Origin of the sequence: Escherichia sp. MOD1-EC5495 (genome assembly GCF_002965965.1) — a bacterium.
Classification (GTDB): domain Bacteria; phylum Pseudomonadota; class Gammaproteobacteria; order Enterobacterales; family Enterobacteriaceae; genus Escherichia; species Escherichia ruysiae.
Genome location: NZ_PTRI01000013.1, coordinates 1 through 56,652 on the forward strand (window position 1 = coordinate 1; position 56,652 = coordinate 56,652).

Here is a 56,652-nt window from a genome sequence, read left to right on the forward strand (position 1 = left end):
GACTATCACTTATTTAAGTGATATTGGTTGTCTGGAGATTCAGGGGGCCAGTCTATAGAAGGACTGCTTGACGCATCGCTTTCCCCAACATTGTCCATGCCATCTGGCAACGATACGCTTTTGCGGTTTGCTCAATATGGAGAAGAGGTAATGGAAAATGTATAACCAATCAAAAATTATACTGCTTTCCTTAGTATTGTTTTCATCGGCAGGTTGCAGCATAAGTAGAGCTGTTAACAAGACTTTATCTCCACCGCCAGATACAAAATGGGTCAATGTTGAAGTAAAAAATCCTTCTCAGTATACGAAACCTTTCCCGCTTGAGGTCAGATACATCTCGTATGAATGTATGAAAAAAAGAATCAGTGGATTTGATGGTTCTGTTATCACCGAGCCCAGCTACAATGTTATCGGGATCCCCGTGCAGCAGGAGAGTGGGGACATCTGGAAAGGGAAAGTCGCTATGACAGGCGGCGGCTCATGCAAATGGACGTTGAGTGCGGTCAATTTAGGTATCGAATATATAGATGCTACACATCTTGGCAAAGATCTTGTACCCGGAACAGCGGTAGGGATTTCGCTCGCTTTTGATAATGATGCTTCCAGAAACGGACAATATACTGCAACTGAGGGCGATTTAAATTTATCACCAAAATATTATCCCTATATATCTGAATGGAATCTAGGCGAAAAAAAGAAAGAATTGTCCCTTTTAGGTAAGGAAAGCTTCCTGTCCTTAAGTGTTTATAATGTAAATCAAATTAAATTTGCACCTGTAATAGATGAAAGCAAAATTGTGAAATATATCGGGATAGAAAAGAAAATTAAAGGAGCGCATTCAAAAATAGAGTATCCAGATGGCAGCATTATATCCGATGGGACTGTGTTTCCTGATTTTGATAAAGTTGATAAAATGAAAGTTAAAAAATAAAAATGACAGAGTTTTTTTGTTAAATATATCAGGATGGTTAATTATTATAAGTGCAGGTCTGCAACATATTTTTACGATTGACTTAATACGGAGAAGAAGGGATTGAAAATACATAACCAATCAAAAATTATTCTGCTTTCTTTAGCTTTGTTTTCATCATCAGGATGCAGCATCAATAGAACTGTTAACAAGACTTTATCTCCACCGCCAGATACAAAATGGGTCAATGTTGAAGTAAAAAATCCTTCTCAGTATACGAAACCTTTCCCGCTTGAGGTCAGATACATCTCGTATGAATGTATGAAAAAAAGAATCAGTGGATTTGATGGTTCTGTTATCACCGAGCCCAGCTACAATGTTATCGGGATCCCCGTGCAGCAGGAGAGTGGGGACATCTGGAAAGGGAAAGTCGCTATGACAGGCGGCGGCTCATGCAAATGGACGCTTAGCGCCGTAACACTTGGCATTGAATATATTGATGCCACTCACCTTGGTAAGGATCTTGTGCCCGGCACGGCGGTAGGGGTAATGCTGGCATTTGATAATGATGCTTCGCGTAATGGCCAATTTACCTTCTCTACGGGTGACTTACATATTTCGCCTAAATATTACCCATATATTCGAGAAAGAAAAATAACAGAGAAGACAAAATCGCTTTCTCTGTTAGGAAAAGAGAGTTTTCTTTCTTACAGAGTATCTAATTTCAACAGTATTTATTTTTACCCTAAAATTGATGAAGTGAAAGTTGTTAGATATATAGAACCGGAAAGAAAAGTTGATGGAGTGTACTCCCGGATAATTTATCCGGATGGAAGTTATGCACCAGAAAGATCGCTTTTTCCTGATTTTGATAAGGTTGATAAAATGAAAGTTAAAAAATAAAAATGACAGGTTTTTTGTTAAATGCATGAGGCAGATTAATTATTGTAAGTGCAGGCCTGTAACATACTTTTACGATTGACTTAATACTGAGAAGAAGGGATTGAAAATACATAACCAATCAAAAATTATTCTGCTTTCCTTAGTATTGTTTTCATCGGCAGGCTGCACCATAAGTAGAACTGTTAACAAGACATTATTTCTATCAGTAGATACAAAATAGTTCAATTTCGTTTTTAACTCTTTATTAGTGACAGAATTCTTTAAACCTTAACAGGATAAATTCATTGTGGCTAACGGTCTGGTATTACTTGGAGATAAAACAACGCATGGTGGCAAAGTTAATTCGGCCTCCTCCAATATTACTGTTGATGGAAAAAAGGTTGCTTTAGTTGGTGATTTTGTTAGCTGTCCGATTATAGGGCATGGAACGAATCCCATCGTGGAAGGATCGCCACACCGTACCTTTAACGGTCGTGCTGTTGTCGTCGATGGTTGCAAATGCCTGTGCGGTTGTAAGGTTATTTCGAGTGCTAAGAATAGTACGGTAGGACAATAAATGGGCTGGGAAAGATCGAAAGCAACAACGATGGAGTTACCTTCTGAACCCTCTTTCATGGGGTGGCTTTTAGCAGGTGGTACTACCGTGGTTGTGGGTGTGTTGCTGTTTATTCTTCATGCGTCAGGCATGGTTAAACCATTGTCTGGATTCAACATTTGGTGGCTGGCATCAAGCCCAGTGCTTTGCTGGTTTTTCCTTTTTTGCTTGCGGGGCTGGCTTTGGGGCAGAACATTTGATGAGCACCAGTTTTTGCAGAAGGAAGCTGAATATGGGCAACATCAGTGGGAATCCTGGGCGGGGCGTTATCTGGCGGTGCTTGGTAGCAGTATTCTGTTACCTTCAGGTGTAACCGCCAGGGCCATCTCGAAATCAGAGGCATCAGATGTGCCGTCCCTTTTTTCACTGACCAGCCATTTTGACGCTCAATCCGTAATGTCTGGTTCTTTATTAGAGCTGGGGCTTGCCAGTGTGCAGAACGCAATCGCGATGCTGCCAGATACAGTGCAACTTAATATTACTGTTGTAAGTGATGAAATTTCTGCCGATTCCGATTCCCAATTTCGAAAAATCTGGGAAAGCATATATCCAGAGCGCGCTATCTCTGGTTCTATTTCCTTTTGCGAAACCCTTTCTTTTTCCTGGATTGAAGAACGCCTTAAGAGCCCAGCTATGGATATCGATTTGCTCCTCATATTGCAGAAGCATGGGGCTGAACAATATTCCGATGCACTGGCGAGTGTGCTTCTTACCAGCGATGATGTAGCTGAAAAATATCAATTTCCTCATTCTGCCCGCATTTTGCGACCGATGCCGCTGGATATGGCTCATTTCAAAGCTGATGTGGGATTGTTTCTGGAAACACAAACGATCGCATCTCAGACATCAAAAGTTTATTGCGACTATGGGCACTGGAATGACTGGTTTGCTGAATTAATGATGGCTTCTCAATTACATCAAACATCGTGGGCGCCCCAGGATATTGATGTACTGGAAAAATATAACGGTATTCCGGGGGCAGGTAGTGCATGGTTTTTGGCCGCATTACTCTCCGATATTACATCTGTTAGCCAGACATCCGTTTTAGGTCTGTTTACTTCTGGAACTGATCATTTTGTCAGTACAGTTACTTCAGGGAGCAATAATAATGATGTCGGCTAGTTTATGGAGCAGAGGAGGGCTTGTTGGCATCGTTGCCCTAATTTCTCTTGTCATACTGAGTTTGATACTGCATTTCGGCCCTCAGTATGGTCTCGATACACGCCTGAAAGAGGCGATGGCATTTGTATCTGTGTGGCTTGTCCTGCTGATTATTCGTTACACGCCGTTTGTGTTCCGATTTATGCGAGAAAAATATCACCGCTGGCAGGAACAGAAGAATAATGTGTTGCCTTTTGATGAACAGAGAGTTGCCAGGACGCCACCCCATAACGTCACCGTCGACACCATCCGTCTCGCCATGCGTAATCTCTACGGTCGTCGCTGGGGACGTAAAACCCGCATCCTGTTGATAACCGGTACACCCTCAGATGTTGAGCTGCTGACCCCTAAACTGACCGCTCAATTCTGGCAAGAAGATCGTGGCACTCTGCTTTTGTGGGGCGGTGATCTCAATACGCCAGCCGACAATATCTGGTTGACTGCTCTACGCAAACTGCGCCGCCGCCCGGTGGATGGTCTGGTGTGGGTCACCTCGGCTTTCGACCAGTTGTCTGTTCCTGGTCTGGAACAGCCGTTGCCCGTGCCTTCTGAAAGCGCAATGGACTCTCTTTCTCATGCCATAAGCAGCCGCATGGAGGCGCTGGGCTGGAAGATTCCCCTGTATATCTGGTCATTGCATCCGCGAGCGGGTAAGCCTGAAGGACGTGTTGTGCAGGCTGCTGGCTGCCAACTGCCCGCCGGGTGTTGTACCGAAGGGTTAGCTAAACAATTGGCTATCCTGACGCCGGAACTGACTTTACAGGGACTACAACAGGCCTGCGGTGAGGTGAAACATAACTTTTTGCTGAGGCTTGCCGACCAGCTTATCCGTAAACCGGAGAGCGTGACCGCACCGCTGTCGGCGATGCTTAATCCATACCGTCCGCTGCCTCTGGCTGGGCTGGTGTTCAGTCAACCCTCTGCCAGCGGTGAACGTGCCGTGCCGCATCAATGGGGAATGGACAAATGCTGGGATGCTCTGCCTGAATCTGTTCGGATGCTTCCTGCCGCACTGCGTCCCGTCAGGCCGGGCATTCCATGGCAGAAGGTTATAGCGTCTGTTATTGCCCTGGTGATGGTGGGGTGGGGGGGCTGGATGGGCGTCTCCTGGAGGACTAATCGTGGTCAGATTAATACTGCAAATACCCAGGCAGCGATGGCTTCCCGACAAAACCAGCCACTGGAGCAACGCTTGTACGCACTGTTTGAGCTGCAAAAAACGTTGGCTCGTCTACAGTATCGCTCTGAGCATGGTGTGCCCTGGTATGAAAAGGCGGGATTAAGTCAGAACAATGCGTTGCTGACGACACTCTGGCCTCGTTATCAGGAAAGTGCACTGCCGCTGCTGCGGGATGCGGCTGCAGATCACCTACAAAAGCAGGTCAGTGCCTTTAATGCGCTGTCGCCAGGTAGCCCGCTGAGGGAGCAAAGGGCAAAAAGCACCTGGGAACAGCTCAAACTCTACCTGATGCTGGCGCGTCCTGAGCATATGGACGCCGCCTGGTTCAGATCTGCTTTGCTGAACAACTGGCCGAAACGTCACGGTGTGAAAGACGGTGTCTGGCAAGGAATGGCTCCATCATTGTTGTCGTTCTATGCTGCGCAGTTGATCACGCATCCTGAGTGGAAGATCCATGCTGATGAAAGCATGGTCAGCCAGGCTCGCTCGCTGTTGGTTCGGTTGATGGGGGTACGTAACAGTGAGTCGAGCCTCTATCAGAAGATGCTTTCGCAGGTGGCGCACTTGTATGTCGATATGCGCCTGGAGGATATGACCGGTGATACCGATGCTGCCCGCCTGTTCAGTACTACCGAAATTGTGCCGGGGATGTTCACCCGTCAGGCATGGGAGCAGGCGGTGCAGCCTGCCATCGAGAAAGTAGTGAAGTCGCGGCGGGACGAGCTCGATTGGGTACTCACGGACAGTAAGCGTCAGGCGAATAAATCGGACGAGACCTCCCCTGAGGCGCTGAAAAATCGCCTGACGGATCGCTATTTCGCAGACTTTGGCGGAGCCTGGCTGGAGTTCCTTAATAGCCTGAGCTGGAACCAGGCCGCTACGCTGTCGGACTCCATTGACCAGTTGACCCTGATGGCTGACGTGCGTCAGTCACCTCTGGTGGCGTTGATGAACACCCTGAACGTGCAGGGGCGCACCGGGCAGACTGGTGAAGCAATTTCAGATTCATTGGTGAAATCAGCCAAAAATCTGCTGGGCGATGCCAACAAGGATGCTATTGACCAGAGCGTAGGTGTACATGGACCGCTGGATGCAACATTCGGCCCGGTGCTGGAGTTGATGGACAAGAGCCGCACGGGGGCACAGGAGCAGAGCCTGCAGTCGTACCTGACTCGTGTGACGCAGGTGCGCCTGCGCCTGCAACAGGTGACCAATGCCGCCGATCCGCAGGCGATGACCCAAACGATTGCTCAGACGGTATTCCAGGGCAAAGCTGTAGATCTAACTGAAACTCGTGACTACGGCAGCCTGATTGCCGCCGGGCTTGGTCAGGAGTGGAGTGGCTTTGGGCGCGCAGTGTTTGTAAATCCGATGGAGCAGGCCTGGCAGTTGGTTCTGACCCCTGCGGCGGACAGTCTTAATGCCCAGTGGCAGCAAGCGGTGGTTGCCGAGTGGAACTCCGCCTTTGGCGGGCGTTATCCGTTCAACAACGCCAGCAGCGATGTATCTTTGCCGCTGCTTGCCAAATACCTCAATGTCGATTCCGGTCGTATTTCGCAGTTTTTGCAGACACGCCTGAAAGGCGTACTGCACAAGAATGGGAATAACTGGGTGCCGGACAGTATCAATTCGCAAGGGCTGACCTTTAACCCGGCGTTTCTCAACGCTATCAACACATTGAGCTATATCTCGGATGTCGCCTTTACCGAAGGTAATGCCGGGATGAAGTTCGAACTGCGCCCAGGCACTTCTGATGGCGTGATGCAAACCGACATGATTATCGACAGCCAAAAACTGACCTATGTGAATCAGATGCCGGCGTGGAGGAGCTTCACCTAGCCTGCGGACACAGAAGCGCCTGGCGTGAGCCTGAGCTGGATAAGTACCCAGGCTGGCACCCGTCAGTATGCGGATATTCCCGGAACGTGGGGCTGGATACGCCTGCTTGATAAGGCTGAGATCAGTGCTTATCCCGGCGTCGGCAGTAGCTACACACTGAGCTGGAAAGCTCAGGATGGACGCCTGCTCAATTATACCTTGCGTTCCGAGGTGGGAGAGGGGCCGCTGGCACTGTTGAAACTGCGTAACTTCCGTCTGCCGGGAACCATCTTCAACACGGTCAGAGTGGCAGCGTCAAACCAGCTTGCCAGCGCGACCAGTAATGCAGAGGCGGTTTACTGATGAGTACGCTGGATACTTTACTTAGAGCTTGCCAGACAGAGCAGGCGATACTGCTTGGCGCTACCGGTGAGCGCGTGGCGCAGTGGAACAACTGGTTGCTGCCGTTATCAGGGACATCATCTGTAGGGGAAGACCCGGGGTATGACGATGACTTCCAGCAAATGCGCGAGGAGGTCAATAAACTCTCCGGGGCAGATACCGAACTCATTTGCCGACTGGCGGAGAAGTTGCTCACCACCACCGCCAAAGATATCCGTGTGGCGACGTATTACTGCTGGGCCAGGCTGCATCGTGAAGGCGAGCAGGGGCTGGCAGAAGGTCTTGAGCTGCTGGCCGGTCTGATAGACCGCTTCGGCACGCAGCTGCATCCGCAGCGTGACCGCAGCCGTAAGGCAGCACTGGAGTGGCTGGCTGGTTCACGTATGACTGATTCCCTTTCACTGTATCCGGAAGTGGTCAGGGAAGATGCGTTGCGTACCACCGGCGCGCTGCTTCTGATAGCTCAGCTAACCGAAAACGAATCGGATGAAACCCGTCCTGAACTGAATGCGCTGTACGGCGCACTGGAAAACCGCCTGCAGAAAGCGGTTGGTGTGGATGCGGTTGTACCACAGAACGCCAGCGCCACTGAGATACCGTCCACGGCGAGCCACAGCGATGCTCCGGCTATCGGGCGGATCACTTCTGGTCAGGATTTGCTGGCGCAGGCACGCACACTCAGTGAATACCTGCGAGAACAGCCTGACGGTTGGTTGTCAGCGCACCATCTTATGAAAAGTCTGCGTCACGACACCCTGCGGGCCATTCCGGCTCCGGATGCGCAGGGACGCACACGTATCGAGCCTCCCAGGGCTGACCAGCGAGCACTGCTCAAGCGCCTTTACCTGCAACAAAACTGGGCGGAAATGCTGGAAACGGCAGACAGCACTTTTTCCCGAGGTGCCAATCATTTGTGGCTGGATCTGCAGTGGTATATCCATCAGGCACTGACGAAGTCCGGTAAAGACACTCTGGCTGCCATCATCGCCGCTGACCTGAAAGGGCTGCTGAAGCGGCTATCCGGGCTGGAGACGCTGGCGTTCAGTGACGGAACGCCGTTTGCCGATGAAGTAACGCTGAACTGGCTCCAACAGAGTGTGCTGGATACGACGAGCGGATGGAGCAATGACACATCATCTGCCCCGCTAATAGCCAGTAACGATGACATTCTTGCGTTGGAGCCTGAAGCTGTGGCACTGGCTGATAATGAAGGCCCGGATGCTGCATTGGGATGGCTACAGACCCAGCCCGGCATAACGACAGTTCGCCAGAAGTGGCTGTTGCGCCTGCTGATGGGGCGCATTGCTGAACAGTACGGTAAAAATGATCTGGCGGCGCACCTGTTTGCCGAGCTGGGTGAGCGTGCCAGAGAAGTGGTTCTTAGCGACTGGGAGCCTGAACTGTTGTTTGAAGTTCAGGCGCGCCATCTGAAACTCCTGCGGCTTAAAGCCGGTCGCAGTGAGGCAGACAAGGTTCGGCTCGGGTCTGCCATGGAAAAATTGCTCGGCGGGCTGATTCAGCTCGATCCGGCGCGGGCCGCAGTGTTGTGTGGTTAGAGAATGTTATTAACTGGATAAAAATTTATTTATCAGGAGGATGAACAGGAATGGCTCATAAAAAATAAGAAACATTAGGGATGTTAATTTTGGGTGAAAATTTCACTGGCCAGTGCAATATTTATGTCAATCACCCCATATAACAAAATATGAGTTCATTGCGGCAGTTGTCTTCCCTTTAATTTACAGGGCGAATAAAAATTTCTGGCTTATACATCTTTTATTGATATCTGTTTATTCATCCTTACGGGGTGTCCTGTTTCTGGAGATGGAATCATGCCAGAAGAGGAGGTTAAGGTTAGTTCATCTGATGGAATTGTCTGTTTTTGTGCTCTCAATACTGAAGGTTATCGATTGTCAGATATCGCTATTTATCCCATGAATATGCCAGGTAGTCGGCGGAAATATATATTTTTATCTGACTTCAAGGTAATGGGGGGAATTATGTTCAGAAAAATATCTGCCGGATTTGAAATTTCAAATGAGAAGGTAAACCCCATTTATCTCACTCCCCTCGACGTAGTGAGATAGCTTTCCCTTTTAGGAAAAAGAACATTCTTTACTATATTTTGAGTAATTCTTTTATGAAAGATCTAACACTACGCTATTTCGATGCGGAAATGCGCTACCTTCGTGAGGCGGCGAAAGAGTTCGCCCAAACCCATCCAGATCGTGCCGCGATGTTGGACATGGATAAAGCCGGTACACCAGACCCGTATGTCGAACGCCTGTTTGAAGGCTTTGCCTTTTCGATGGGGCGGCTGCGTGAAAAAATTGACGACGACCTGCCGGAGCTTACCGAAGGGCTGGTCAGTATGCTCTGGCCACACTATCTGCGCACTATTCCTTCACTTTCAGTAGTGGCACTTACCCCGGCGCTACACGCCATGAAAATGGCGGAAGTGGTGCCTGCAGGGCTTGAAGTGTATTCCCGACCAATAGGACCGAGGAACACCGTTTGTCGTTACCGTACCACGCAGGATGTGATGCTCAATCCCCTCAGTGTTTCGGGCATCACTATGACCACCGAATCTGACGGTCGCTCGCTGCTACGGATACGCTTTGCCTGTAGCAGTCAGGCGGACTGGTCGAATGCTGATCTTAGTTGCCTGAGCCTGTATCTTGGGGCTGATGCTTCAGTCAGTAGCCAGTTGCATCTGATGCTAACGAAACGCCAGGCGGCGTTGTATATGCGCCTGCCCGGTCAGACTGATCGCATCCGTCTTGACGGGTATTTCTCGCCGGGCGGGTTTGCCGAAGAAGACCGCCTGTGGCCGAAAGGCGATAGTGCTTTCAGCGGCTATCAGTTGCTACTGGAATACTTTACCTTCCGGGACAAGTTTATGTTCGTCCATCTCAACGGCCTGGAGGGGATCACACCTCCTGCCGGGGCGGAGTATTTCGACATTGAAGTGGTGCTCAGTACACCGTGGCCGCCTGATCTGCCAGTCACCGATGATGCCATTCGCCTTCACTGCGTACCGGTGATTAACCTGTTCACCCTGGAGGCTGATCCGCTCATCATCACCGGACTTGAAAGTGAATATCTGCTGCGTCCTAAACGGCTGCAGGACGGGCATACCGAGATTTATGCTGTGGATTCGGTTACCGGTTCAAACCGAACCAATGACGCAGAGTATGTTCCGTTCAGCAGCTTCCGCCACAAAGGGGGGATGATGCGTCGCCATGCGCCTCCGCGCTATTACCATACGCGCGTTAAGCGCAGCGTGACCGGACTGTATGACACCTGGTTAATTCTTGGGGGGCATCAGTGGGAAGATGATCGACTTGTCGAGCGTGAAGTTGTGTCGCTGCAAATCACCGGCACGAACGGTCAACTGCCGCGCCGGGCGCTGCAGAGTACACTGCTTGACCGCTGTGAGCAGGTCGTGGATACGCAGCTTTCAGTGCGCAACCTTTGCAAGCCAACGCTGCCGGTTTACCCGCCTGCTGAAGACCGTTTCCACTGGCGAGTACTGAGCCACCTGGGAGCCGGGTTCCTCAACATGATGAGTACCGCAGAAGTGCTGCGTGGAACGCTTGCGCTGTACAACTGGCAAGACGATGAACTGAACATCCGGCGTCTGGAGGCGATTCAGCATGTGGCTCATCATCGTCTGCAGCGGTTCGAACAGGGCTTCCTGTTACGAGGGCTGGATATTGAAGTGACGCTCGACAACAACGGGTTTACGGGCGAGGGCGATATTCATTTGTTTGGTGAGATGCTTAACCGTTTCTTTGCGCTCTATGCCGATATGAACCAATTTAACCAGCTTACCCTCATTATCCAGCCAGAAGGAAAATGCATCCGGTGGAAAGAGAACCACAGCCCGCGCCTGCCCGGTTAATCGCACAGTGGGGTGACCGGCTGCCGTATATGAATTTTTACCGCTTCTGCCAGTTGCTGGAGCAAAGCCAACCGGATCAACCGGTCACCGGTAGTACCTGGCAGGTACGGCATGAACCGGTGCGCTTTCGCCCGCATCCGGGGATGGGGTTTCCGGCCTCTGAAATCAAAGGCGTGGAATTACCTGAGTATCCGCACTTACCCCCAACGGTACGCATTACATTTATGGGGCTCTACGGCGTGGAATCTCCATTGCCGACGCACTATATCGATGACATCACCCAGCGCCGCGAAGGGTACGAAGCCACCAGCGATTTCCTCGATATCTTCAACCATCGGCTGATTGCCCAATACTACCGCATCTGGCGTAAATACTCGTACCCGGCCACGTTTGAAGAAGGTGGTAAGGACAAAATCTCGCAGTATCTGCTGGGGTTGGCTGGGCTTGGGATTGACGGCTGCACCGACAGTATCGCCGCTCCCGCCTCACGCTTTCTGGCGCTACTGCCAGTCATGTTGCTGCCGGGGCGTACTGCGGAAGGTATGGCCTCTCTGGTGCGTTTGTTGGCACCCAATACACAGGCGAAAATCTGGCATCACGACAAACACCGGGTGCCACTGAAAAAAACGCTGACCATGAGCGTGAGTAATCCCTCCACTCTGATAAATCGCCCAGTGATGGGCAACTATGCCACTGACGTTAACAGCCGGGTGTTGATGCGCCTTACCACGACGGACCCGGCTGAAGTGCAGGGCTGGTTACCCGGTAGTGAGCTTCATACAGATTTAATGGCTCTGTTGCATGTCTATCTTGGCTCACGCCTTGATGTCCGCCTGCAGTTGTGTGTCGACCGTAGCCTGCTACCGGATGCCACAATGAACAGCAATCCTACAGTCGGTGCAGTGCAATTAGGGCGTACAGCCGTAATGCGTCCACTGAGTGTGGCGGACACAGCTACATACAGCAAAACAATAACCATCAATCTTGGCCGCTATGAGCGGGTACAGGAAAATATTCACCGCAGGGAGACCGATGAAGATGGCGATTATCGCTGGTAAATTTCCCCTGGTTACGCTGACTACGGGCATCACACTGATGCTGGCTGGGTGTGGCCTGACCCAGAGCATTACGGACGGCACTGTCGCCGTGACAAAAGCGATTTTTTATAAACAGGTGAAAACCCTGCATCTGGATATTCGGGCACGCGAGGCGCTGAACCTCAATGCCAGTGAAGTGGCGCTGTCTATAGTGGTGCGCATTTACCAGCTCAAGGATCGCAAAACCTTCGATAGCACGGATTATCCTTCGCTGTTTAAGTCTGACAGTCAGGCTGTTAAGGCTGACCTGGTGGCGGAGAAAGATATCCGCCTGAAGCCGGGTGGGGCAGTGATGGTTGATATGCCGATGGAGGAAAGTGCGCAGTATGTGGCGGTGGCGGGCATGTTTATGTCGCCGGATCAGGTGAGTAACACCTGGCGGGTGGTGTTAAGCCGTGACGATCTTGACCCGGATAAAGCCCGAATCATTGAAGCAGGAAGCAACCGACTGACTCTGAAGGCGCTGAAAGATGAATGACACTCCCCATCCGTCATTGTATGAGATCCTGTTTGGGAATTTTACCGGAGGGCTGGATCTGCATCAGGTTAGCGAGCAGAACCAGACGATCCTCTCAGTGCTGGACAATATGCAGCGCATTCTTAACTGTCGTGCCGGTACGCTGGCGCATTTACCTGACTACGGTCTGCCGGATATGACCAAAATCCTTCAGGGGATGCCGGGTATGGCGCATGAACTTATGGGGGCATTATCTGCTGTACTGCTCAAATATGAGCCACGCCTGCAAAAAATAACCGTTGTTTTGCTGGAACAAGAGGTTCCCGGTGAGCTGCGCTATGCCATTGATGCTGAACTTAAAGGTATTGGCCTGGTGCGTTATAGCACCGAATTTGTACCCGAAGGTCGGGTTCTGTTGAGGCATTTGAAGCAACAACAGTATCTCGACACGACAACTCGTATGTAATGTTTCTTCCTTAATTCGGCAACGCTCTGAATATGCCGCAGAAACGATAGTCTTCTATAACCGCAAGCACGTCAGATGGACAACAGGTCATGAATGACATAACCCCACGTAAAATCAAAACCGGCGGTGACCCGCGCACGCTACCGGATTATGCCGCCCTGCGCGATGAACTGAATAAGCTTACACATCCGGCGCGTCCGGATGTGAACTGGCATTATGTCGAGAAACTTTGTCTCTCACTGTTTGATCAAAATGGTGTAGAGCTGCAGACGGCAGCCTGGTATACGCTGGCTCGTACGCAACTGGCTGGATTATTCGGTCTCAATGAAGGTCTGGCAATACTGGAGGCTCTGATAAGTCATGAGTGGGGCGTGCTCTGGCCGCAGCCTGTTCACGTTCGAATGGAGATCCTGAGTAATCTGAGTCAGCGTTTGCAGCAACGTATACGCTCGCTGCCGCTGATATACAGCGACCTTGGTCAGTTGTATCGGGCAGAACAACTGCTTACCCGCCTGGGGGAAGTATTACAGCGTCTGGAGCTTAGGCATCTCAGCCAACTGGATACTTTGCGTGCCCTGATACACAACAACGCTGTCAGCCTGGAAAGCAGCGACGGTACAACCAGCACAGGGACGACAATTCAGTCTGGTATCGTGTCGCCTGCCACAGTAATAAATAGATCCGATATATCAATAGGTTCCCATGCTGAAAGTCTGTTTGAAGATCCCCGAAGGCCAGGCGGTACGGTGAAGTGGGTGTATGTTACACAACCGAACGTAGAGGTACTTCCGGCAATACCCGCGCCAGTAAAAAGGTGGAAATCTTTTGTTGCTGGGATGTGTTCCATGCTGATGATAAGTGCAGCAATGGTATGGGGCTGGCAATATTTTCACCGGTCGGATCCATTACAAGCCCAGCTTACTGCCTCTTTAACTCCATTACCCGCAATACTCACGCCTGAACAACTGGATATATTGCGGCAGCAATCTTCCTTGCCACAAACGTTAATAACGCAAACACAGCAGCAGCTTGCACTTCTGGACAAGCTACCACCGGACTGGCTCATTACCCGAGAACGGCAGCTTGTCGAACAAGCCCAGTCGATTTGGCCGGAGCGGGCAAAACCTCTGATGCAACGGTGGCAGCAACAACTTAATGTTGCCACATTGCCGACAGGAAACCTGAATGGCTGGCATCAGGGAATGATGACGCTACAGAAACTGAGTGAACGACTGAACGGACTGGATGAGCATAAAGGGAAATATATGACGGTCAGTGAACTGAAATCTGTGGTGTATTCCGCTATGCAGCTATTTAACCAATCCATACCGGCTGAAGAACAACTGCGGATACTGGCGCAATCGCCGGTAGGGCAGCCACTCCCTCCTGCCGCAGGGGCTCAGGCAGAGATGCGCCTGAAACAACTTATCGCCAGGTATGCCGACATTAAACAGAATGCTTCGAAGCTAAAAGGTGTGAATGGTTATGAATGATCTGTAACAACGACCAGAAATTTATCGTAGCCAGAAAAAGAAAAAGCCCCGCTTTTCAGCGAGGCCTTATGAATAGTGGTGCCCGGACTCGGAATCGAACCAAGGACACGGGGATTTTCAATCCCCTGCTCTACCGACTGAGCTATCCGGGCAACGGGGCGCATTAAACCTGATTCGCCTCGTCTCGTCAATCAAATTTCTTCAAATTACTGCAGACTGCACAATCTATCATCACTTTGCCGCTATTGCACACATTTCAGGAAAACCAGGCGGTCCAGGCGGCGGAAAGTGGCATTGCCAGAAGCAGTGCTGGAAGCATGTTGACCACCGGGAACATTTTAATGCCACAGATGCGTAAACCGGTCGCCAGAAGCAATAATCCTCCCACCGCGCTAAAGTCCGCCATCATCGCCGGCGTAGTTAGCGGCAATATCAGCGCGGCTCCCCAGGCCAGTGTTAACTGGATGATGAGCAATGGAATGCTAATTACTGATACCGCAATTCCCAGAGAGCAGGCGAAGATCATCGCCGTAAAGAAATCAAGAAATGACTTGGCGATTAAAATACTCGGATCGCCAGTCATTCCTTCATTCATCGCGCCGAAGATCCCTGTACCGCTGGCACAAAACAGGACAATAATCGCGACAAAATTTTGAATAAAAGATTCATGCGCTGGCTTCTTGCGCGAGTGGCGAAACAGATTCTGCGCTCTGGCAACCGCTGTATTGACTCCTTTCTCCAGCAAACATATTTCGCCGATTAGAGCGCCAAGTAGCGTAGCTAAAACCATCGCCGGAAGGTTGGCGCATTTCACCACCAGTAAAATACCAATCCCCAGCGATGCCAGACCAAAAATCGATGTCATTGAGACGCGGATACGTTCCGGTAAACGTTGGCTAAGCAGTGCGCCGAGAACGCCACCCAGTAATACTGCACTAGCGTTGATAAAAGGGCCGATGACCACGAGAGTTCCTGTTAACTGTATTGTTTGATTTTTTTATTATGAACTTTTTGCCCTGTTTATGGCTTGTCTGGCCGCAAAGTCCTGGCTTGCACGCTTTAGCGAAAGGTGCCATTATTGCGCGAATTTTCTCCTCTCTGTACGGAGTTTGCCTGATGCATGCCACCTCCTTACATTCTCTCGCTTCTCGCCGTTTTGCGCGAAAATCTTCCCTTTCCATGTTACTGCTCATGCGGTGAAGTTAACGCACGCTTACTGCAGGACAACAGTAAAATCAGAGCGTTTCTGCTTTTACTGATGTCTGGCGGTCGGAGCTGGTGACCAGTTTGACCCACATCTCATGGGGCAAGGTTTTTCATCTTGTCCGATATTCTTACCTCCCCGAAACGGGTTTGCGCTTATGAAATCAATGAGTATTGCCGCCAGTTATGAACTGGTTTCCCGACTTTCTACCCATCGTCGCGTGGTGGCGCTGGAAGATACTGATTTTACGGACGTCGCGGCAGTCGTCATTACCGCTGCGGATAGTCGCAGTGGCATTCTTGCGTTGCTTAAGCGCACCGGTTTTCATCTACCGGTGTTTTTGTATTCCGAACATGTTGTTGAAGTGCCTGCGGGCATTACGGCGATTATCAACGGTAACGAGCAGCAGTGGCTGGAGCTGGAGTCTGCTGCTTGTCAGTATGAAGAGAATTTGCTGCCACCGTTTTATGACACGTTGACGCAGTACGTTGAGATGGGCAACAGCACCTTTGCTTGTCCAGGGCATCAACATGGCGCGTTCTTTAAGAAGCATCCAGCCGGACGCCATTTTTACGATTTCTTCGGTGAGAACGTCTTTCGCGCCGATATGTGTAATGCCGATGTGAAACTGGGCGATCTGCTTATCCATGAAGGCTCGGCGAAAGATGCGCAGAAATTCGCAGCCAAAGTTTTTCATGCCGATAAAACCTATTTTGTTCTTAACGGTACTTCAGCAGCGAATAAGGTCGTGACCAATGCGTTGCTAACACGTGGCGATCTGGTGCTGTTTGACCGCAATAATCATAAGTCGAACCATCACGGCGCGTTGATTCAGGCCGGTGCGACGCCGGTGTATCTGGAGGCCGCGCGTAACCCGTTCGGTTTTATCGGCGGTATTGATGCGCGCTGTTTTAATGAAGATTATTTGCGCGAGCAAATTCGCGACGTCGTGCCAGAAAAAGCTGAGCAATCGCGCCCGTTTCGCCTGGCGATCATTCAGTTAGGAACCTATGACGGCACTGTCTATAACGCCCGTCAGGTGATCGATACCATTGGGCATCTGTGCGATTACATTCTGTTTGATTCCGCATGGGTCGGTTATGAACAGTTTATCCCGATGATGGCGGATAGCTCGCCGCTGCTGTTAGAACTTAACGAAAACGATCCGGGGATCTTTGTTACCCAGTCGGTGCATAAACAGCAGGCGGGATTCTCGCAGACGTCGCAGATCCATAAAAAAGATAACCATATTCGCGGGCAGGCGCGTTTTTGCCCGCATAAGCGGTTGAATAATGCCTTTATGCTCCATGCTTCCACCAGCCCGTTCTATCCGCTATTTGCCGCGCTGGACGTCAATGCCAAAATCCATGAAGGGGAGAGTGGTCGTCGGCTGTGGGCTGAGTGCGTTGAGACGGGAATTGAAGCGCGCAAGGCGATTCTTGCACGCTGTAAGCTGTTCCGTCCGTTTATCCCACCCGTTGTCGATGGCAAATTGTGGCAGGATTATCCGACGTCAGCGTTGGCCAGTGACCGCCGTTTCTTCAGCTTTGAACCAGGAGCAAAGTGGCACGGCTTTGAGGGATATGCCGCAGAGCAGTATTTTGTTGATCCGTGCAAGCTGTTACTGACCACGCCAGGTATCGATGCCGAAACCGGTGAATATAGCGATTTTGGCGTACCGGCGACGATTCTGGCGCATTATCTGCGTGAGAACGGCATCGTACCGGAAAAGTGCGACCTCAACTCCATTTTGTTCTTATTAACACCGGCGGAAAGTCACGAGAAGCTGGCACAACTGGTGTCGATGCTGGCGCAGTTTGAACAGCATATTGAGGGTGATTCGCCGTTGGCTGAGGTGCTGCCGAGTGTTTATAACAAATATCCGGTGCGCTACCGCGACTACACTTTGCGCCAGTTGTGTCAGGAGATGCACGATTTGTATGTCAGCTTCGACGTCAAAGACCTGCAAAAAGCGATGTTCCGCCAGCAGAGTTTCCCGCCAGTGGTGATGAATCCACAGGATGCGCATAGCGCCTATATTCGCGGCGAAGTGGAGTTGGTGCGGATTCGTGATGCCGAAGGGCGAATTGCGGCTGAAGGGGCGCTGCCGTATCCGCCGGGGGTGCTTTGCGTAGTGCCGGGGGAAGTCTGGGGAGGCGCGGTACAGCGTTATTTCCTCGCACTGGAAGAAGGCGTGAATTTGCTGCCGGGGTTTTCGCCGGAGCTACAAGGTGTCTATAGCGAAACTGATGCGGACGGCATGAAACGGTTGTACGGTTATGTATTGAAGTGAGAATAAAAAAACGGGTCACCTTCTGGCGACCCGTTTCTCTTTGCGTAATTAGTGGCTAACAGTCTGTGTGCCCGCAGGGACACGAACGTGTTTGTATTTAAACATCGCCATGAATGCGAAGGCCAGAACCACGGAGTAACCTGCGAAAATCAGCCATACGGTCTGCCAGTCGGTAATGCCGTTTTGGGTGTACATCTCAACCACTTTACCGCTCACAATACCGCCGAGGATACAGCCGAAGCCGTTGGTCATCATCAGGAACATCCCCTGCGCACTGGCACGAATTGCCGGGCTGACTTCTTTTTCGACAAACACTGAACCAGAGATGTTGAAGAAGTCGAATGCGCAGCCGTAGACAATCATTGACAGCACCAGCAGTACAGTACCGAACGGAGTCGGGTCGCCATAAGCAAACAGCGCAAAACGCAGGATCCACGCCACAATACTGATCATCATTACGTTCTTAATGCCGTAGCGGCTTAAGAAGAACGGGATGGTCAGAATGAACAGAGTTTCCGAGATCTGCGAAATCGACATGATGATCGACGCATGTTGCACGATGAAGCTGCTGGCAAACATCGGGTCTTTGTCGAAGCTGTGCAGGAAAGTATTACCGAACATGTTGGTAATCTGCAGTTCCGCACCCAGCAACATCGAGAAAATGAAGAAAATCGCCATACGCTTGTTTTTAAACAGCGCGAATGCATCAAGCCCCAGCAAAGTCGTCCAGCTCTGATTCGCTTGCTGTTTAGCAACCGGAATATGCGGCAGCGTAAAGGTAAACAGCACCAGAACGGCTGAGAGAGCTGCGCCAATATACAGCTGCATGTGGCTTAATTCGAAGCCAGACAGGCTCACCACCCACATCGCCATAATAAAGCCGATGGTGCCCCAGATACGGATTGGCGGGAAATCCGTCACAATATCCAACCCGGCATTTTGCAGGCGATAGTAGGAGATAGTGTTGATTAACCCAAGCGTTGGCATATAAGCAAACGAGTTAATCAATATCACAAGGAACATCGCCTCCGGCGTGGTGACTTTCGCCGCCATGAAGAGAGTGATCGCACCAATAGTGTGACAAATGGCGTAAACCCATTTCGCACTTAACCATTTGTCGGCCACAATCCCCAGCAACGCAGGCATAAAGACAGCGGCGATACCCAATGAACTATAAACTGCGCCGATAGAGGCACCGTCGAACTTCAGGGTAACAAACATATATGAGCCGAGGGTCGTCAGCCAACTTCCCCACAGGCAGAACTGCAGAAAAGAGAGAATTTTCAGCTGCAGCTTAAGATTCATGTTAATTTCCTCACATCATGATGCGGATGAGTGTTTCAAAAAGCACATTTGACCGTGCAAGATGATGCGATTCTATCAACTTCACTGACTGTTTTTTTGTTACCCGTGGCAAATAATTGCAAATAATATCGTTTTGCAAAACATAATTGTGATGTAGATAACACTTTTGCCCCAAGACATCGTCAAGGGGCGATAAGTGCAATTATCGGCGACGGTAAGATTTTTGCGCCATGTTCACTTTATAGAGATAGCGGCGAGATTCCGCAGACGGATGACGTGTGGTCAGTGTCTGATAAACATCGCCCGGCGTCATAGTATTAATGATGTTGGCAGCCTTAATTTTATCATTTGAGAAGACGCGTAATACGCTGCCTGCGCCGCCGTTATAGGCGGTGATGACGGCATAACGCCGCGACGTTGGGTTATCAATGCCGCCAAGATAAACATTATTCAGCATCGCCAGATATGCGGTGCCGGTATCAATATTGCTGGCAGGATCAAACAAGAAACTTCGGCTCGGCGTGCCGGATTTCCCCTGCGAGCGGAATACATCTTTCCCGGCGGTGTGTTGTACCACCTGCATTAATCCCAGCGCGTCGGAACGGCTGACCGCATATGGGTTGAAGGAGGATTCGGTCTGCATAATCGCCAGAATCAGCGACTCATCGACGCCATATTTCCGTGACGCCTGGCGGACCATGCCGAGATATTTATGCGCACGTTTATCAAGGTGGTTCGGCACCATGTTAATGGTGACGCTGTAGATGATACGCAACCCGTTGCTGCGGCTCTTCAGACGGTTTTTCAGCAGATAATCCGCGAAGTTGCTCGCGCGACCTTCCCAGCGAATCGGCTGCCCGGTGTTGTCCACCACCTGACCGTAAAGGAAAGGTTCTTTCGAAATTGTAATATCATCAACGTCGGAATAGAGATCGACCGAACTCGGATCGTCACCCATCAGCAACGTTTTGATAATTGCCCGGCGCAAATGCGCGGCAGGTTCTGTCCCGGCGATGGTTTCGATAGTAATCGTACCGTCATCGAAGTTGATGTGACTGCGGGTCTGATATTGATCGGTGTATTTCACGTAGTCCTTAGGACCGGCGATCACCACCTCTTTGAATCCCCAGATGTTCTCAATATTGTGGGCAAATTGCCCCATCAGAATATCAAAACCGTTGGTATCTTTGACCCAGGCTTCGTTATAGGTATCGCCTTTTTTGGTCGTCGAACAGGAGATGAGCAACGGCGCAATCAAAGCCAGCGCGAGATATTTTTTCATCATTCCGGGTGCGTGTTGTGTTTGTTTTTATGCAAGTTGCCGGAGGCGTGCTCCGGCACTGTTTTTATTTTTTATCTTCCGGCGTATAGCCCTCGATATGCACCTCTTTACCCTCGAACAGGAAGTTGACCATCTCCTGCTCCAGCAGCTTGCGGTGCTCGGCATTCATCATGTTGAGTTTCTTTTCATTAATCAGCATGGTTTGTTTGTGCTGCCACTGCGCCCAGGCTTCTTTGGAGATCTCGTTATAGATGCGTTTTCCCAGTTCGCCGGGGTACAGCTGAAAATCCTGACCTTCTGCTTCACGTTGCAGGAAAGTACAAAAAATCGTTCTGCTCATAAATCATCCTCTTTATCGACTCACGCGCTAAACCGGCGCGCCAGTGCGTAACTGCTGTAACAAACGCTCCACGGGAGCCGCCAGACCAACTGACGGCGGTTGCGCTAAGTTATACCAGAGCGCATTGCCTTCATCCATGCAACCGGTGAATGACGACACGGGAAGCCACATAGGCACAATATCTAAATGGAAATGGCTGAAGGTATGCCGAAACGCGGTGAGTTGCGCCAGGTTATCGGCAGCAATCTGCCGTTGCGCCAGCCATTCTCGCAAACTTTCTTCATCGGCAAACTGCGGGAAACAGTATAAGCCACCCCACAATCCGCTTGGCGGACGCTGCGCCAGAAACACTTCATCTTCGTGCTGTAACAGCAGAAAGTAACCTGTGCGTTCCGGCAGTGTCTGTTTTGGTTTTTTGCCCGGATAAAGCGACCAGCTGTTATTGGCGGCGGCAATACAACCGTTTTGTAGCGGGCAGAGCGAACACTTCGGTTTCGAGCGCGTACAAATCATCGCGCCTAAATCCATCATCGCCTGATTAAACCGCTCCACGCCGACGGCGGGCGTAACCTGCTCGCTTAAACTCCACAGTTTATTTTCGACCTCTTTTTTCCCTGGCCAGCCGCTTACAGCATAGCAGCGAGCCAGCACGCGTTTGACGTTACCGTCGAGAATCGGAAAGTGCTTACCCAGAGAAAGCGAGAGAATCGCGCCTGCGGTGGAACGCCCGACGCCCGGTAACGCCGCGACTTCTTCGAAGGTTTCCGGGAATTTACCACCGTGTAAGGTCGCCACTTGTTGTGCCGCTTTATGCAGGTTGCGCGCGCGGGCGTAATAGCCAAGCCCGGTCCACAAGTGGAGAACTTCGTCCAGCGGCGCATTGGCGAGATCGGTCACTGTCGGGAAACGCGCCATAAAGCGTTCAAAATAGGGGATAACGGTCGCAACCTGAGTTTGTTGCAACATCACTTCTGAGAGCCATACTTTGTAGGGCGTCTTGTCAATTTGCCAGGGCAGAGTTTTTCGCCCGTATTTATCGTACCAGTCCAGAACCTGGGCTGAAAATTGCGACGCTTGCATGGTCACCGAATTCACTGTAGTTGGGGGCAAGATTGCAGCACAGCGACGGCAGGGTGTAAACCGGAACTTTCCGCAGCCACGGCCTTATCATGCTTGCATCCGGCAACTAACTTTGGATAATGCCCGTTTTCAGAACACTTTCACAAGCGACTAAATCTTTATGAAAAACGACGTCATCTCACCGGAATTTGATGAAAACGGCCGCCCACTGCGCCGTATCCGTAGTTTTGTGCGCCGCCAGGGGCGACTGACCAAAGGCCAGGAACATGCGCTGGAAAACTACTGGCCGGTGATGGGCGTTGAGTTCAGCGAAGATATGCTGGATTTCCCTGCGCTTTTTGGCCGTGAAGCGCCAGTGACGCTTGAGATTGGTTTCGGCATGGGCGCTTCGCTGGTAGCAATGGCTAAAGAGCGCCCGGAGCAGGACTTCCTCGGCATTGAAGTGCATTCGCCGGGCGTTGGCGCTTGTCTGGCTTCTGCGCATGAAGAAGGGTTAGATAACCTGCGTGTGATGTGCCATGACGCAGTCGAAGTGCTGCATAAAATGATTCCTGACAATTCATTGAGCATGGTTCAGCTCTTTTTCCCTGACCCGTGGCACAAAGCGCGCCATAATAAACGCCGTATCGTTCAGGTGCCGTTTGCTGAGCTGGTAAAAAGCAAACTGAAACTGGGGGGCGTATTCCATATGGCGACCGACTGGGAACCTTATGCGGAACATATGCTTGAAGTGATGTCTTCCATTGACGGTTATAAAAACCTGTCAGAGAGCAACGATTACGTACCGCGTCCGGCATCACGTCCGGTGACGAAATTTGAACAACGTGGTCATCGTCTTGGTCACGGAGTATGGGACTTAATGTTCGAGAGGGTGAAATAATGGCAAAGAACCGTAGCCGTCGTCTGCGTAAAAAAATGCACATCGACGAATTCCAGGAATTAGGATTTTCGGTGGCATGGCGATTCCCGGAAGGTACATCGGAAGAACAAATTGATAAAACCGTTGATGACTTTATTAACGAGGTTATCGAACCGAACAAACTGGCCTTTGACGGCAGCGGCTATCTGGCCTGGGAAGGTCTGATCTGTATGCAGGAAATCGGCAAATGCACCGAAGAACATCAAGCGATTGTGCGTAAGTGGTTGGAAGAGCGCAAACTGGATGAGGTACGCACCAGCGAACTTTTCGACGTTTGGTGGGACTAAGAAAACATACGGGCGATGACAAATGCAAAACTGCCTGATGCGCTACGTTTATCAGGTCTACAAAGATGCACGATCGAGTAGGCCGGATAAGGCGTTTACGCCGCATCCGGCATGGACAACGCGCACTTTGTTATCAATCTGGGCCAGCAAATGCTGGCCTGATTTGTTCTTGAGGGAAGATTATGATGCGCAAAATGCTGCTGGCGGCAGCACTTTCAGTGACGGCAATGACCGCTCACGCCGACTACCAGTGCAGCGTCACGCCGCGTGACGATGTGATTGTCAGCCCGCAAACCGTGCAGGTGAAGGGCGAAAACGGCAATCTGGTGATCACGCCAGACGGCAACGTGATGTACAACGGCAAACAATATTCTCTGAACGCTGCCCAACGCGAGCAGGCGAAGGATTATCAGGCAGAATTGCGCAGTACGTTACCGTGGATTGATGAAGGCGCGAAAAGTCGCGTCGAGAAAGCTCGCGTCGCGCTGGATAAAATTATCGTTCAGGAGATGGGCGAAAGCAGCAAAATGCGCAGCCGTCTGACCAAACTGGATGCGCAATTAAAAGAGCAGATGAACCGCATTATCGAAACGCGCAGCGATGGCCTGACGTTCCACTATAAAGCTATCGATCAGGTTCGCGCCGAAGGCCAGCAGTTAGTGAATCAGGCAATGGGCGGTATTTTGCAGGACAGCATTAATGAAATGGGCGCGAAAGCGGTGCTGAAAAGCGGCGGTAACCCATTACAGAACGTGCTGGGAAGCCTGGGGGGGCTGCAATCCTCAATCCAAACCGAGTGGAAAAAGCAGGAAAAAGATTTCCAGCAGTTTGGCAAAGATGTCTGTAGCCGTGTCGTGACACTGGAAGACAGCCGCAAAGCCCTGGTCGGGAATTTGAAATAATCCTCTATTCTAAGACGGCATAATACTTTTTTATGCCGTTTAATTCTTCGTTTTGTTACCTGCCTCTAACTTTATAGATCTCCAAAATTCATTCACGTTGTAAATTGTTTAACGTCAAATTTCCCATACAAAGCTAAGGGATAATACGTAGCGTTCACGTAACTGGAGGAATGAAATGGAGTTTTTCAAAAAGACGGCACTTGCCGCACTGGTTATGGGTTTTAGTGGTGCAGCATTAGCATTACCGAATATCACCATTCTAGCGACCGGCGGGACGATTGCCGGCGGTGGTGACTCCGCAACCAAATCTAACTACACAGCGGGTAAAGTTGGCGTAGAAAATCTGGTCAATGCGGTGCCGCAACTGAAGGACATTGCGAACGTTAAAGGCGAGCAGGTAGTTAATATCGGCTCCCAGGACATGAATGACAATGTCTGGCTGACGCTGGCGAAAAAAATTAACACCGACTGCGATAAAACTGATGGCTTCGTTATTACCCACGGTACTGACACGATGGAAGAAACCGCTTACTTCCTCGACCTGACGGTGAAATGTGACAAGCCAGTGGTGATGGTAGGTGCAATGCGCCCATCCACTTCCATGAGCGCAGACGGTCCATTCAATCTGTATAACGCGGTAGTGACCGCAGCCGATAAAGCCTCCGCCAACCGTGGTGTGCTGGTGGTGATGAACGACACCGTGCTTGATGGTCGTGACGTCACCAAAACTAATACCACCGACGTAGCGACCTTCAAGTCTGTTAACTACGGTCCGTTGGGTTACATTCACAACGGTAAGATTGACTACCAGCGTACCCCGGCACGTAAGCACACCAGCGACACGCCGTTCGATGTCTCTAAGCTAAATGAACTGCCGAAAGTCGGCATCGTTTATAACTACGCCAACGCATCCGATCTTCCGGCAAAAGCACTGGTAGATGCAGGCTACGACGGTATCGTTAGCGCCGGTGTGGGTAACGGCAATCTGTATAAAACCGTGTTCGACACCCTGGCGACCGCTGCGAAAAACGGCACTGCGGTAGTACGTTCTTCCCGCGTACCGACAGGCGCAACCACTCAGGATGCCGAAGTGGATGATGCAAAATACGGTTTCGTCGCTTCTGGCACGCTGAACCCGCAAAAAGCGCGCGTTCTGCTGCAACTGGCACTGACGCAAACTAAAGATCCACAGCAGATCCAGCAGATTTTCAATCAGTACTAATCGCCTCGCCCCGGTATCGTGCCGGGGCTTTTTCACTTCAGACTCACGTCCATTGCCAATTGTTATTATCATGATGATAATCACTGGAATAAATTATTCCTCGCGAGGGTTTTCTGGTGAAAAAGCAATGGATTGTAGGCACGGCGCTGTTTGTGTTGATGTCTGGTAATGGCTGGGCCGATGGCGAACCGCCAACTGAAAATGTCTTAAAAGATCAATTCAACAAGCAGTATCACGGCATACTCAAGCTTGATGCCATCAGCTTAAAAAACCTTGATGCAAAAGGTAATCAGGCCACCTGGTCAGCGGAAGGCGATGTTTCTTCCAGTGATGATCTCTATACCTGGGTTGGTCAACTGGCAGACTACCAACTACTGGAACAGACCTGGACGAAAGATAAACCGGTAAAATTTTCGGCGATGTTAACCAGTAAAGGAACACCTGCGTCTGGCTGGACGGTGAACTTTTACTCTTTTCAGGCAGCAGCCAGCGATCGTGGGCGGGTGGTCGACGATATCAAAACGAATAATAAATATCTGATCGTGAATAGCGAAGATTTCAATTATCGCTTTAGTCAGCTTGAGTCAGTGTTGAATACCCAGAAGAACTCGATTCCTGCGCTGGAAAAGGAAGTGAAAGAGCTTGATAAGCAAATGGCGGCGGCGCAGAAAGCAGCGGATGCATATTGGGGAAAAGATGCAAACGGCAAGCAAATGACCCGCGAAGACGCCTTCAAAAAAATACACCAGCAACGGGATGAGTTTAATAAACAGAATGATAGCGAGGCGTTCGCGGTTAAATATGACAAAGAGGTTTATCAACCGGCGATTGCGGCATGTCATAAACAAAGCGAAGAGTGTTATGAAGTGCCGATTCAGCAGAAACGGGATTTCGATATCAACGAACAGCGGCGACAGACCTTTCTGCAATCACAAAAACTTAGCCGTAAATTGCAGGATGACTGGATAACGCTCGAGAAAGGGCAATATCCGTTAACGATGAAGGTTTCAGAAATAAACAGTAAAAAAGTCGCGATATTAATGAAGATTGACGATATCAATCAGGCGAGCGATCGCTGGAAAAAAGATACCGAACAATTACGACGTAATGGGGTGATTAAGTAATTATTGCGATGACGTATGACCTGTAGCCGGATGCTGCGTTCACGCCGCATCCGGCTACAAGTTTACTCCGCCAGAAAAAGCTCCAGCAGCGAATTTAAAAACAACTTCCCATGTTTCGTTATCTGCCAGTAATCCGCACACTCAGTAAGATAACCCTGAGCGATAGCCTCGTCTAACTGTGGACGTATCACCTCTTCAGAAAGACCTGTGTACTGGCTAAACTCCACGCGCGGTGCGACTTCCAGCAAACGGAAGCGATTCATAAAGAACTCAAAGGGCTTGTCTGCGGCTTCCACATCGCGCTGGCTTTCCAGATACCTTCCCTGCATAAAGCCGCGCGGGTGTCGCGTTTTCGTGGTGCGCAGAATACGACCATCAGGGAAGGTCACTTTGCCGTGCGCGCCGCAGCCAATACCGATGTAGTCACCAAATCGCCAGTAGTTGAGATTGTGCTGGCACTGATAACCGGGTTTGGCGTAAGCGGAAGTTTCATATTGCTGATAACCCGCTGCGGTTAACAACTGATGCCCCTGTTCGAAAATATCCCACAGCGCGTCGTCGTCCGGCAGTACCGGCGGGCGTGAACCAAACAGCGTATTAGGTTCGATGGTCAGTTGATACCAGGAAAGATGCGGCGGATTCAGTTCAATAGCCTGGCGCAGATCGCCAAGCGCCTCTTCCAGCGATTGATCCGGCAGCCCATGCATTAAATCAAGGTTAAAGCTACGCAGCCCCAGCTCGCTTGCCAGTTTTGCAGCACGCTTCGCTTCTTGCGGGCCATGAATACGTCCCAGCCGTTTCAGCTTTTCTTCGCTAAAGCTCTGTACACCAATGGAAATGCGGTTCACGCCGGCACGCTGGTAATCGACAAAGCGATCGGCTTCTACCGTACCAGGGTTCGCTTCCATAGTAATTTCTGCATCCACTGCCAGCGGCAAACGCGCACGCACGCCGTCCAGCAGCGTTTGTATCGCCGGGCCGGAAAGCAGGCTCGGCGTACCACCGCCAATAAAGATTGTCTTTACTTCACGGTTCTGTGCGTAAGCGACATCGTTGTCCAGATCGCTAAGCAGATGCTGAACATAATCGTCGTGCGGCACTTCCCCTTTCAACGCGTGAGAATTGAAATCGCAGTACGGGCATTTCTGCACGCACCACGGGATGTGAATGTAGAGACTCAGCGGCGGTAATTTAACCATTACGTAAAGCGTCCAGCAGCAGTTTCAATGCCTGACCACGATGGGAAATTGCGCTCTTTTCTTCGCGGGTCAGTTCGGCAGCGGTTTTACCTTCGGAAGGCACAAAGAAAATCGGATCATAACCAAAGCCACCAGTACCGGCTGGTTCACGGGTAATCACGCCCGGCCAGCTGCCGTGGCACACCAGCGGAGTGGGATCTTCCGCGTGACGCAGATACACCAGCACACAGTGGAAGCGAGCCTGACGTTGGTCGTCCGGTACGTCTTTCAGTGTTTCCAGCAGTTTTTGCAGATTCTTTTGATCGGTTGCGTCTTCACCGGAATAACGCGCGGAGTAAATCCCTGGCGCGCCGCCAAGTACATCTACCGCCAGACCGGAGTCGTCGGCAATCGCTGGTAAACCGGTCGCTTTTGCCGCGTGGCGCGCTTTCAGAATCGCGTTTTCGATAAAGGTCAGGCCGGTTTCTTCAGCGGAATCAACGCCAAGTTCCGTCTGAGCCACAATATCAAGACCGAAGTCGCTAAGCAGCGACGCCAGCTCACGCACTTTACCGGCATTGCCGGTTGCGAGGACAACTTTTTGCATAGGATACCTAATTAATTAACGCCGCGATTTCTGGCGGGATTTGTTGCGGATTAATGATTTTAATTTGTTTGTGGCGACCAAGTTCGCCTTTTTCAATCACCACCTGGCTTTTGGCTACCCGGAATTGCTTGCCGAGAAACTTCACCAGATAGCTGTTGGCCTGACCGTCAACCGGCGGCGCGGTAATGGCGACTTTTACCTCGTCGCCATGTAAACCGACAATAGAATCACGGCTGGCTTTCGGCTGAATATAGAGCCGCAAAACCAGGCCGTCATCGTTAACTGTTACGGCACTCATAACGCCATCCACAGCCCCGGTAGCAGCATGTTTCCGGTCGCCTGCAATACTTCTGCGACACCCATATTGATGACATACAGCAGCAGAACGAGGATCATCGGCGAGAAATCAATCCCACCCATTGCCGGCAGCAGGCGGCGAATCGGGCGCAGCAGCGGATCGGCAAGCTGAATCAGCACGTATTCAATCGGGCTACGACCCTGGCTTACCCAGCTCATAATCGCCATCACCAGCAGTACCCAGAAAATCAGCAGGCCAATGGTTTTCAGCAGAATTAATAAACCGGCAATCCAGATGATTGGCAGGAAGGTCACCACTTTAAACAGCACAATGGCTTTGATGAAACTGAGAATATAGGCAACCAGCAGCGAGGCGCTGTCAATTGGCCCCATTGCCGGAATAACGCGGCGCAGTGGCCCGATAATTGGCTGTGTCACTTTCACCACAAACTGTGAGAAAGGGTTGTAAAAATCACAATGAGCCCACTGCATCCAGATGCGTAATAACAGCACCATGGTATACAGCTCAATGACCGTTGAAAGCAGGAAAGTCAACGTATTCATGGCGTTCCTTTAATTCCTTATTTTTTAGAGTAATCACGCGCACCAAAGATGGCTGTGCCGATGCGAACCATTGTGCTACCTGCCGCAATGGCGGCTTCCATATCGTCCGACATCCCCAGAGAGAGCGTATCGACATGCGGGTAGCGCGTTTTCAGTCCGGCAAATGCTACAGCCATTTGGCGTGCAACTTCAAACTGCCTTACATATTCTGACTCAGGCGCCGGGATAGCCATCAGCCCGCGCAGGCGTAGACGCGGTAGTTCAGCGACCGCAGCCGCCAGTTCGTCCAGTTCTGCCAGTTGAATCCCGGACTTACTGTTTTCATCACTAATATTAATTTGAATCAGTACGTTAAGAGGTGGAAGTTCTGTCGGTCGCTGGTCGTTCAGGCGGGTAGCGATACGTAAACGGTCGATGGTATGACACCAGTCGAAATGCTCTGCCACCAGGCGACTTTTGTTGGACTGTAGCGGACCAATAAAATGCCATTCTAATCCTGTTACGCCCAGTTCCTGAAAGTGGCGAATTTTATCTACCCCTTCCTGAACGTAGTTTTCACCAAATTGACGCTGCCCGGCGTCGATGGCTTCTGCGATGGCGCTCGCAGGTTTTGTTTTACTGACTGCAAGCAGCGTAATTTCTTCTGGAGAACGGCCGCAACGCGTTGCAGCCGCTGAGATTTTGTCCCGGACCTGTGCCAGGTTATGCGCAATATCGTTCATTTTCCGAGGATCTTAGTATGAATATGGAAGAAATTGTGGCCCTTAGTGTAAAGCATAACGTCTCGGATCTACACCTGTGCAGCGCCTGGCCCGCACGATGGCGCATTCGCGGCAGAATGGAAGCTGCACCGTTTGACGCGCCGGACGTCGAAGGGCTACTGCGGGAGTGGCTGGATGACGAGCAGAGGGCGATATTGCTTGAAAATGGTCAGCTCGATTTTGCCGTATCGCTGGCAGAAAACCAGCGATTGCGCGGCAGTGCGTTCGCGCAACGGCAAGGTATTTCTCTGGCATTACGGTTGTTACCTTCGCACTGCCCGCAGCTCGAACAGCTTGGTGCGCCACCGGTATTGCCGGAATTACTCAAGAGCGAGAATGGCCTGATTCTGGTGACGGGGGCGACGGGGAGTGGCAAATCTACCACGCTGGCGGCGATGGTTGGCTATCTTAATCAACATGCCGATGCACATATTCTGACGCTGGAAGATCCTGTTGAATATCTCTATGCCAGCCAGCGATGTTTGATCCAGCAACGAGAAATCGGTTTGCACTGTATGACGTTCGCATCGGGATTGCGTGCCGCATTGCGGGAAGATCCCGATGTGATATTGCTCGGAGAGCTGCGTGACAGCGAGACAATACGTCTGGCGCTGACGGCGGCAGAAACCGGACATCTGGTGCTGGCGACCTTACATACGCGCGGTGCGGCGCAGGCCGTTGAGCGGCTGGTGGATTCATTTCCGGCGCAGGAAAAAGATCCCGTGCGTAATCAACTGGCGGGGAGTTTACGGGCGGTGTTGTCACAAAAGCTGGAAGTGGATAAGCAGGAAGGGCGCGTGGCGCTGTTTGAATTATTGATTAACACGCCAGCGGTGGGGAATTTGATTCGCGAAGGGAAAACCCACCAGTTGCCACATGTTATTCAAACCGGGCAGCAGGTGGGGATGTTAACTTTTCAGCAGAGTTATCAGCAGCGGGTGGGGGAAGGGCGCCTGTGACGTTGTAGTGTCTGATTCGCATCGTAAATATGCCTGATGCGCTACGCTTATCAGGCATACAGACGTTGCCACATGTAGGCTGGATAAGGCGTTTACGCCGCATCCGGCAAGATGACGGTAATGACAATTCGCCAGGCTTATAAATCGCCTTAATAACCCTGCTCGAAATAACTTTCGAGAATGATAACCGCAGAGGCAGAGTCGACTTTACCTTTGTTGAGCGCCCGGTAACCACCTTGTTCAAAAAGCCCGGAACGCGCTTCTACGGTGCTAAGACGCTCGTCATGTAGCTTTACTTCAACACCGAAACGACCATGAATACGGTTGGCGAATTTACGCGCCCTGGCGGTTAATGGCTGTTCGGTGCCGTCCATATTCAGCGGCAAACCGACGATGATTTCGTCCGGCTGCCACTCTTTCAGTAAACGTTCAATAAGGTTCCAGTCCGGCGTACCGTCCTGCGCTTTAATTGCAGGCAAAGGGCGAGCGGTGCCGGTAATACGTTGACCTACCGCCACGCCAATGCTTTTAGTGCCGAAATCGAAGGCGAGTAAGGTTCCGCTCATCAGGCGTGCCCCGCCACACCAGGCATAGTGAGAATATCAACACCAATCAGTCTTGCCGCATCGCGCCAGCGGTCGGCAATCGGCGTTTTGAACAGAATATTCAGATCTGCCGGGGCGGTTAGCCAGGCGTTGTCGAGAATCTCTTGTTCCAGCTGGCCTTTATCCCAGGAGGCGTAACCCAGCGCCACCAATACGTCAGACGGTTGTTTATCGGTGCCGAGCGTTTCAAGTACATCACGGGAGGTGGTCATCACCGTGTTGTCTGAAATGCGAATACTGGAAGCAAAATTTGATGGTGGAGTATGCAAAATAAACCCGCGATCTTCAGCCAGCGGGCCGCCAAGCATAACCGGTTTGTCCAGACGGATTGATTCATCACGCGGCTCCGGCGTGATCTTCAGCTTTTCCAGAATCCCTTCAATTTTGAGATTTTCCAGTGGCTTGTTGACGATGATCCCCATTGCGCCATTGGTATTATGTTCGCAAATGTAGACCACGGAACGACGAAAAATCGGATCCTGGAGAGCAGGCATGGCAATAAGAAAGTGATGCTGTAAATTCATTGTCAGAGGTTCTGTTTCCTGGTTCAAAAAAGCAACAGCGCCCAGTATGCGTGGAAAGAAGGGCGCTGTCACTCAGAGTCTCAACGAGTTCCCTCTCGTTAAGCGGGGTTATTGCTGCTGTAAACGTGCTTCGATGGCATCCATTAACATTCCGGTGATCGAGACCGGAAACTCTGCTTCAATCTCACGAATACAGGTTGGGCTGGTGACGTTAATTTCAGTCAGACGGTCGCCGATAATATCCAGGCCAACAAAGATAAGCCCTTTTTCTTTCAGCGTCGGCCCGACCTGGCGTGCGATTTTCCAGTCACTTTCAGTTAGCGGACGAGGTTCGCCACGACCACCGGCAGCCAGATTGCCACGGGTTTCGCCACCTTGTGGAATACGTGCCAGACAGTACGGCACTGGCTCGCCATCGACGACCAGCACGCGCTTGTCGCCATCTTTAATGGCAGGCAGATAATTCTGCGCCATGCAGTAGCGCGTGCCGTGTTCAGTCAGGGTTTCGGCTATTACGCCGAGGTTCGGATCGCCCTCTTTCACCCGGAAAATAGACGCACCGCCCATACCGTCCAGCGGCTTAAGGATGATGTCGGTATGTTTTTCCCAGAACGCTTTCAACTGTGCTTTATTGCGCGTGACCAGCGTTTCCGGTGTTAAGTCAGAGAACCAGGCGGTAAACAGTTTTTCGTTACAGTCGCGCAAGCTCTGCGGCTTGTTAACGATCAGCGTACCTTTCTCTTCGGCACGTTCCAGAATGTAAGTGGCGTAGATAAACTCGGTATCAAACGGCGGATCTTTACGCATCAGGATCACGTCGAGATCGGCCAGTGGCAGATCCTGCTCTCCCGTAAACTCGTACCATTTATCGTAGTTTTGTTCAACGCTCAGAGTACGCGTATGAGCACGGGCTTCACCGTTAATCAAATAGAGATCGGCCATCTCCATATAGTGAAGTTCGTAACCACGACGTTGTGCTTCCAGCAACATAGCGAAGCTGGAATCTTTCTTGATGTTGATGCTTGCGATGGGGTCCATCACGATGCCGAGCTTGATCATTATTCTTCTCCGTTAGCCCAGATCGCCAAAACGTACTTGTAGCGCAGTTATGGCGGTGAGCGCAGTTGTCTCTGTACGCAAAACGCGAGGTCCCAACAGGATATCAGTAAATTGATAGCGGGCAGTCATGGCAATTTCATCTGCCGACAAACCGCCTTCCGGGCCAATCAGCAGGCGGACGCGTTCGACCGGCAACGGCAACGTGTTGATACTGTTACTGGCGCGCGGGTGAAGATTCAGTTTCAGCCCTTCATCCTGCTCTGCACACCAGGCTTCCAGATCCATCGCCGGACGGATTTCCGGCACCCGATTACGACCACACTGCTCGCAGGCGGCAATTGCAATTTTCTGCCACTGCTGGAGCTTCTTGTTCAGACGTTCGCTATCCAGTTTAACGCCGCAGCGTTCAGAAAAAAGTGGCGTAATGAGGCTTACTCCAAGTTCGATCGATTTCTGGATAGTAAATTCCATTTTTTCACCGCGCGACATCACCTGACCGAGATGAATATGCAACGGGGATTCACGATCGTCGAGCTGACCTTCCAGCACTTTTACTTCGACACTTTTTTTGCTGGCGCTGGTAATTTCTGCGTCAAAGACTTGGTTGCTGCCGTCAAATAATTGCAACGCCTGTCCAGGTCCCATACGCAGCACACGTCCGATATGGTTGGCTGCATCTTCGCAAAGCGCAATGTGAGAGTTGCTGATAAGTGGTTCTGGATGATAAATGCGGGGGATACGCATGGTTAAAAATCCGCGTCGTCTCCCCACGCGGTTGTCCGCGTGGGGTAGGGGTTAACAAAAAGAATCCCGCTAGTGTAGGTTAGCTCTTTCGCGCCTGGCAAGCGCGTTGCACATACGGGTTATGATTGCCTTGCATCTTCGCAATACGTTCGTCACGCTCACACTCCCAGTCGGTGACCGGATACATTTTGTTCCAGGCGTTAAACAACTGCGTTTGTTGGCGTGAGAGTGTCAGGTTGTACTGGTCGCGCATGTAGAAGTAAATCCGCGCAATGGAACCACGGGCATGAGCTGGCGGTTCAGCCACTTTTTCTTTGAAATCCACCTTCATGGCGCACTGCCCGTACTGCCCTTCGCCGCCGTTCCACTGACTATACATAAAATTGCCGCGATCGCCGTTCACTTCGCCTATTGCGGGCTGAAGGTTATGCATATCGCTTTCCATTTTGCGATAAACCGGATCTTTGGCGCAGTTTTTACGTCCACCGTCTTGCCAGCATTGACGCTGGTGACCGAACTGCCAGGCAGGAACCACATGTTCCCACTCTACGCGGCTGGCGCGATTTTCATTTTTGCGCACCTGGTATCCGCACGACTCCAGATCCACGACGCCTTTTTTACCCTGCCAGTTGATTTTACATCCGCAGTAAAATGTTCCCGGCACATCAGCGTAGACTTTTACCGCTGCTGTTTTCGCCTGGGAAAAACTATTGATGCCTTCGGCTAACGCCGTGCCGGATAATGCTGCGCTCAGTACCACCGCAGCCACAGACAAATTACGGTACATCACTTACTCCGTGTTAAAACGAGCGAGCAACGTAGCGAAAGTTGTTTTGGTATGCAATCAGCCAGATCAGTAAAATTCCTGATAGTTCTACTGGTTATTGGGCAACCAGTTGTTCACCGCAGTGAACGCAGCGATAGACGGCCTCTCCACGCACCACGCGATTATGGCGGCGTACGGTAAGCTGATGCTCCTGGCATTTACAGCGGTAAGGGAAGGTGTTGCGGCGCACGGATTGTAGCTCAAACTGATGCGTGCGGCGGGCGGGAACGCCCAGCACGTTTTCCATCATCCACTTCCACTCTTTTCCATGCGGCGCCACGCGACCGAAGTGTTTCCAGACCAGTAAATGCGCCAGCTCGTGCGGTACGACTTCTTCTATAAAAGCCTCGCTGTTTTCCATCAGCAAAACCGGATTGAGGCGAATTTCATAGCTGTCCAGCCATGCCGTTCCGGCGGATGTACCACGCTGGGTGTACGAAATTTTTGGCTCCGGGTAATTACGCCCCAGCTTCAGGTTGGCCTGGGCGAGTTTTTCCCGCAGGCGACGCATAACGGCCTGTTGGATGGCGATAGGGAGACGGGAAGTTTTCATAGCGGCTGAGGATAAAGCGAAGAAAAGATGACTGCAAGAGGCGGCTTCCTCCGCGACGGGAGGAAGCCTGAGGAGATTAATCGTGAGCGCCGATTTCGCGCAGTTTACGACCTTTCATCAGATTACGTTCAATATGTTCCAGCGAAACGTGTTTGGTTTCCGGCACCAGCCACAGCGTCAGCAGGATAAACAGCACGTTCAGAGCCGCATACACCCAGAAGGTGTTGGCGTTGCCTAGCGTGTTGAGCATGGTCAGGAACGTTGCGCCGACGATCATGTTGGCAATCCAGTTGGTGGCGGTGGAGCAGGTGATGCCAAAATCGCGGCCTTTCAACGGCTGAATTTCGGAGCACAGTACCCAAATCAGCGGACCGGCGCTCATCGCAAAACCGACAATAAACATCAGCAACATGGCGATAGCGAAATACTGCGCCGACGGTGAGTGAATACCGATATGCATCATTGTGCCGAGTACGCCCATGCCCGCAGCCATGACGAGGAAACCCAGCGTCAGCGTTGGTTTACGTCCCCAGCGGTCAACAAGGCCGATAGCGATAAAGGTGGCGAGTACGTTGGTCAGGCCGACGATCACCGTCCCCCACATTTGCTCGGTGGTGTTGGTATAACCTGCCAGTTCGAATATTTTCGGCGCGTAATACATGATGACGTTCATCCCGGTGAATTGCTGCATCACCTGCAACAGTACGCCAAGGAACACCGCGCGACGGAAGTTGCTGTTCTCTTTAAACAGCGCCCAACCACTCTGTTTAACCTGCAAACTTTCACGGATTTCATCCAGTTCGCGTTTCGCTTCTGCGCTGGTGTCGCGCAGGCGCAGCAGCACGCGTTCGGCATCAACAAAGCGACGTTTGGCGGCAAACCAGCGTGGGCTGTCTGGCAGGAAGAAGACACCAATCAGCAGCAGAATTGCCGGGATGATAATCACACCCAGCATCCAGCGCCATGCGCCGGTGTAGCTGAAGGCGGTATCAGAAAGATAAGCACCGAGGATGCCGATGGTAATCATCAGCTGATACATCGAGATCATACTGCCGCGAATTTTTTCCGGTGCAATTTCAGAGAGGTAAAGCGGCGCGGTATAAGAGGCAACACCCACCGCCAGCCCCAGCAGAACGCGGGAAAGAATCAATACTTCAACGTTCGGCGCAGCCGCAGAAAACAGCGAACCGGCAACAAACAGGATTGCGCCGATCATCAGGCTCTTTTTGCGCCCGAGTTTAAAAGAGAGCCAGCCACTGCCTACCGCACCGACTGCCGCACCAAACATCATGGAGCTTACGACCCATTCTTGCGTGTGCGAGGTAATCTGGAATTCATCTGCAATAAACGGCAGTGCGCCAGCAATTACACCGATATCCAGGCCAAAGAGTAATCCTGCCAGAGCGGCAAGGAAGCAGACGAAAAACGTCATTGCCTTGTTTGACCGCCCCTGTTTTTTAGCGTCAGGCATGATGCCCTCCAATATGTTATTTTTTATTGTGAATTAAGATAGGTGAGTACGACGTAAAAAGATGTGAGGCAAATCACATCAGTGTAATCGCTTACACTGGCATTTATAGTGGTTATAATTTAAGTGCATGAAAACAATTGATTTATATCATCATAGATTAAACATAGTTATCTGCAATTAAGACTTTGCTGAAAAGAAATGTAACAGTTATGAAAAATGAACCACAGGATGAAAATACTGTGAATATTTGCTCTTCGTGGTTGGTGTAATCGGTTTCAGTAATGGTGATATTTGCGGGTAAATGTGTTCAGCAACGGAAAGTTGCTATCGTGTGGGCGGCTTTTTGCCGGATGCGGCGTGAATAACTACGTTTGGAGTTTGTAGGACTGATAAGCGTAGTGCATCGGGCATTTTTTTAGAAAAGAAAAAGGCCAGCACGAGGCTGGCCTTTGAAAGCAGGGATAAAAGATTATTTCAGACCGGCTGCATCGCGCAGCAGTTGCGCTTTGTCGGTTTTTTCCCATGGGAAATGTTCGCGACCAAAGTGACCGTATGCTGCGGTTTCTTTGTAGATTGGATGCAGCAGATCCAGCATCTGAATCAGACCGTATGGGCGCAGGTCGAAGAACTCACGTACCAGCAAGGTCAGCTGTTCAGAAGGTACTTTCTCAGTACCGAAAGTTTCGACCATGATGGAGGTCGGTTCTGCCACGCCGATCGCGTAGGAAACCTGAATTTCACAACGGTCGGCCAGACCTGCAGCAACGATGTTTTTCGCTACATAACGTGCTGCGTAGGCTGCGGAGCGGTCCACTTTTGATGGATCTTTACCAGAGAATGCGCCGCCACCGTGACGTGCCATGCCGCCGTAAGTATCGACGATGATTTTGCGACCAGTCAGACCGCAGTCACCCATCGGGCCGCCGATAACAAAACGTCCGGTCGGGTTGATGAAGAATTTGGTTGCGGAAGTCAGCCATTCAGCGGGCAGAATCGGCTTGATGATCTCTTCCATCACCGCTTCTTGCAGGGATTTCTGGTCGATCTCTTCAGAATGCTGGGTGGAAAGCACTACAGCATCGATGCCGACGATTTTGCCGTCGTCATACTGGAAAGTAACCTGGCTTTTCGCGTCCGGGCGCAGCCACGGCAGAGTGCCGTTTTTACGCACTTCAGCCTGACGCTGTACCAGACGGTGTGCATAGGTGATTGGTGCTGGCATCAGCACGTCGGTTTCATTGGTTGCGTAACCAAACATCAGACCCTGGTCACCCGCGCCCTGTTCCAGCGGATCGGCACGGTCAACGCCCTGGTTGATGTCAGGAGACTGTTTGCCGATGGCGCTCAGAACCGCACAGGAGTTAGCGTCAAAGCCCATGTCGGAATGCACATAGCCAATTTCGCGAACGGTGTTACGGGTGATCTCTTCGATGTCTACCCAGGCGCTGGTGGTGATTTCACCGCCAACTAAGACCATGCCGGTTTTTACGTAGGTTTCGCAAGCAACGCGTGCTTTCGGATCCTGTTCGAGGATCGCATCTAAAACAGCATCAGAGATTTGGTCAGCAATTTTGTCAGGATGCCCTTCAGAGACGGACTCGGACGTAAAAAGGTGTTTTGCCATATTTAATATCACCAAAAGAGAATTTAGTTAGCTCAAACTGTTGTGTGGATTTTCTGTGGTAGCGGATCCTACCACGACTCTGCAGATTAAAAACACTGGCAGTCTGAGTGTTAATCAGTATGGATGGATTAACATCTGGACGGCTATTTTAGGTCACTTCTTCACCCAATTTCCACTTTTTTTTGAATCGTGTCTCATTCTGCTAAAAACGTAGCTGGAAATTTTTCCTGACAATGCTGGCATTCTGCGCATTTATCTTTTGCAATTTTCTGCCATTGTGGGGTATAAAACGCGGCGCGCGGCTTAAATAAAAAGCACACGACGTTTCTTTCGTGTTGCCACTTCCAGCCGGGTTGAAATCAGTGTTTTAGCTTGTTGGTTCGTCTTCGCAGGCGGCCGTGGAGGTGATACGAAATAATGAATCGTTGTCTGCTGCTTAATCTGTCGCACCGTTCTGGTGTAGATTCGTTCCCCGCATTCTGCATCTCTGCATTGCATACCTGCCGATGTTATACCCATCTCGGCGCTTCTCAGGATTCAAGAGCTGGTAACAGTTACTGAAGACTGAACAAGGGCGCTCTTGTAAAAAACAAGAGTTTTCTCGTGGTTTCGCCGAACTGTCACACTTACGTTCGGTTATGTGTTTAATAATGTTATGAAAAAGAAACCGGTTGCGCAGTCGGAGCGTCAGCATACGCTGCTGGAAAATCCGTGTGCTTATGGGTTGTTATCGCAGTTTCAGGCTGCGATAGTGGTTAACTGTTTTACACTTAATAAAATAATTTGAGGTTCGCTATGTCTGACGACATTTCTATGAGTTTGCCTTCGTCAGCGGGCGAACACGGTGTACTACGCTCCATGCAGGAGGTTGCAATGAGCTCCCAGGAAGCCAGCAAGATGCTGCGTACTTACAATATTGCCTGGTGGGGCAATAACTACTATGACGTTAACGAGCTGGGTCACATCAGCGTGTGCCCGGATCCGGACGTCCCGGAAGCTCGCGTCGATCTCGCGCAGTTGGTGAAAACCCGCGAAGCGCAGGGGCAGCGCCTGCCAGCACTGTTCTGCTTCCCGCAGATCCTCCAGCACCGTTTGCGTTCCATTAATGCTGCGTTTAAACGTGCGCGGGAATCCTACGGTTATAACGGTGACTACTTCCTCGTTTATCCGATTAAAGTTAACCAGCATCGCCGCGTGATTGAGTCTCTGATTCATTCTGGTGAACCGCTGGGACTGGAAGCAGGTTCCAAAGCCGAGTTGATGGCGGTGCTGGCTCATGCGGGCATGACCCGTAGCGTCATCGTCTGTAACGGTTATAAAGACCGCGAATATATCCGCCTGGCGCTAATTGGCGAGAAGATGGGCCATAAGGTCTATCTGGTTATTGAGAAGATGTCGGAAATCGCCATTGTGCTGGATGAAGCTGAACGCCTGAACGTTGTTCCGCGTCTGGGTGTGCGTGCGCGTCTGGCCTCACAAGGTTCTGGCAAATGGCAGTCTTCTGGCGGGGAAAAATCGAAGTTCGGTCTGGCTGCAACCCAGGTACTGCAACTGGTTGAAACGCTGCGTGAAGCCGGACGTCTCGACAGCCTGCAACTGCTGCACTTCCACCTTGGTTCGCAGATGGCGAATATTCGCGATATCGCCACCGGCGTTCGGGAATCCGCGCGTTTCTACGTTGAGTTGCACAAGCTGGGCGTCAATATTCAGTGCTTTGACGTCGGCGGCGGCCTGGGCGTGGATTATGAAGGCACCCGTTCGCAGTCCGATTGTTCGGTGAACTATGGCCTCAATGAATACGCCAACAATATCATTTGGGCGATTGGCGATGCTTGTGAAGAAAACGGCCTGCCGCATCCGACGGTGATCACCGAATCGGGTCGTGCGGTGACTGCGCATCACACCGTGCTGGTGTCTAATATCATCGGCGTGGAACGTAATGAATACACGGTGCCGACCGCGCCCGCAGAAGATGCGCCGCGCGCACTGCAAAGCATGTGGGAAACCTGGCAGGAAATGCACGAACCGGGGACTCGCCGTTCTCTGCGTGAGTGGCTGCATGACAGCCAGATGGATCTGCACGATATTCATATCGGATACTCTTCGGGCACTTACAATCTGCAAGAACGTGCATGGGCTGAACAGCTCTATCTGAGCATGTGCCATGAAGTGCAGAAGCAGCTGGATCCGCAAAATCGCGCTCATCGTCCGATTATCGACGAGCTGCAGGAACGTATGGCGGACAAAATGTACGTCAACTTCTCGCTGTTCCAGTCAATGCCGGATGCCTGGGGGATCGACCAGTTGTTCCCGGTTCTGCCGCTGGAAGGGCTGGATCAAGTGCCGGAACGCCGCGCTGTGCTGCTGGATATTACCTGTGACTCTGACGGTGCTATCGACCACTATATCGATGGTGATGGTATTGCCACGACAATGCCCATGCCGGAGTACGATCCAGAGAATCCGCCGATGCTCGGTTTCTTTATGGTCGGTGCCTATCAGGAGATCCTCGGCAACATGCACAACCTGTTCGGTGATACCGAAGCGGTTGACGTGTTCGTCTTCCCTGACGGTAGTGTAGAAGTGGAACTGTCTGACGAAGGCGATACCGTGGCGGACATGCTGCAATATGTACAGCTCGATCCGAAAACGCTGTTAACTCAGTTCCGTGATCAAGTGAAGAAAACCGATCTTGATGCTGAACTGCAACAACAGTTCCTTGAAGAGTTCGAGGCAGGTTTGTACGGTTATACCTATCTTGAAGATGAATAATTAAGATTATTCTGCTGGCGGGTCGATTTATTTACGTAAATCGGTCCGCTTTCTTTTTATATATTCTTAAAAATAATTTAGCTGCTTTTCTTATTAAATAATCTCCCTACAATCGCTGCATTAATTAAATGCAGAGGGAACGGTTATGAAAAAATGGAAAGTACGTAGCGCGTTGGTGGCATTAATCGTGCTGCTGGCCGGTTGTTCCAGTAATGCGCAGTATAATAGCAGTGCATCGGGCAATGTCGGCACCGCCTGGGGTGGGGATGTGCACTCAACGGTTCAGGGCGTATCTGCTGAACGCGCCTGGCGCGATCCGGCAGAGATGATCGTTATTAATTATTCGACAAATATTCCTTCCGGCTACGACCGTGTTTATAGCATTCGTATTAACGAACTGGAATATGCTATTCGTGATGCGAATTTTAATTCTCTACCTATTACGCGAGTTTATGATTCATCAAATAATGAACCGCGATATATTGTTCATGCCAGAGTGGGGATGAATTATCAATTATATGTCCGTAACTACAGCCGGAACACTAACTACGAGATCGTTGCTACGGTTGATGGCCTGGATGTTCTGAATGGTAAACAAGGTTCGTTGAATAACAATGGCTATATTGTGAACGCTGGTGATTCGTTAGCGATTAAAGGATTCCGCAAAGATAAACATACCGAAGCGGCTTTTCAGTTCGCCAATGTTGCAGATTCCTACGCCGCCAATTCGGCGCAAGGCGATGTGCGTAATACCGGGGTGATCGGCTTTGCCGCCTTTGAATTGCAAGGCTCGGCGAAAAGCGCGCTGCCGCCGTGCTCTGGACAAGCCTTTCCGGCTGACAACAATGGCTATGCGCCGCCACCGTGTCGTAAATAGCAACCTCGCTTGATGCCTCGCCCATTTAAGGCGATAATTAGCGCAAACTTGTGTTTCGCAAATCCAACCCTTCCTCGTCGGGCCTAACGACGCGGAAGGGTTTTTTTATATCGACTTTGTAAGAGGAGTCCATCCATGAGCACCTTAGGGCATCAATACGATAACTCACTGGTTTCCAACGCCTTTGGTTTTTTACGCCTGCCGATGAACTTCCAGCCGTATGACAGCGATGCCGACTGGGTGATCACCGGCGTGCCGTTCGACATGGCCACCTCTGGCCGTGCCGGTGGTCGTCACGGCCCGGCGGCGATTCGCCAGGTTTCGACTAACCTGGCCTGGGAACACAACCGCTTCCCGTGGAATTTCGACATGCGCGAGCGTCTGAACGTGGTGGACTGCGGCGATCTGGTATATGCCTTCGGCGATGCCCGTGAGATGAGCGAAAAACTGCAGGCACACGCCGAGAAGCTGCTGGCTGCCGGTAAACGTATGCTCTCCTTCGGTGGTGACCACTTTGTCACGCTGCCGCTGCTGCGCGCTCATGCGAAACATTTCGGCAAAATGGCGCTGGTACACTTTGACGCCCACACCGATACCTACGCTAACGGTTGTGAATTTGACCACGGCACGATGTTCTATACCGCGCCGAAAGAAGGTCTGATTGACCCGAATCATTCCGTGCAAATTGGTATTCGTACCGAGTTTGATAAAGACAACGGCTTTACCGTGCTGGACGCCTGCCAGGTGAACGATCGCAGCGTGGATGATGTTATCGCCCAGGTGAAACAGATTGTGGGTGATATGCCGGTTTATCTGACTTTTGATATCGACTGCCTGGACCCTGCATTTGCGCCGGGAACCGGTACGCCAGTGATTGGCGGCTTGACCTCCGATCGCGCCATTAAACTGGTACGCGGCCTGAAAGATCTCAACATTGTTGGGATGGACGTTGTGGAAGTGGCTCCGGCATACGATCAGTCGGAAATCACCGCGCTGGCTGCGGCAACGCTGGCGCTGGAGATGCTCTATATTCAGGCGGCGAAAAAGGGCGAGTAAGCACCTTATCCTGCTTACGCTCATCACCCGTAGGCCGGATAAGATGCGTCAGCATCGCATCCGGCAATGCGCACGGTGTAACGCATGTGCCATTCATGTCGGATGCGGCGTGAACGCCTTATCTGACCTACGTTAGGCACCCCCGAACCTTACTTAACCCCATCCGCGCTCATACGATCGCGAATATGCTGGGCGCGTTCGGCGGATGCCGGATGGTCGTCAAACATTGAGCTTTGGCGGCCTTCTTCCAGTTTCGCCAGTTTTTCAAAGCTGGTGGCGAGACCTGCCGGGCTGATGCCGCGTTGGCGCAACAAATCGTAGGAATAATCATCCGCTTCTGCTTCCTGACGTTGGGAGAATTGCGAATTGACTAGCTTTTCGCCCAGATCGCCAAGTTGTGATTGCGATAAACTGCCGACAATCCCGCCCGCAGATGCTGCTGCGACACGCACCGCGTTAGTGCCCAGTGCCACCTGCATCCCTTTCTTCACATGGCCTAACGCCACGTGCCCCATTTCGTGACCGATCACCGCTTCGACTTCGTTATCCGTCATCATATCCATCAGCCCGCTATAGACGCGGATACAGCCGTTAGCCATTGCAAAGGCGTTCACATCCTTCGCCATATACACTTTGTAATTAACCGGCTGACCGTTGATATTGTTGCCTAACGCATTGGCAATAGTTGTCAGACGTTTAGCGTATTCGCTATTGGCTGGCGCAATCGTCGCCTTGCTGTCCATCTCCTGACATGCCTGATCGCTCAGGGTTTTCACCTGCGCATCACTCAAACTGTAAGCCTGAAAAGCTTCCGCTCCTGATGAGAGCAGTCCACTGGAGTCCATATTCTGGCAACCGGTCAGTACCGTTGCCACGCTCATTGCTACCAATAAGGCGCGAATTTTCATGTTTTCTCTTCCGCACAAGGTCAGGATTATTCTAAAAATGCGCCGTTTGCAGGTGAATCGACGCTCAGTCTCAGTATAAGGAAAAGCGCAGCGGACGGGCGAGCAGATTGCGCAACATGCGAGCATGATCCAGAGATTTCTGAAGCGGCAAAAGGATGTTCCATGTACATGACGCGCGGCTTGCGGTAAATTGTTGGCAAATTTTCCGGCGTAGCCCAAAACGCGCTGTCATCAAGTCGTTAAGGGCGTGCCCTTCATCATCCGATCTGGAGTCAAAATGTCCTCACGTAAAGAGCTTGCCAATGCTATTCGTGCGCTGAGCATGGACGCAGTACAGAAAGCCAAATCCGGTCACCCGGGTGCCCCTATGGGTATGGCTGACATTGCCGAAGTCCTGTGGCGTGATTTCCTGAAACACAACCCGCAGAATCCGTCCTGGGCTGACCGTGACCGCTTCGTGCTGTCCAACGGCCACGGCTCCATGCTGATCTACAGCCTGCTGCACCTCACCGGTTACGATCTGCCGATGGAAGAACTGAAAAACTTCCGTCAGCTGCACTCTAAAACTCCGGGCCACCCGGAAGTAGGTTATACCGCTGGTGTGGAAACCACCACCGGTCCGCTGGGTCAGGGTATTGCCAACGCAGTCGGTATGGCGATTGCAGAAAAAACGCTGGCGGCGCAGTTTAACCGTCCGGGCCACGACATTGTCGACCACTACACCTACGCCTTCATGGGCGACGGCTGCATGATGGAAGGCATCTCCCACGAAGTTTGCTCTCTGGCGGGTACGCTGAAGCTGGGTAAACTGATTGCATTCTACGATGACAACGGTATTTCTATTGATGGTCACGTTGAAGGCTGGTTCACCGACGACACCGCAATGCGTTTCGAAGCTTACGGCTGGCACGTTATTCGCGACATCGACGGTCATGACGCGGCATCCATCAAACGCGCAGTTGAAGAAGCGCGCGCAGTGACTGACAAACCGTCCCTGCTGATGTGCAAAACCATCATCGGTTTCGGTTCCCCGAACAAAGCCGGTACTCACGACTCCCACGGTGCGCCGCTGGGCGACGCTGAAATCGCGTTGACCCGCGAACAGCTGGGCTGGAAATACGCGCCGTTCGAAATCCCGTCTGAAATCTATGCTCAGTGGGATGCGAAAGAAGCAGGCCAGGCGAAAGAATCCGCATGGAACGAGAAATTCGCTGCTTACGCGAAAGCTTATCCGCAGGAAGCGGCTGAATTTACCCGCCGTATGAAAGGCGAAATGCCGTCTGACTTCGACGCCAAAGCGAAAGAGTTTATCGCTAAACTGCAGGCTAACCCGGCGAAAATCGCCAGCCGTAAAGCGTCTCAGAATGCCATCGAAGCGTTCGGTCCGCTGTTGCCGGAATTCCTCGGCGGCTCCGCTGACCTGGCTCCGTCTAACCTGACACTGTGGTCTGGTTCTAAAGCAATCAACGAAGATGCTGCCGGTAACTACATCCACTACGGTGTTCGCGAGTTCGGTATGACCGCGATTGCTAACGGTATCTCTCTGCATGGTGGCTTCCTGCCGTACACCTCCACCTTCCTGATGTTCGTAGAATACGCACGTAATGCGGTACGTATGGCTGCGCTGATGAAACAGCGTCAGGTGATGGTTTACACTCACGACTCCATCGGTCTGGGCGAAGATGGCCCGACTCACCAGCCGGTTGAGCAGGTGGCTTCTCTGCGCGTGACCCCGAACATGTCTACATGGCGTCCGTGTGACCAGGTTGAATCCGCTGTAGCGTGGAAATACGGCGTTGAGCGTCAGGACGGCCCGACCGCGCTGATCCTCTCCCGTCAGAACCTGGCGCAGCAGGAACGTACTGAAGAGCAGCTGGCAAACATCGCGCGCGGTGGTTATGTGCTGAAAGACTGTGCCGGTCAGCCGGAACTGATCTTCATCGCTACCGGTTCTGAAGTTGAGCTGGCTGTCGCTGCCTACGAAAAACTGACTGCTGAAGGCGTGAAAGCGCGCGTGGTTTCCATGCCGTCTACCGACGCATTCGACAAGCAGGATGCGGCTTACCGTGAATCCGTACTGCCGAAAGCGGTTACTGCACGCGTAGCTGTGGAAGCGGGCATTGCTGACTACTGGTACAAGTATGTTGGCCTGAACGGTGCTATCGTCGGCATGACCACCTTCGGTGAGTCTGCACCGGCAGAGCAACTGTTTGAAGAGTTCGGCTTCACCGTTGAAAACGTTGTTGCGAAAGCAAAAGCGTTGCTGTAATCGGTAAGATGCTTTGTGAGAAGGGCCGCGAAAGCGGCCCTTCATATTGTTGGCAAAGTGCGCGTTGTTCATGCCGGATGCGGCGTGAACGCCTTATCCGGCCTACGAAATCATGCAAATTCAATATATTGCACGGACTGTGTAGGCCTGATAAGCGTAGCGCATCAGGCAGTTTAGCCCTTGCCATCAGTTTCAAGAGCCGCAAACGCGGCTCTTTTTACTTGGTTGAGATAAACGGAACAGTACTGCCGGGGAGCATGGTATCGGGTAATTTGCCGTCCCAACGCTCAGCAGTGGTAAGGGCAACAAGACCCGGATTGTCCCGTAGAGCCTCACCGTGCAGGCGGATAGCTTCGGCTTTAGCCGCACCTCTTACGCAATAGTCTCCGCTTTAGCTGCTGTCTGCTTCTGCCTGAGCCTGAGCCTGAGCCTGAGCCTGAGCCTGAGTTACGGCAATTTGCGCCTGGATTTTCTCCGTTTCCAGATTTTGCTTACGTGTGGCAATGGCGACTTCCGCTTTCATTCGATCTTCAATCGACTTCTCATAAGCGTCAGAAATTGAGCAAAGCAAGGAATATGCCCCCTCTGATGTGAGGATAACATTCAACCCCGAATATTAAGAATCTATAAAGAAGGGGCTGTAAGATTTAATTTTATCTGTTTTCGTACTTTCAAGCTATAAATGGTGAGCATGATCACAAACACAATAATCATAAATTTGTCTTATTTGCAATTCAACTCACAAACAGAAAGTTGACTTTATAATTACTAATCGCAACCTGTTGTTATTTATGGCTTGTTTGTTTTCCCTCTTCTGGTGTTTCGCCTTTTTAGCCCAATTGCTTTCAATTTTTTGCGCGCGTATTTTATTTTCACCGACAGTCGGTACTCTAAAAATAGGGATAATTTATGCGGCTTATTGATTATTTTCCAGAATCATCAATCTCAGTGATACATGCAGCTAAAGACTGGCAGGAGGCTATTGATTTTTCGATGGCATCATTATTAACAAAAGACTATATCAGCGAGAATTACATTCAGGCTATTAAAGATTCCACCATTAGCAATGGCCCTTATTATATTCTCGCACCAGGCGTGGCAATGCCTCATGCGCGACCGGAATGTGGGGCGCTCAAAACCGGGATGTCTTTGACGTTACTTAAACAAGGTGTTTATTTTTCCGGGAATGACGAACCGATTAAATTACTCATCGGACTTTCTGCTGCCGATGCCGATTCGCACATTGGCGCTATTCAGGCGTTAAGTGAATTACTGTGCGAAGAAGAAATACTTGAACAACTCTTAACAGCATCATCAGAAAAACAATTAGCGGACATTATCAGCCGCGAATAATAACTTTCTCCTCTACAGGATAATATTATGGAAAACAAGTCTGCTCGTGCAAAGGTTCAGGCTTTTGGGGGCTTTTTGACCGCTATGGTCATTCCCAATATCGGAGCTTTTATTGCCTGGGGTTTTATTACTGCATTATTTATTCCTACCGGCTGGCTGCCGAATGAACATTTCGCCAAAATTGTCGGCCCAATGATTACCTATTTATTACCGGTGATGATTGGTTCTACCGGTGGTCACCTGGTCGGCGGTAAACGCGGTGCGGTGATGGGGGGCATAGGGACGATTGGCGTAATTGTTGGTGCTGAGATCCCCATGTTCCTGGGTTCGATGATTATGGGACCGCTTGGCGGCCTGATGATTAAATATGTCGATAAGGCACTGGAAAAACGCATCCCCGCTGGTTTTGAGATGGTTATCAATCACTTCTCATTAGGTATCGCCGGCATGGCTCTCTGCCTGTTAGGTTTTGAAGTTATCGGTCCAGCGGTGTTAATAGCCAATACTTTCGTCAAAGAGTGTATTGAGGCGCTGGTACATGCGGGCTATCTGCCTCTGCTGTCTGTTATCAATGAACCTGCGAAAGTGCTTTTCCTCAATAACGCGATCGATCAGGGTGTTTATTACCCGTTGGGTATGCAACAGGCTTCGGTTAACGGCAAATCCATCTTCTTTATGGTGGCGTCGAATCCGGGGCCTGGGTTGGGGTTGCTGCTGGCGTTTAGTCTGTTTGGTAAAGGAATGAGTAAACGTTCTGCGCCAGGTGCGATGATTATTCACTTTCTTGGCGGCATCCACGAACTGTATTTCCCGTATGTGCTGATGAAGCCACTGACCATTATCGCCATGATTGCGGGCGGCATGTCTGGCACCTGGATGTTTAACTTACTGGATGGCGGTTTGGTTGCAGGCCCAAGTCCGGGGTCTATCTTTGCGTACCTGGCACTGACGCCGAAAGGCTCGTTCCTTGCGACAATTGCCGGTGTTACGGTCGGCACCCTGGTCTCCTTTGTCATCACTTCTCTGATTCTGAAGATGGAAAAAACGGTGGAGACTGAGAGTGAAGATGAGTTCACCGAGTCAGCCAATGCGGTTAAAGCAATGAAGCAGGAAGGCGCATTTTCGTTAAGCCGTGTGAAACGCATTGCCTTTGTTTGCGATGCGGGGATGGGCTCCAGCGCGATGGGCGCAACCACCTTCCGTAAGCGCCTGGAAAAAGCGGGGCTGGCAATAGAAGTAAAACATTACGCGATAGAAAACGTGCCTGCGGATGCCGATATTGTGGTCACACACGCCAGTCTGGAAGGACGCGTGAAACGTGTGACGGATAAACCGCTGATATTGATTAATAACTATATTGGTGATCCAAAGCTCGACACTTTATTTAATCAATTAACCGCCGAACATAAACACTGATTACAGAGGTAAAAATGAAAACCAAAGTTGCTGCTATTTATGGCAAGCGGGATGTCCGTCTGCGCGAATTTGAACTGCCAGAAATTACCGATAATGAACTGTTGGTGAGTGTAATTTCTGACAGCGTTTGTTTATCGACCTGGAAAGCGGCGTTACTCGGTAGCGAACATAAACGGGTGCCTGACGATTTAGAAAATCATCCGGTAATTACCGGGCATGAATGTGCCGGGGTTATTGTCGAAGTGGGTAAAAATCTCACCGACAAATATAAAAAAGGCCAACGTTTTGTACTGCAACCGGCAATGGGATTACCCACTGGATATTCAGCCGGATACAGCTACGAATATTTCGGCGGTAATGCCACCTATATGATTATTCCCGAAATCGCCATTAACCTGGGCTGTGTATTACCGTATCACGGTTCTTATTTTGCAGCGGCGTCGCTGGCGGAGCCGATGTGCTGCATTATTGGCGCTTATCATGCCAATTATCACACCACGCAATATGTTTATGAGCATCGCATGGGCGTCAAACCTGGTGGCAATATTGCGCTGCTGGCGTGTGCTGGCCCGATGGGAATTGGCGCTATAGATTACGCCATTAACGGCGGCGTACAACCGTCGCGGGTAGTGGTGGTCGATATCGACGAAAAACGCCTGGCGCAGGTGCAGAAGTTGTTGCCGGTGGAACTGGCTGCAAGCAAGGGCATTGAACTGGTGTATGTGAATACCAAAGGGATGAGCGATCCAGTCCAGACGCTACGGACGCTGACAGGAGATGCCGGGTTCGATGACGTGTTTGTCTATGCAGCGGTGCCTTCAGTCGTCGAGATGGCTGATGAATTACTGGCGGAAGATGGCTGCCTGAACTTCTTTGCCGGCCCGACGGATAAAAACTTCAAAGTGCCATTTAATTTCTACAACGTCCATTACAACAGTACCCACGTCGTCGGTACATCCGGCGGTTCAACGGACGATATGAAAGAGGCGATAGCCCTTAGCGCCACGGGGCAGTTGCAGCCGTCGTTTATGGTTACCCATATCGGTGGGCTGGATGCGGTGCCAGAAACCGTGCTCAATTTGCCGGATATCCCCGGCGGTAAAAAACTCATCTACAACGGCGTCACCATGCCGCTCACCGCCATTAGCGATTTTGCCGAAAAAGGCAAAACAGATCCGCTGTTTAAAGAGCTGGCGCGGCTGGTTGAGGAAACGCACGGTATCTGGAATGAGCAGGCCGAGAAATATCTGCTGGCGCAATTTGGCGTTGATATCGGGGAGGCCGCGCAATGATGTCCCTGGCGTGGCCATTATTTCGCGTTACGGAGCAGGCAGCGTTGGCTGCCTGGCCGCAAACCGGATGTGGCGACAAAAATAAAATTGATGGCCTGGCGGTCACCGCGATGCGCCAGGCATTAAACGACGTCGCTTTTCGTGGGCGAGTGGTTATCGGCGAGGGAGAAATTGACCACGCGCCGATGCTGTGGATTGGCGAAGATGTGGGCAAAGGCGATGGGCCAGAAGTCGATATCGCGGTTGACCCGATTGAAGGCACCCGGATGGTAGCGATGGGGCAGAGCAATGCGCTGGCGGTCATGGCCTTCGCCCCACGAAACAGCTTGCTACACGCGCCCGATATGTATATGAAAAAACTGGTCGTTAATCGACTGGCTGCCGGGGCAATCGATCTGTCTTTACCCCTTACAGAAAACTTGCGCAACGTGGCGAAAGCGTTAGGTAAACCACTGGATAGGTTACGTATGGTTACGCTTGATAAACCGCGCCTGAGTGCCGCGATTGAGGAAGCGACGCAGCTTGGCGTGAAGGTTTTTGCTCTGCCGGATGGCGATGTCGCCGCCAGCGTGCTGACCTGCTGGCAGGATAATCCTTACGACGTGATGTACACCATCGGCGGTGCGCCAGAGGGCGTTATTTCTGCCTGCGCTGTTAAAGCATTGGGCGGGGATATGCAGGCCGAGCTGATTGATTTTTGTCAGGCCAAAGGTGACTACACCGAAAATCGGCAAATTGCAGAGCAGGAGCGCAAGCGGTGTAAGGAAATGGGGGTTGACGTTAACCGAGTGTACTCACTCGACGAACTGGTGAGGGGAAAAGATATCCTCTTTAGTGCCACGGGCGTCACGGGCGGAGAGCTGGTGAACGGTATACAACAGACGGCGAATGGGGTGCGGACGCAGACATTACTGATCGGCGGCGCGGACCAAACGTGTAATATAATAGATTCCCTGCATTGATGGTGATCTATCGGAAGACGAATGGCGACGCTGACAGAAGATGATGTGCTTGAGCAACTGGACGCACAGGACAATTTATTTTCATTTATGAAAACTGCGCATACCATTTTGCTCAAGGGAATACGCCAGTTTCTGCCGTCGCTGTTTATCGATAACGATGAAGAGATCGTGGAATATGCAGTGAAGCCGTTACTCGCCCAAAGCGGCCCGCTTGACGATATTGATGTTGCGCTGCGTTTAATTTATGCGCTGGGGAAAATGGATAAATGGTTGTACGCCGATATCACGCATTTTTCTCAGTTCTGGCATTACCTGAACGAACAGGATGCCCCCCCAGGATTTGCCGATGACATAACCTGGGATTTTATCAGCAACGTCAATAGTATAACCCGCAATGCGACTCTCTATGATGCGTTAAAGGCGATGAAGTTCGCCGATTTCGCCGTCTGGTCAGAGGGGCGTTTTACCGGGATGGTCAAAACGGCGCTGACGCTGGCAGTAACGACAACCTTAAAGGAATTAACGCCGTGAAAATTGAATTAACGGTGAATGGGCTGAACGTGCAAGCGCAGTACCATGATGAAGAGATAAAACACGTGCATAAACCATTGCTGCGCATGTTGGCCGCCTTGCAGGCGGTAAATCCGCAGCGGCGCACGGTGGTATTTCTTTGCGCTCCACCGGGGACGGGCAAATCTACGCTAACGACCTTCTGGGAATATCTTGCACAACAAGATCCCGAATTACCCGCTATTCAGACGCTCCCGATGGATGGTTTTCACCATTACAATGGCTGGCTGGATGAGCATCAGCTTCGCCCTTATAAAGGCGCACCGCAGACGTTTGACGTGGCGAAACTGGCGGAAAATCTGCGCCGGGCAGTGGAAGGGGATTGTACGTGGCCGCAGTACGATCGACAAAAGCATGATCCCGTAGAAGATGCGTTACACGTTACTGCACCGATCATTATCGTAGAAGGAAACTGGCTGTTGTTGGATGACGAGAAGTGGCGCACGCTTGCGCAATTTTGTGATTTCTCGATCTTTATCAACGCGCCCGCAGCTGCGTTACGGGAACGGCTGGTGGGGCGCAAGCTGGCGGGAGGGTTATCGCTGGCAGACGCTGAAGCCTTTTATGAACGTACCGACGGCCCAAATGTTCGCCGGGTGCTGGAACAGAGTCTGCCGGCAAATTTGACCTTAATGATGACGGCTAGCGGTGAATATCGTCTGGCGGATTGACGTCTCTCACTACACCGCCTTCCAGTCTCACAACGCGAGAAAAATGACGCCGGGTAAACGCGGCGTCATGGCTGATTGCCACCACGCTTGCACCACGCTGGCGGCACTTTTCCAGCCAGCTTTCAAATACCGCCAGCCATTGGGCATCAAAATCCCGGCTCGGTTCGTCAAGTAATAACAGCGGCGGGGCGAGAGCTTCCAGACTGGCGACGGCGACCATCCTTCGCTGTGCGCTATGCAGATCCAATGGATGCGCGCTGGCAACGTCTGCTAACTGACAACATTGCAGGGCGTATTCGGTGCGTTTCGCGATGTCTGCGGGTGAGTATTTTTGTAATTTCAGGCCAAACGCGACCTCTTCAGCGACGGTGCTATGAAACAGCTGGTTTTCCACTTCCTGAAACAGCACGCCAATCTTTGCCGCGCGTTGGCGGTTCTTAAGCGTATGTAATGCCTGTTGTTGCAATATTACTGTACCGGAAGATGGGGGAAGAAGACCCGCCATGATGCGTAATAGTGTCGATTTTCCCGCGCCGTTGTCGCCGGTCAGCGCCAGCCATTCACCTTGTTTGAGTTGCAGAGAAATGTCGCAAAGACAATCCGTTGCCGCACCTGGCCAGCGATAAGTTACCTGATTTAACGTTAACATAATGACCGGAGCACTCCGTTTTGCAGTTGCCACGCTTGCTGGCAATAGTTCAGGAAAGGTGTGCGATGACGTTCAAAAAGAATAATCAGCGAATCACATTCCAGCGCCCAGTGTTGTAAACGCTGCAACAGCATTTCGCTGGCTTGCGACGTCAGTCGGCTAAAGGCTTCATCAAGAATTAATAGTTTTGGTTGCATGGCGATAGCGCAGGCGATGACCACGCGTTGGGCCTCTCCGCCGGAGAGCGTTGCTGGATGACGATGGCGCAACGGCTGGCACTCGGTCAGGGTCAGGGCGGCGTCAATGCGCGCCATAACCTCGGCTTCTTCCAGACACAGATTTTCTGGTCCAAACGCAATTTCCTCTTCCACGCTGAAGGTACAGCCGGAGAGCTGCAAATAGGGTGATTGTTGGACGAGCTGGATAGTGGCGGCTTGTTCGTTTAATGGGAGTTGCCCAATAGGCGTATCGAGGAGCATTCCCGTGCCAGCGATCTCACCCGGCAGGAAGTCCGGATACCAACCCGCCATCAGCTGCGCCAGCGTGCTTTTGCCGCTGCCGTTGTCCCCAAAGATGGCGACCATCCCCGGTTTGTCATAGTGAAAGTCATAACAGAACGGAGAGTGCGTTGAGTGCGTCGGACAATAGCGAAACTGTTCTAACGTAACCATAGCCACACTCCGGGTTCTGCCAGTATCAGCAATATCATGGTGTAACGAGACACTTTTTGTAATTTACTGTCAGGTGGTGCCCATAGCGTAGTGCGCCGGTTATGTAAGCGAAATGCCCGCATATCCAGCGCCGCACCACGGATCGCCAGATCGTTAAGCGCATTGTGTGTTAGCGGAATAATTAACGCCGGCATCGCACGTAAACGCTGATACCAGCCTTCATCCAGCGGCACGCCACGCGCACGCTGTGCTTCATGAATAATCGCTAATTGCCGTTTTAACTGCTCAACGACCAGCAGCGGTCCGGCAAACAGATAAGCGACGCCCGGCGGCAGGCGAGAAGCAAACAAAGCGCGGATAAAACATTGCACGGGTACGTACTGCATCCACAACTGCGAAGTGGAAACAATAGCCAGAATGCGCAGCCAGAGCGTAATAGCAAATGCCCAACGTTCTGGATTGCGCGGCGTTCCGCTTATCCATTCTGTCAGCCAGCCACCGTGCACTAGCCACAGCCCGACCCCCAGCGAAAACATCAGCCAGGCGACATATTTTGCCCGTCGCCGCGTGGCTTTTAACGCAATGAGGCAGAGAAAGGTCGCCGCGCTATAGACCGGCAAAATGGTCTGCGCGGGCAGGACTAGCGTGGTGCAGGCCGCCAGCGCCCACAGCGTTAATGAGGTAAACGGATGCATTTAGCGCACGGCTGCCATCGTTGGAAAATGGCGCGTAGTGCGAATCGGCAGTCGTCGCAGTAAAAGCCAGACAATCACCGCCGTGAGAATTTTATCGACCAGGTTCGCGCCTATCACCGTAATCGCCACCGATTCCACCAGGTTTTGCCCCATAGAGTGCATCCAGGCAACGAACAAATCGGCTCCACTACCGGTTACGCCGCCGAACAGCGCAGTACGTAACGGTACAGCAACGACTGTGACCGCCAGGGTAATAATCACGCCGCTGACAACGACTTTCGGTAGGGTGCGAAACCAACCCACCCGCGCCAGCCAGCCCGCGACCAGACCAATGATCATCGCTACGGGAGCAAAAGCGGCGGCGATCGGGTCGGTCAATAATCCCCAAAGTAAATTGGTCAGCAAGCCGGTCAGCATACCGACCACCGGCCCAAGCAGTACCGCGCTAATAAGCGTGCCGATGGAGTCGAGAAAAATAGGTAGTTTGACCATGCTGGCCAGTTGCCCGCCGATCATATTGATGGCGATAGAGATAACGATCAGCACCAGAGCCTGACTGGAAAAGTGGCGACGCGCCATAAGAAAACCTCTCTGAAAATAGTTAGTTAACGGGGGAAATATGCAACTCGTCGTAACCAGAAAGTGCACAAGGTTGGCGACTAAATGCCAGTTCTTCCAGGCAGCCGATCACCAGTTCAAGCGTGGTGCGCACGGTACAGCCGGGCATCATATGACCGCCAAGCATCGCACCGTGTTGGTCAGAAACGCAGAGATGAAGATGTTCGCCCGTCTGTTCCAGCGTGCCGTTCAGTGAGATCACTTCAAACTTACCGCTTAGAAGGGTGGTGTTTTCTTGCCCGGCATAGCGCAAAGCAACATCAGTCAGACTGCCGGTACAACCAGCAATCCACGCAGCGTGAAGCTGTTGCTGCTGTGCGAAGGCGCGTAATTGAGAGAAAACTTCCTGATCGGGAAGCAGGCGCAGCGCGTAAAAGCGTGCAGTTGAAGAATAAGGGTGAGGCAATGTCATCATTGAAGTACTCCGAAACTCGGACGTATTGCGGATGATATCGACGCTGCATCAGTCATATTCTGATATAAGTCAGGGTTTATGACGGCATAACGAAAAGATTTTGCTACGCTTATTCGTGATTCTGCGAGGTGGAATAATTCCTGGCGAATCAGGGCGAAAAACGTGACGTAAGTCAGATAATTGTCTTCTTTGACTGGACAATCATTCCTTTTATTCCGCGTTTCGCTTATCCTAGCTGAAGCGTTTCAGTCGATTAAATGTTCGACAATTAACCAATCAGTCGCGATTTGCGACAGGTAAGGTTTTCCCGAACGATTTGCTGGACTACTCTGTCTGGCAAATTTGCTTAGAGAAAGCCTTGCAGGAGACCTATGACCGTACGCGTAGCGATAAATGGCTTCGGTCGCATCGGGCGTAATGTGGTTCGTGCTGTGTATGAATCCGGACGCCGGGCGGAAATCACCGTGGTGGCAATCAACGAACTGGCTGATGCTGCGGGCATGGCGCATTTGTTGAAATATGACACCAGCCATGGCCGTTTTGCATGGGAAGTACGTCAGGAACGCGATCAACTCTTTGTTGGTGATGACGCCATCCGCGTATTGCATGAACGTTCACTGCAATCGCTTCCCTGGCGTGAACTTGGCGTCGATGTGGTTCTCGACTGCACTGGTGTATACGGCACTCGCGAGCATGGCGAAGCGCATATTGCCGCCGGGGCCAAAAAAGTGCTCTTTTCACATCCTGGCAGTAACGATCTCGACGCGACCGTTGTTTACGGCGTCAATCAGGATCAACTTCGTGCGGAACACCGCATCGTTTCTAACGCTTCCTGTACCACGAATTGCATAATTCCCGTCATCAAATTGTTAGATGATGCGTACGGTATTGAGTCCGGCACTGTGACCACAATTCACTCCGCCATGCACGATCAACAGGTTATTGATGCATACCATCCTGACCTGCGTCGCACCCGGGCAGCCAGTCAGTCGATTATTCCGGTCGATACAAAACTGGCCGCTGGTATCACGCGTTTTTTCCCGCAGTTTAACGATCGTTTTGAAGCGATTGCGGTACGTGTGCCAACCATAAATGTGACGGCAATTGATTTAAGCGTGACGGTGAAGAAACCTGTAAAAGCCAATGAAGTCAACCAGTTGCTGCAAAAGGCGGCACAAGGTGCATTTCATGGTATAGTTGACTATACGGAATTACCGTTGGTCTCTGTAGATTTTAACCACGATCCGCACAGTGCCATTGTCGATGGCACCCAAACCCGGGTCAGTGGCGCACACCTGATCAAAACGTTGGTCTGGTGCGATAACGAATGGGGCTTTGCTAA

General features: G+C 51.2%; 56 protein-coding genes, 1 tRNA gene and 3 pseudogenes (1 of these 60 only partly in view). 34 read left to right on the plus strand and 26 right to left on the minus strand.

Features of this window, described 5'->3' with window-relative positions; genetic code table 11:
* The first annotated feature begins 157 nt into the window (after positions 1 to 157).
* The 12 genes and pseudogenes from BEG40_RS12010 to BEG40_RS12065 all read left to right on the plus strand — a co-directional run bounded on the left by BEG40_RS12010 (position 158) and on the right by BEG40_RS12065 (position 14,386).
* Complete coding sequence (locus BEG40_RS12010) at positions 158 to 931, plus strand: hypothetical protein (RefSeq protein ID WP_105285463.1); 774 nt, start codon at positions 158 to 160, stop codon at positions 929 to 931.
* Positions 932 to 1,033: 102 nt separating this feature from the next.
* Positions 1,034 to 1,813, plus strand: a complete 780-nt coding sequence (locus BEG40_RS12015; RefSeq protein WP_105285464.1) for a hypothetical protein — start codon at positions 1,034 to 1,036, stop codon at positions 1,811 to 1,813.
* A gap of 286 nt (positions 1,814 to 2,099) precedes the next feature.
* Positions 2,100 to 2,369, plus strand: coding sequence for a PAAR domain-containing protein (locus BEG40_RS12020; RefSeq protein WP_016158925.1), 270 nt, complete (start codon positions 2,100 to 2,102; stop codon positions 2,367 to 2,369).
* On the plus strand, positions 2,370 to 3,530 hold the full coding sequence (locus BEG40_RS12025) for a KPHS_23130 family T6SS system protein (RefSeq protein WP_105285465.1): 1,161 nt from the start codon (positions 2,370 to 2,372) through the stop codon (positions 3,528 to 3,530).
* Positions 3,517 to 6,930, plus strand: a pseudogene (locus tag BEG40_RS12030) (ImcF-related family protein). Before BEG40_RS12025 ends, BEG40_RS12030 begins: the two are co-directional and overlap by 14 nt.
* Positions 6,930 to 8,525 carry a type VI secretion system protein TssA gene (gene tssA, locus BEG40_RS12035; RefSeq protein ID WP_105285466.1) on the plus strand — a complete coding sequence of 532 codons (1,596 nt, stop codon included), beginning with the start codon at positions 6,930 to 6,932 and terminating at the stop codon, positions 8,523 to 8,525. Before BEG40_RS12030 ends, tssA begins: the two are co-directional and overlap by 1 nt.
* A 276-nt stretch (positions 8,526 to 8,801) precedes the next feature.
* Positions 8,802 to 9,056, plus strand: coding sequence for a hypothetical protein (locus tag BEG40_RS12040; RefSeq protein WP_238145706.1), 255 nt, complete (start codon positions 8,802 to 8,804; stop codon positions 9,054 to 9,056).
* Between the two features lie 53 nt (positions 9,057 to 9,109).
* A complete protein-coding gene (gene tssF, locus BEG40_RS12045) occupies positions 9,110 to 10,873 on the plus strand; it encodes a type VI secretion system baseplate subunit TssF (RefSeq protein WP_105285467.1) in 1,764 nt (587 codons plus the stop codon).
* The gene (tssG, locus tag BEG40_RS12050) at positions 10,828 to 11,931 is read left to right on the plus strand and encodes a type VI secretion system baseplate subunit TssG (RefSeq protein WP_032159876.1); all 1,104 of its coding nucleotides are present in this window, start codon (positions 10,828 to 10,830) and stop codon (positions 11,929 to 11,931) included. The genes tssF and tssG overlap by 46 nt, the downstream gene beginning before the upstream one ends.
* Positions 11,912 to 12,448, plus strand: a complete 537-nt coding sequence (tssJ, locus tag BEG40_RS12055) for a type VI secretion system lipoprotein TssJ (protein ID WP_016231433.1) — start codon at positions 11,912 to 11,914, stop codon at positions 12,446 to 12,448. The genes tssG and tssJ overlap by 20 nt, the downstream gene beginning before the upstream one ends.
* Positions 12,441 to 12,893, plus strand: coding sequence for a type VI secretion system baseplate subunit TssE (gene tssE, locus BEG40_RS12060; RefSeq protein WP_001000322.1), 453 nt, complete (start codon positions 12,441 to 12,443; stop codon positions 12,891 to 12,893). The genes tssJ and tssE overlap by 8 nt, the downstream gene beginning before the upstream one ends.
* A gap of 89 nt (positions 12,894 to 12,982) precedes the next feature.
* Positions 12,983 to 14,386 carry a VasL domain-containing protein gene (locus BEG40_RS12065; protein ID WP_105285468.1) on the plus strand — a complete coding sequence of 468 codons (1,404 nt, stop codon included), beginning with the start codon at positions 12,983 to 12,985 and terminating at the stop codon, positions 14,384 to 14,386.
* A gap of 76 nt (positions 14,387 to 14,462) precedes the next feature.
* Here the strand turns inward: BEG40_RS12065 and BEG40_RS12070 are convergent.
* Together BEG40_RS12070 and BEG40_RS12075 are read right to left on the minus strand one after the other, a co-directional pair.
* A tRNA-Phe gene (locus BEG40_RS12070) sits at positions 14,463 to 14,538 on the minus strand.
* A 104-nt stretch (positions 14,539 to 14,642) separates the two neighbouring features.
* On the minus strand, positions 14,643 to 15,350 hold the full coding sequence (locus BEG40_RS12075; protein ID WP_000234520.1) for a DUF554 domain-containing protein: 708 nt from the start codon (positions 15,348 to 15,350) through the stop codon (positions 14,643 to 14,645).
* Positions 15,351 to 15,502: 152 nt separating this feature from the next.
* On the opposite strand from BEG40_RS12075, the gene BEG40_RS22100 reads away from it, so the two are divergent.
* Positions 15,503 to 15,586 carry a hypothetical protein gene (locus BEG40_RS22100; RefSeq protein ID WP_219906480.1) on the plus strand — a complete coding sequence of 28 codons (84 nt, stop codon included), beginning with the start codon at positions 15,503 to 15,505 and terminating at the stop codon, positions 15,584 to 15,586.
* Positions 15,587 to 15,747: 161 nt separating this feature from the next.
* The gene (gene speC / locus BEG40_RS12085; protein WP_105285469.1) at positions 15,748 to 17,883 is read left to right on the plus strand and encodes an ornithine decarboxylase; all 2,136 of its coding nucleotides are present in this window, start codon (positions 15,748 to 15,750) and stop codon (positions 17,881 to 17,883) included.
* Between the two features lie 48 nt (positions 17,884 to 17,931).
* Here the strand turns inward: speC and nupG are convergent, their stop codons facing one another.
* The 4 genes from nupG to mutY all read right to left on the minus strand — a co-directional run bounded on the left by nupG (position 17,932) and on the right by mutY (position 21,890).
* Entirely contained in the window at positions 17,932 to 19,188 is a 1,257-nt protein-coding gene (gene nupG / locus BEG40_RS12090; protein ID WP_001049785.1) for a nucleoside permease NupG, read from the minus strand.
* Positions 19,189 to 19,390: 202 nt separating this feature from the next.
* Complete coding sequence (gene mltC / locus BEG40_RS12095) at positions 19,391 to 20,470, minus strand: membrane-bound lytic murein transglycosylase MltC (protein WP_105285470.1); 1,080 nt, start codon at positions 20,468 to 20,470, stop codon at positions 19,391 to 19,393.
* Positions 20,471 to 20,534: 64 nt separating this feature from the next.
* Positions 20,535 to 20,810 carry an oxidative damage protection protein gene (locus BEG40_RS12100; RefSeq protein WP_000091700.1) on the minus strand — a complete coding sequence of 92 codons (276 nt, stop codon included), beginning with the start codon at positions 20,808 to 20,810 and terminating at the stop codon, positions 20,535 to 20,537.
* Positions 20,811 to 20,837: 27 nt separating this feature from the next.
* Positions 20,838 to 21,890 carry an A/G-specific adenine glycosylase gene (mutY, locus tag BEG40_RS12105; protein WP_105285471.1) on the minus strand — a complete coding sequence of 351 codons (1,053 nt, stop codon included), beginning with the start codon at positions 21,888 to 21,890 and terminating at the stop codon, positions 20,838 to 20,840.
* 160 nt (positions 21,891 to 22,050) lie between these two features.
* Here mutY and trmB point away from each other — a divergent pair, with 160 nt between their 5' ends.
* The 5 genes from trmB to BEG40_RS12135 all read left to right on the plus strand — a co-directional run bounded on the left by trmB (position 22,051) and on the right by BEG40_RS12135 (position 26,344).
* Complete coding sequence (trmB, locus tag BEG40_RS12115) at positions 22,051 to 22,770, plus strand: tRNA (guanosine(46)-N7)-methyltransferase TrmB (protein WP_000786919.1); 720 nt, start codon at positions 22,051 to 22,053, stop codon at positions 22,768 to 22,770.
* A complete protein-coding gene (locus BEG40_RS12120) occupies positions 22,770 to 23,096 on the plus strand; it encodes a YggL family protein (protein WP_001107564.1) in 327 nt (108 codons plus the stop codon). Before trmB ends, BEG40_RS12120 begins: the two co-directional genes overlap by 1 nt.
* Before the next feature lie 182 nt (positions 23,097 to 23,278).
* Positions 23,279 to 23,998, plus strand: a complete 720-nt coding sequence (locus BEG40_RS12125) for a YggN family protein (RefSeq protein ID WP_000984799.1) — start codon at positions 23,279 to 23,281, stop codon at positions 23,996 to 23,998.
* Between the two features lie 175 nt (positions 23,999 to 24,173).
* Positions 24,174 to 25,220 carry an L-asparaginase 2 gene (gene ansB / locus BEG40_RS12130; RefSeq protein WP_000394132.1) on the plus strand — a complete coding sequence of 349 codons (1,047 nt, stop codon included), beginning with the start codon at positions 24,174 to 24,176 and terminating at the stop codon, positions 25,218 to 25,220.
* A gap of 116 nt (positions 25,221 to 25,336) precedes the next feature.
* Positions 25,337 to 26,344: a DUF1202 family protein gene (locus tag BEG40_RS12135; RefSeq protein WP_105285473.1), complete on the plus strand. Its 1,008-nt coding sequence runs from the start codon at positions 25,337 to 25,339 to the stop codon at positions 26,342 to 26,344.
* A gap of 62 nt (positions 26,345 to 26,406) precedes the next feature.
* On the opposite strand, the gene hemW is transcribed toward BEG40_RS12135, so the two are convergent.
* From hemW to yggS, 5 genes are read right to left on the minus strand one after another with little or no spacing between them, the layout of a single operon-like run.
* Positions 26,407 to 27,543: a radical SAM family heme chaperone HemW gene (gene hemW / locus BEG40_RS12140; RefSeq protein ID WP_105285474.1), complete on the minus strand. Its 1,137-nt coding sequence runs from the start codon at positions 27,541 to 27,543 to the stop codon at positions 26,407 to 26,409.
* Positions 27,536 to 28,129 carry an XTP/dITP diphosphatase gene (locus tag BEG40_RS12145; RefSeq protein WP_001174759.1) on the minus strand — a complete coding sequence of 198 codons (594 nt, stop codon included), beginning with the start codon at positions 28,127 to 28,129 and terminating at the stop codon, positions 27,536 to 27,538. Before BEG40_RS12145 ends, hemW begins: the two co-directional genes overlap by 8 nt.
* 7 nt (positions 28,130 to 28,136) lie before the next feature.
* On the minus strand, positions 28,137 to 28,427 hold the full coding sequence (gene yggU / locus BEG40_RS12150; protein WP_001277226.1) for a DUF167 family protein YggU: 291 nt from the start codon (positions 28,425 to 28,427) through the stop codon (positions 28,137 to 28,139).
* Positions 28,424 to 28,990 (minus strand): osmotic shock tolerance protein YggT, encoded by a 567-nt coding sequence (gene yggT / locus BEG40_RS12155; protein ID WP_001094831.1) that lies wholly within the window; start codon positions 28,988 to 28,990, stop codon positions 28,424 to 28,426. The genes yggU and yggT overlap by 4 nt, the downstream gene beginning before the upstream one ends.
* A 17-nt stretch (positions 28,991 to 29,007) precedes the next feature.
* The gene (yggS, locus tag BEG40_RS12160) at positions 29,008 to 29,712 is read right to left on the minus strand and encodes a pyridoxal phosphate homeostasis protein (RefSeq protein ID WP_105285475.1); all 705 of its coding nucleotides are present in this window, start codon (positions 29,710 to 29,712) and stop codon (positions 29,008 to 29,010) included.
* A gap of 17 nt (positions 29,713 to 29,729) precedes the next feature.
* Here yggS and BEG40_RS12165 point away from each other — a divergent pair, with 17 nt between their 5' ends.
* A complete protein-coding gene (locus tag BEG40_RS12165; RefSeq protein WP_105285476.1) occupies positions 29,730 to 30,710 on the plus strand; it encodes a PilT/PilU family type 4a pilus ATPase in 981 nt (326 codons plus the stop codon).
* A gap of 149 nt (positions 30,711 to 30,859) precedes the next feature.
* On the opposite strand, the gene ruvX is transcribed toward BEG40_RS12165, so the two are convergent.
* The 8 genes from ruvX to metK all read right to left on the minus strand — a co-directional run bounded on the left by ruvX (position 30,860) and on the right by metK (position 38,116).
* Positions 30,860 to 31,276: a Holliday junction resolvase RuvX gene (gene ruvX / locus BEG40_RS12170; protein ID WP_000017111.1), complete on the minus strand. Its 417-nt coding sequence runs from the start codon at positions 31,274 to 31,276 to the stop codon at positions 30,860 to 30,862.
* Positions 31,276 to 31,839 (minus strand): YqgE/AlgH family protein, encoded by a 564-nt coding sequence (locus BEG40_RS12175; RefSeq protein ID WP_010354528.1) that lies wholly within the window; start codon positions 31,837 to 31,839, stop codon positions 31,276 to 31,278. Before BEG40_RS12175 ends, ruvX begins: the two co-directional genes overlap by 1 nt.
* Before the next feature lie 108 nt (positions 31,840 to 31,947).
* On the minus strand, positions 31,948 to 32,898 hold the full coding sequence (gene gshB / locus BEG40_RS12180) for a glutathione synthase (RefSeq protein ID WP_000593295.1): 951 nt from the start codon (positions 32,896 to 32,898) through the stop codon (positions 31,948 to 31,950).
* 12 nt (positions 32,899 to 32,910) lie between these two features.
* Entirely contained in the window at positions 32,911 to 33,642 is a 732-nt protein-coding gene (gene rsmE / locus BEG40_RS12185; protein ID WP_010350368.1) for a 16S rRNA (uracil(1498)-N(3))-methyltransferase, read from the minus strand.
* 79 nt (positions 33,643 to 33,721) lie between these two features.
* Complete coding sequence (gene endA / locus BEG40_RS12190; RefSeq protein WP_105285477.1) at positions 33,722 to 34,429, minus strand: deoxyribonuclease I; 708 nt, start codon at positions 34,427 to 34,429, stop codon at positions 33,722 to 33,724.
* Positions 34,430 to 34,523: 94 nt separating this feature from the next.
* A complete protein-coding gene (locus BEG40_RS12195; RefSeq protein ID WP_000858392.1) occupies positions 34,524 to 35,021 on the minus strand; it encodes a SprT family zinc-dependent metalloprotease in 498 nt (165 codons plus the stop codon).
* A 76-nt stretch (positions 35,022 to 35,097) separates the two neighbouring features.
* Positions 35,098 to 36,492, minus strand: coding sequence for a galactose/proton symporter (gene galP / locus BEG40_RS12200; RefSeq protein WP_001112301.1), 1,395 nt, complete (start codon positions 36,490 to 36,492; stop codon positions 35,098 to 35,100).
* Positions 36,493 to 36,961: 469 nt separating this feature from the next.
* Positions 36,962 to 38,116 (minus strand): methionine adenosyltransferase, encoded by a 1,155-nt coding sequence (gene metK, locus BEG40_RS12205; RefSeq protein ID WP_001062128.1) that lies wholly within the window; start codon positions 38,114 to 38,116, stop codon positions 36,962 to 36,964.
* Positions 38,117 to 38,171: 55 nt separating this feature from the next.
* Here metK and BEG40_RS22105 point away from each other — a divergent pair.
* The 6 genes and pseudogenes from BEG40_RS22105 to speB all read left to right on the plus strand — a co-directional run bounded on the left by BEG40_RS22105 (position 38,172) and on the right by speB (position 42,821).
* A pseudogene (locus BEG40_RS22105) lies at positions 38,172 to 38,423 on the plus strand (hypothetical protein).
* A gap of 110 nt (positions 38,424 to 38,533) precedes the next feature.
* Positions 38,534 to 38,677, plus strand: coding sequence for a small protein YqgG (yqgG, locus tag BEG40_RS22110; protein ID WP_272941840.1), 144 nt, complete (start codon positions 38,534 to 38,536; stop codon positions 38,675 to 38,677).
* Positions 38,678 to 38,771: 94 nt separating this feature from the next.
* Positions 38,772 to 38,903, plus strand: a complete 132-nt coding sequence (gene yqgB / locus BEG40_RS12220; RefSeq protein ID WP_001338822.1) for an acid stress response protein YqgB — start codon at positions 38,772 to 38,774, stop codon at positions 38,901 to 38,903.
* An 8-nt stretch (positions 38,904 to 38,911) separates the two neighbouring features.
* Positions 38,912 to 40,888 (plus strand): biosynthetic arginine decarboxylase, encoded by a 1,977-nt coding sequence (gene speA, locus BEG40_RS12225; protein WP_105285478.1) that lies wholly within the window; start codon positions 38,912 to 38,914, stop codon positions 40,886 to 40,888.
* Between the two features lie 145 nt (positions 40,889 to 41,033).
* Positions 41,034 to 41,765 carry a hypothetical protein gene (locus tag BEG40_RS12230; RefSeq protein ID WP_000758908.1) on the plus strand — a complete coding sequence of 244 codons (732 nt, stop codon included), beginning with the start codon at positions 41,034 to 41,036 and terminating at the stop codon, positions 41,763 to 41,765.
* 135 nt (positions 41,766 to 41,900) lie between these two features.
* Positions 41,901 to 42,821, plus strand: coding sequence for an agmatinase (gene speB, locus BEG40_RS12235; RefSeq protein WP_000105566.1), 921 nt, complete (start codon positions 41,901 to 41,903; stop codon positions 42,819 to 42,821).
* A 149-nt stretch (positions 42,822 to 42,970) separates the two neighbouring features.
* Here the strand turns inward: speB and loiP are convergent, their stop codons facing one another.
* A complete protein-coding gene (loiP, locus tag BEG40_RS12240) occupies positions 42,971 to 43,729 on the minus strand; it encodes a metalloprotease LoiP (protein ID WP_016159701.1) in 759 nt (252 codons plus the stop codon).
* A 277-nt stretch (positions 43,730 to 44,006) separates the two neighbouring features.
* Between loiP and tkt the strand changes: the two genes are divergently transcribed.
* Positions 44,007 to 45,998 carry a transketolase gene (gene tkt / locus BEG40_RS12245; RefSeq protein WP_000098617.1) on the plus strand — a complete coding sequence of 664 codons (1,992 nt, stop codon included), beginning with the start codon at positions 44,007 to 44,009 and terminating at the stop codon, positions 45,996 to 45,998.
* A gap of 217 nt (positions 45,999 to 46,215) precedes the next feature.
* Here the strand turns inward: tkt and BEG40_RS12250 are convergent.
* Positions 46,216 to 46,554 (minus strand): annotated as a pseudogene (locus tag BEG40_RS12250) (prohibitin family protein); the annotation flags it as partial.
* A 353-nt stretch (positions 46,555 to 46,907) separates the two neighbouring features.
* On the opposite strand from BEG40_RS12250, the gene cmtB reads away from it, so the two are divergent.
* From cmtB to BEG40_RS12280, 6 genes are read left to right on the plus strand one after another with little or no spacing between them, the layout of a single operon-like run.
* Entirely contained in the window at positions 46,908 to 47,351 is a 444-nt protein-coding gene (gene cmtB, locus BEG40_RS12255) for a PTS mannitol transporter subunit IIA (protein WP_001236692.1), read from the plus strand.
* Positions 47,352 to 47,378: 27 nt separating this feature from the next.
* A complete protein-coding gene (gene cmtA / locus BEG40_RS12260; protein WP_105285479.1) occupies positions 47,379 to 48,767 on the plus strand; it encodes a PTS mannitol transporter subunit IICB in 1,389 nt (462 codons plus the stop codon).
* A gap of 14 nt (positions 48,768 to 48,781) precedes the next feature.
* A complete protein-coding gene (locus BEG40_RS12265; RefSeq protein ID WP_000853208.1) occupies positions 48,782 to 50,059 on the plus strand; it encodes a zinc-binding dehydrogenase in 1,278 nt (425 codons plus the stop codon).
* On the plus strand, positions 50,056 to 51,021 hold the full coding sequence (gene glpX, locus BEG40_RS12270; protein ID WP_000987270.1) for a class II fructose-bisphosphatase: 966 nt from the start codon (positions 50,056 to 50,058) through the stop codon (positions 51,019 to 51,021). Before BEG40_RS12265 ends, glpX begins: the two co-directional genes overlap by 4 nt.
* A gap of 21 nt (positions 51,022 to 51,042) precedes the next feature.
* Complete coding sequence (gene fumE, locus BEG40_RS12275; protein WP_105285480.1) at positions 51,043 to 51,552, plus strand: fumarase E; 510 nt, start codon at positions 51,043 to 51,045, stop codon at positions 51,550 to 51,552.
* Positions 51,549 to 52,262 (plus strand): nucleoside/nucleotide kinase family protein, encoded by a 714-nt coding sequence (locus BEG40_RS12280; protein WP_105282864.1) that lies wholly within the window; start codon positions 51,549 to 51,551, stop codon positions 52,260 to 52,262. Before fumE ends, BEG40_RS12280 begins: the two co-directional genes overlap by 4 nt.
* Here BEG40_RS12280 and BEG40_RS12285 read toward each other — a convergent pair.
* The 5 genes from BEG40_RS12285 to BEG40_RS12305 are packed head-to-tail and all read right to left on the minus strand — an operon-like array spanning position 52,234 to position 55,310.
* On the minus strand, positions 52,234 to 52,911 hold the full coding sequence (locus BEG40_RS12285) for an ABC transporter ATP-binding protein (RefSeq protein ID WP_105285481.1): 678 nt from the start codon (positions 52,909 to 52,911) through the stop codon (positions 52,234 to 52,236). The two genes, BEG40_RS12280 and BEG40_RS12285, sit on opposite strands and share 29 nt — an antisense overlap.
* Positions 52,905 to 53,582 carry an ABC transporter ATP-binding protein gene (locus BEG40_RS12290; protein ID WP_105285482.1) on the minus strand — a complete coding sequence of 226 codons (678 nt, stop codon included), beginning with the start codon at positions 53,580 to 53,582 and terminating at the stop codon, positions 52,905 to 52,907. Before BEG40_RS12290 ends, BEG40_RS12285 begins: the two co-directional genes overlap by 7 nt.
* A complete protein-coding gene (locus tag BEG40_RS12295) occupies positions 53,570 to 54,277 on the minus strand; it encodes an energy-coupling factor transporter transmembrane component T (RefSeq protein ID WP_105285483.1) in 708 nt (235 codons plus the stop codon). The genes BEG40_RS12290 and BEG40_RS12295 overlap by 13 nt, the downstream gene beginning before the upstream one ends.
* Entirely contained in the window at positions 54,278 to 54,856 is a 579-nt protein-coding gene (locus BEG40_RS12300; protein WP_016231422.1) for an ECF transporter S component, read from the minus strand.
* A 22-nt stretch (positions 54,857 to 54,878) separates the two neighbouring features.
* Positions 54,879 to 55,310, minus strand: coding sequence for a PPC domain-containing DNA-binding protein (locus BEG40_RS12305; RefSeq protein WP_000988685.1), 432 nt, complete (start codon positions 55,308 to 55,310; stop codon positions 54,879 to 54,881).
* A gap of 371 nt (positions 55,311 to 55,681) precedes the next feature.
* Here BEG40_RS12305 and epd point away from each other — a divergent pair, with 371 nt between their 5' ends.
* A protein-coding gene (gene epd / locus BEG40_RS12315) for an erythrose-4-phosphate dehydrogenase (protein ID WP_105285484.1) crosses the window boundary here: on the plus strand, positions 55,682 to 56,652 show its 5' portion. Its footprint extends 49 nt past the window's final position; only the first 971 of its 1,020 coding nucleotides appear in the window; the start codon lies at positions 55,682 to 55,684; the stop codon falls past the right edge of the window.

What these genes read in the sequence shown, in the direction of transcription:
- BEG40_RS12265 (WP_000853208.1), top strand. Translation starts at nt 48,782, where the DNA reads ATGAAAACCAAAGTTGCTGCTATTTATGGCAAGCGGGATGTCCGTCTG.
- galP (WP_001112301.1), bottom strand. Translation starts at nt 36,492, where the DNA reads ATGCCTGACGCTAAAAAACAGGGGCGGTCAAACAAGGCAATGACGTTT.
- endA (WP_105285477.1), bottom strand. Translation starts at nt 34,429, where the DNA reads ATGTACCGTAATTTGTCTGTGGCTGCGGTGGTACTGAGCGCAGCATTA.
- nupG (WP_001049785.1), bottom strand. Translation starts at nt 19,188, where the DNA reads ATGAATCTTAAGCTGCAGCTGAAAATTCTCTCTTTTCTGCAGTTCTGC.
- BEG40_RS12195 (WP_000858392.1), bottom strand. Translation starts at nt 35,021, where the DNA reads ATGAAAACTTCCCGTCTCCCTATCGCCATCCAACAGGCCGTTATGCGT.
- tssF (WP_105285467.1), top strand. Translation starts at nt 9,110, where the DNA reads ATGAAAGATCTAACACTACGCTATTTCGATGCGGAAATGCGCTACCTT.
- BEG40_RS12120 (WP_001107564.1), top strand. Translation starts at nt 22,770, where the DNA reads ATGGCAAAGAACCGTAGCCGTCGTCTGCGTAAAAAAATGCACATCGAC.
- BEG40_RS12125 (WP_000984799.1), top strand. Translation starts at nt 23,279, where the DNA reads ATGATGCGCAAAATGCTGCTGGCGGCAGCACTTTCAGTGACGGCAATG.
- BEG40_RS12305 (WP_000988685.1), bottom strand. Translation starts at nt 55,310, where the DNA reads ATGATGACATTGCCTCACCCTTATTCTTCAACTGCACGCTTTTACGCG.
- trmB (WP_000786919.1), top strand. Translation starts at nt 22,051, where the DNA reads ATGAAAAACGACGTCATCTCACCGGAATTTGATGAAAACGGCCGCCCA.
- gshB (WP_000593295.1), bottom strand. Translation starts at nt 32,898, where the DNA reads ATGATCAAGCTCGGCATCGTGATGGACCCCATCGCAAGCATCAACATC.
- loiP (WP_016159701.1), bottom strand. Translation starts at nt 43,729, where the DNA reads ATGAAAATTCGCGCCTTATTGGTAGCAATGAGCGTGGCAACGGTACTG.
- yqgB (WP_001338822.1), top strand. Translation starts at nt 38,772, where the DNA reads ATGAAAAAGAAACCGGTTGCGCAGTCGGAGCGTCAGCATACGCTGCTG.
- BEG40_RS12285 (WP_105285481.1), bottom strand. Translation starts at nt 52,911, where the DNA reads ATGTTAACGTTAAATCAGGTAACTTATCGCTGGCCAGGTGCGGCAACG.
- tkt (WP_000098617.1), top strand. Translation starts at nt 44,007, where the DNA reads ATGTCCTCACGTAAAGAGCTTGCCAATGCTATTCGTGCGCTGAGCATG.
- tssA (WP_105285466.1), top strand. Translation starts at nt 6,930, where the DNA reads ATGAGTACGCTGGATACTTTACTTAGAGCTTGCCAGACAGAGCAGGCG.
- BEG40_RS12175 (WP_010354528.1), bottom strand. Translation starts at nt 31,839, where the DNA reads ATGAATTTACAGCATCACTTTCTTATTGCCATGCCTGCTCTCCAGGAT.
- BEG40_RS22100 (WP_219906480.1), top strand. Translation starts at nt 15,503, where the DNA reads ATGCATGCCACCTCCTTACATTCTCTCGCTTCTCGCCGTTTTGCGCGA.
- speC (WP_105285469.1), top strand. Translation starts at nt 15,748, where the DNA reads ATGAAATCAATGAGTATTGCCGCCAGTTATGAACTGGTTTCCCGACTT.
- fumE (WP_105285480.1), top strand. Translation starts at nt 51,043, where the DNA reads ATGGCGACGCTGACAGAAGATGATGTGCTTGAGCAACTGGACGCACAG.
- tssJ (WP_016231433.1), top strand. Translation starts at nt 11,912, where the DNA reads ATGGCGATTATCGCTGGTAAATTTCCCCTGGTTACGCTGACTACGGGC.
- BEG40_RS12300 (WP_016231422.1), bottom strand. Translation starts at nt 54,856, where the DNA reads ATGGCGCGTCGCCACTTTTCCAGTCAGGCTCTGGTGCTGATCGTTATC.
- hemW (WP_105285474.1), bottom strand. Translation starts at nt 27,543, where the DNA reads ATGGTTAAATTACCGCCGCTGAGTCTCTACATTCACATCCCGTGGTGC.
- BEG40_RS12100 (WP_000091700.1), bottom strand. Translation starts at nt 20,810, where the DNA reads ATGAGCAGAACGATTTTTTGTACTTTCCTGCAACGTGAAGCAGAAGGT.
- yggU (WP_001277226.1), bottom strand. Translation starts at nt 28,427, where the DNA reads ATGAGTGCCGTAACAGTTAACGATGACGGCCTGGTTTTGCGGCTCTAT.
- metK (WP_001062128.1), bottom strand. Translation starts at nt 38,116, where the DNA reads ATGGCAAAACACCTTTTTACGTCCGAGTCCGTCTCTGAAGGGCATCCT.
- BEG40_RS12145 (WP_001174759.1), bottom strand. Translation starts at nt 28,129, where the DNA reads ATGCAAAAAGTTGTCCTCGCAACCGGCAATGCCGGTAAAGTGCGTGAG.
- BEG40_RS12065 (WP_105285468.1), top strand. Translation starts at nt 12,983, where the DNA reads ATGAATGACATAACCCCACGTAAAATCAAAACCGGCGGTGACCCGCGC.
- mltC (WP_105285470.1), bottom strand. Translation starts at nt 20,470, where the DNA reads ATGAAAAAATATCTCGCGCTGGCTTTGATTGCGCCGTTGCTCATCTCC.
- speA (WP_105285478.1), top strand. Translation starts at nt 38,912, where the DNA reads ATGTCTGACGACATTTCTATGAGTTTGCCTTCGTCAGCGGGCGAACAC.
- BEG40_RS12295 (WP_105285483.1), bottom strand. Translation starts at nt 54,277, where the DNA reads ATGCATCCGTTTACCTCATTAACGCTGTGGGCGCTGGCGGCCTGCACC.
- glpX (WP_000987270.1), top strand. Translation starts at nt 50,056, where the DNA reads ATGATGTCCCTGGCGTGGCCATTATTTCGCGTTACGGAGCAGGCAGCG.
- rsmE (WP_010350368.1), bottom strand. Translation starts at nt 33,642, where the DNA reads ATGCGTATCCCCCGCATTTATCATCCAGAACCACTTATCAGCAACTCT.
- BEG40_RS12290 (WP_105285482.1), bottom strand. Translation starts at nt 53,582, where the DNA reads ATGGTTACGTTAGAACAGTTTCGCTATTGTCCGACGCACTCAACGCAC.
- yqgG (WP_272941840.1), top strand. Translation starts at nt 38,534, where the DNA reads ATGAATCGTTGTCTGCTGCTTAATCTGTCGCACCGTTCTGGTGTAGAT.
- cmtA (WP_105285479.1), top strand. Translation starts at nt 47,379, where the DNA reads ATGGAAAACAAGTCTGCTCGTGCAAAGGTTCAGGCTTTTGGGGGCTTT.
- tssE (WP_001000322.1), top strand. Translation starts at nt 12,441, where the DNA reads ATGAATGACACTCCCCATCCGTCATTGTATGAGATCCTGTTTGGGAAT.
- BEG40_RS12230 (WP_000758908.1), top strand. Translation starts at nt 41,034, where the DNA reads ATGAAAAAATGGAAAGTACGTAGCGCGTTGGTGGCATTAATCGTGCTG.
- ruvX (WP_000017111.1), bottom strand. Translation starts at nt 31,276, where the DNA reads ATGAGCGGAACCTTACTCGCCTTCGATTTCGGCACTAAAAGCATTGGC.
- yggS (WP_105285475.1), bottom strand. Translation starts at nt 29,712, where the DNA reads ATGAACGATATTGCGCATAACCTGGCACAGGTCCGGGACAAAATCTCA.
- BEG40_RS12025 (WP_105285465.1), top strand. Translation starts at nt 2,370, where the DNA reads ATGGGCTGGGAAAGATCGAAAGCAACAACGATGGAGTTACCTTCTGAA.
- BEG40_RS12165 (WP_105285476.1), top strand. Translation starts at nt 29,730, where the DNA reads ATGAATATGGAAGAAATTGTGGCCCTTAGTGTAAAGCATAACGTCTCG.
- yggT (WP_001094831.1), bottom strand. Translation starts at nt 28,990, where the DNA reads ATGAATACGTTGACTTTCCTGCTTTCAACGGTCATTGAGCTGTATACC.
- tssG (WP_032159876.1), top strand. Translation starts at nt 10,828, where the DNA reads ATGCATCCGGTGGAAAGAGAACCACAGCCCGCGCCTGCCCGGTTAATC.
- BEG40_RS12040 (WP_238145706.1), top strand. Translation starts at nt 8,802, where the DNA reads ATGCCAGAAGAGGAGGTTAAGGTTAGTTCATCTGATGGAATTGTCTGT.
- speB (WP_000105566.1), top strand. Translation starts at nt 41,901, where the DNA reads ATGAGCACCTTAGGGCATCAATACGATAACTCACTGGTTTCCAACGCC.
- cmtB (WP_001236692.1), top strand. Translation starts at nt 46,908, where the DNA reads ATGCGGCTTATTGATTATTTTCCAGAATCATCAATCTCAGTGATACAT.
- mutY (WP_105285471.1), bottom strand. Translation starts at nt 21,890, where the DNA reads ATGCAAGCGTCGCAATTTTCAGCCCAGGTTCTGGACTGGTACGATAAA.
- ansB (WP_000394132.1), top strand. Translation starts at nt 24,174, where the DNA reads ATGGAGTTTTTCAAAAAGACGGCACTTGCCGCACTGGTTATGGGTTTT.
- BEG40_RS12010 (WP_105285463.1), top strand. Translation starts at nt 158, where the DNA reads ATGTATAACCAATCAAAAATTATACTGCTTTCCTTAGTATTGTTTTCA.